Consider the following 57,671-nt stretch of genomic DNA (forward strand, 5'->3'; position numbering starts at 1 on the left):
GACGTGATCGTAGTCGAACCCGAGGAGGAACTGCCGCTCGACGACCCGTTTGAGACGCGAGAGCCCGGTCGTGTCGTGCCCGACCCCCGAGGTCAGCGCCGTCCCGTGGACGGTGAACACGGAGGGTATCCGACCGAATGTCGAGGCGACCTTGGTGGGGAACGCCGGCAGGAACGTGTGGCCGTGGACGACGTCGTAGTCCCCCCGGAGCACCGGCAGGATCGGGGACACCAGGGAGGAGGCACGACCGATCCGATCCCAGTAGTCCGTACAGGGGCCCAGTCGGTGGACGGTGACCGCTCCCCCGGCGAGGCGTTCGGTCGCGGTGAACGGCTTCCCGTCGCTGCGCTTCAGGCTGCGCGTGTAGACGTCTATCTCGCAGTCGAACTCCGTCGCGAGCGACTCGGAGAGCTTCCTGACGTGGACCGGCCCACCGCCGGTCCGGGGCCACCAGTCGTCCTGAATCATCGCGACCCGCAGCCGTCTCATTTGTAACCGAGCGCCGAGAGGCGATCCTGGATCTCCTCGTTCACCTCTTCGGACTCCTCGCCCTCGCTGGCCCCGTCCCCCCCGCCGGCGTGCTCGCCGACGTGTGCCCGCAGGGCCTCCTCGATGGCCTCCCGGTCGGAGTCACCGATCCCGTTCCCGTCCCGGGCACGACACTCCAGATCGAGTCGTTCGGTCCGGGTGTCGTACTCGGCGAAGCACGTCGTCGTCCGGGTGCGAGCGCTGAACCGGCGGACGTCGGCGTCCTCTTTCTCCCCGCGGGCCTGGGAGATGACGGTCCGGTCGGCGAACGACTCGGGCGTGGCCGCGACGTCGCGGAGGTCCTCGCCCGGGAGGTCACCGACGGGGTGATCGACCGCCGAGAGCGCCGTCGTGACGACGTCGAGCGTGCTCGTCGGGGAGTCGACCGTCCCCCGTTCGACGTCCGCGCCGGTCACGATAAGCGGGACGTGGACGAGCTCGTCGTGCAGGTAGCGCGGGTGCTCGTAGTAGCCCTCCTCGCCGAAGGCGTCGCCGTGATCCGCGGTGATCAGGACGAGCGAGTCCTCGAGCAGATCACGGCTCTCGAGCGCGTCGAAGAACGCCGAGAGGTGGTCGTCGCTGTAGGCGATCTCCGCGTCGTAGAGGTCGACGAGACGCTGGCGTTCCGCGTCGGTGATGCTCTCGGGATCGTCGATCGCCCGGTAGTAGAGCTTCTGGCCCTCCTTCTTCGGGACGGTCTCGTCGTGGAACCGGCGCTGGTACTCCGCGGGAGCCTCGTAGGGGCCGTGCGGGTCCATGTAGTGGTTCCAGAGGAAGAACGGGCGATCCCCGTCGAGGGAGTCGAGCCAGTCGAGCGACCGCTCGTTGATCTCGCTCGCCCGGGCGTAGTGTCGGCTCCTGAGCTTGTCGAGCGCGCGCTGTGCGAGCGCGAGCAGCCTGTTGCTTCCCAGGTGGAGGTCGTCGTAGAAGGTGTCGAACCCCTGATCGAACCCGTACGCTCGCGAGACGAACGGGTTCGAGTGGAAGCCCGCGGTCGTGAACCCCTCCCGCCGGAGCCGTTCCGCGATCGTGTCCGCGCTGCGCCGGAAGCGGTTGTCGACGGCCCGGTCCGGATATCGACCGGTGAGGATCGACGGGACGGCCTCCCTGGTGTGGGAGCTGGCACTGAACGTCCACTCGAACCGGGTCGCCCCGGCCGCCAGGTCGTCGAGGAAGGGCGAGGTCTCCCGCTCGTACCCGTAGGAAGAGAGATGATCCGCCCGTAGTGCATCCAGCGTGACGAGGATGATGTTCTTCGATGAGGCCATGCTTGGTGAATTGTAGACTCGTGTTCGTAATACGTTGGTGGCCGCACGCCACCGAAACCTCCGGCGTTTTCGTGTTGAAAATCTGAGTCCAGAAGTATATATGTTTTCTTGAAATCGACCGACATCGATCGATCCGCGCCCGGGATCGGTCGAAAGCGGTCACCACCGCCGAAATCGGCTCGGAGACGGTTCGCACTGCCGCCGGAAGTTAAAGTAAGTGATACTCCCTCCGCGTGTCCCGAACCTGGACGGCGGGCGAGAGCGGGCCGATCCGATATCCGTGGGCGGCGTCCTCCCAGGTGGAAGAGTCGCTACAGGGATCGCCGATCACTCGGGGCTGTCGGCACCGGTCCGGATCGATCGGAGCGCGGAGACGACGTTCTCCTCGGCCCCGCGACGGAAGAACCGGCCCGGATCGACGCCGGTACCCCCCGACGAGCCGCGGAGACGTTCGGCCAGCGTATCGATCGATCGGACCAGCGTCGCCCCGCCCGAGTCGAGCAGGCCCTGTACACACTCGATCCCGGGAACGTCGACGACGTAGGTGTCCAGATCGAAGTACAGTCCCTCGTAGAGCGCCGTCGAGTAGGCCCCGACCTGCGCCCGCGAGCGGGCGAACAGTTCGTACAGCGGCGGCTCGGAGCTGTCGACGACCCGGAGGGGCGCGTCCTCGAGCCAGGGGTACGCCTCGCGCCAGCGGCTGTACTCGCCGGGGTGGAGCTTGTAGACGACCGACCAGTCGTGTTCGAGCGCGGCGAACTCGGTCGCGATCCGGGAGAGGCGCTCGCCGGACTCCCCCTGTGAGAGGAACACCACCTGTCGTTCGGACTCGACGCCGGTGAACCGCGTCGCACGGCGTTCGAGGTACGGATAGCCGACCGGGAGGATCCGCTCCTCGGGGATGGGGAAGTCGGCCGCGGAGGTCCAGAACTCCCCGAACGCGAGGAAGTAGTCCGGGAAGTCGCGCTTCGGCCCGTTCGGGTAGTGATAGCCCATGTGGTACTCGCTGAGTTCACCGTGCTGGAGTTCGGCGACGGGGATCCCCTCCAGCCGGCACGCCTCGACGAACGTCTCCCGCCCGTAGCTCACTACTACGACGGCGACGTCGGGATCGACACGGCGGAGGACTCGACGGTAGATGGGGAGCTTCACCCGCCGACGCAGCAGACGCTCCTCGACCCGTTCCTCGACGTCGATCGTGACGCCGAACCGATCCGCGATCTCGCGTTCGATACGGGCGAGTGTATCCCGTTCGGCCGCGGAGAACAGCAACGACGTGGGCCTGACGGAGCCGGGGAGCAGCTTCGAGGGGAACCGCGACGCGTAGTTGATCCAGTCCAGGTAGTAGACCTGCTCCGTCCGCGCCGGGGTGAGGTGACCGCCCTCGTGCTCGCGTTCGAGGTAGACCCAGTCCTCCTCGACTCGTTCGAGCACGGGGTCACAGTAGATGTCCCACCAGAGCCCGTCCTCGAGCTGCTTGCGGCGCTCGTGTCCCCAGACGAGCAGATCCGCCTCGGGTGCCAGCAACGGGTTCCCCACGAACAGGTTTCGAGTCAGCCGGTAGAGCGCTTCGCCGTAGGAGGGGTCGTCGTGAGTGTGTGCCTGGCTGAGAACGCCGAGTTCCTGCATGAGGGTCCGATTGATGTCGAACCGGACGCGTTCCCAGAACGGCACCCCGGCGACCTCGAGATCGAGCAGATCGAGGTCGGCCTCGAGGGAGAGGACCCGATCGGTCACCTCGGTGAATTCCATCTGGAGAATACGTCTACGGGGCCGGGTATCAGTCTTGTTGGCCGCCCCCGTCCCGACAGTGTGAATTTTTTAAATCGTACTCGATACAAAACCGAGTTCGCTGGCAAAGGTACAGTGTCAGGATCCCAGGGGCGGAAGCGGTGTGCCGAGGGCGCAACCGCAAACGAGGAATTCACGCCCTCACCTAACGGAAGATTCGCCCGACGGCATCCTGGTCTCCCGACCGACAGAATCCAAAACTAATTACAGTAATCTCCCGATGATCGCTTATATGGACATCCTCTACGTCGTCGAACAGTTTCCGAAATTATCCGAGAGCTTCGTTATCAACGAAATCTACGAACTGGAGAAACGCGGACACACTGTTTCAGTCTTCTCTACCAGCTCCCCAGAAGAAGCGGTCACCCACACTGAATTCGAAGAGATCGATGTCGTTACCGAGGTCGCAACTCCCCCCTCGATCAGCTTACTCCCGGGGCTCTTCTCGGACGAAGTTCTAAACCTATCCGTACTGAGGAAGGCTCTGTTCATCGACGAACCGCTTCGGTACGCCTACTGGCTGCACCTCGGAAAACAGATCTCGGAGATGATCGAACGTATCGGCGGCGTGGATATTATTCACGGGCACTTCGCCGTTCCGAGGCGTCTCGGAGCCGTCTATGCCGCTGCGTACCACGACGTTCCGTGTACCGTCACGGCGCACGCTGTCGAGATATTCGCACCACACGACCTACGAGCGTTAAAGCGCGTCCTCTCTCGCGTCGATCACATCATCGTCCCGTCTGAGTACAATCGCCGATATCTGTCCAGTGAGCTGAGTGTCGAAACGGAGATGTCCGTCGTTCCTGCGACCACGCGGGTGGACAAGTTCGACCCCTCCGAAGGATGCGTCCCGGGCCGTCTGCTTACAGTCGCCCGGCTTACCGAAAAGAAGGGCTACGAGTACGCTATCGACGCGGTGGCCGAGCTCGTCGAGCGGGGATACGACATCGAGTATCACATCGTCGGCACTGGAGAACTGGAGGAGTCCCTCCGGGCCAGGGTCGAGGAGCGGGGGATCGGGGCGTGTGTGGAGTTCCTGGGGAACGTGTCGGATAGCAGGTTGCGGTCGGAGTTGCACGACGCCGAGATATTCGTTCTTCCGTGTGTTATCGCTGCGAACGGTGACCGGGACGTCGCACCGGTAGCGCTCAAGGAGGCGATGGCGAGCAAGACAGCGTGTGTATCCACGTGTATCTCGGCTATTCCGGAACTGATCACCGATGGCCAGGACGGCGTTCTCGTCGAACCCAACGATCCGATCGGGCTGAGCGATGTGATAGCGGACTTGCTAACGGATACGGAATACCGGCAGAGGATCGCCGAAAACGGTTACAAAACTGTCAGGGACAAGTTCGATATCTCCACGTCGGTGGACAAGCTCGTCGCCATCTTTCGTTCCGAGAGGGGAGCTCCGGGACCGAACCCCGGTTAAAGCGACCGTCTGACTTCTCGATAGAGGCCGACGAACTCGTACCCCGTCCAGTTCTCGACCGAGATCATGAAGCAGGTGTAGCTCACCGCCCCGATCCCGATCAGGACGAGGAGTTCTACGAGCCCCTCTCGTGCGAGCAGGAACGTATCGACCCCGACTACGGCAGCGAACATACAGACGCTGCCGACGAGCGGGTAGGCGACGAGCCCCAGAAGCTCTCCGAGCTCGCCATCGATGCTCGACAGGACGAGGTGAAGCGCGATCGGCTGGACGACGAACGAACTCCCGACGATAACGAAGGCGACACCCAGGACACCGAAGTACTCCGCCGCCGGATAGATCGTGAGGGCGATGGTAGCGGTCTTGATCACCTGCAGACGGACGTCGAAATCCGGACGGCCGATCGCCTTGAACACGGCTCCCACGTTCGCACCGAAAGCCCGTATCGCGCCCCACACGGCCAGGACCTGCATGAGGGGTACCATCGGAGCCCACTGGGTGCCCAGAGCCGCGTGTACGAACTGCGGGGCGACCGCAGCGATGCCCGCGGCCATCGGGAACGCGACGATCGACGATAGCTGGACGGCGCGGAAGTACCCGTTACGGAGACGGTCCACGTCGTCCTGTACCTTCGAGAACGCGGGGAAAGCGACGCGGGAGATGACCTGTGTGACCTCGCTCGCGGGCGCGTTGGAGAAGCGATACGCGAGCTGATAGAACCCGAGGGTCGACGCCGTAAAGAACCAGCCCACGAACACGTCGTCACCCTGTCCGTACAGGAACATCAGGATCGACGACGCGAACATCCACTTCCCGAACCCGAACATCTCCCGACCGCGTTCGAGATCGAACTCGATGGTCGGGCGGTACGGATGGATCGCGTACGAGATGGCGAACCTCGCGAGATTCATCGCGACGATACCCGCGACCAGCGCCCAGACGCTACGGAACGCGAGGGCGAACAGGGCGGCGACGACGAGGTCGACGAGACGTCCGCCGACCTGATACACGAAGTCCTTGTGGAAATTGAGATGCTTCTCGAAGTAGACGACGGCCGGGTTCTGTAGTCCGAGGATCAGGGGTGATACGCCGAGTACCTGAATGAGTCGGTGTGCCTGGGGTTCGTCGAAGAATTCGGATATATACGGTGCGAACGCGAACGCGACTACCGCGATCAGGAGCCCCCGGAGGACCTTCATCACCCACGCGGTGTTGAGATACCCGTCGACGTTCTCGTCCCGGTGCTGGATCAGGGCCTCGTCGAAGCCCAGTTGCGAGAACTGCTTGAGCGCCGCGACGACCAGTAATGCGATCCCCAGTAACCCGAACGCAGTAGGCGAAAGCAGACGAGCGAGCAGGACCAGTTTGAGGATCTGTAACACCCGATCCCCCACGTTTATGCCGGTCACCCAGACGCCGCTTCGGACTGCCTGTTCGCCGGTCGAACCGTCAGCAGTCAGGCGAGTATAGATATATTTCAGCTTATCAAGCATGCCCACTATTCGAATCGAACTGGTAGAAACAGAATATATCCTTTGGCTCTCTTCGATATGTATACTGACTGGATTCCGATAACTTTCGGCTCGTCGATGGGGGTCCTGCAGAACGGCGCTAAGCCGTGCAGGTGGCCGCAGGTCCGATGTCGAGCCCCTCGGAACGTTCGATAAGCCGCGAGAGTTCGATACCGCGAGGGAGGATCGTCTACGAGAGGTCGACCGGGTCGAGACCGATACCGGTGTATCGTGTGCCGTATCATTACCGCCCCTCGGGAATAGGGTCCGGCACGTCGAAGCACGGGAAAACGACGGTTCTCACGCTCGGAAGGGTCTAGACAGTCCAGCGTATATACGGGACGACGTGGGCTCGACGGTAGCGGAAACGCTGGGCGAGGGGACGGGCCGGGGACGGGAGCGGGACCTGAAAGGCCAGATCGTTTTTATATCCCCGACACGATGCCCCGAACTGTATCCATGGGGGGATCAGATGAAAGCTGGAAGCCGTAAGGGCCGCCTTCCCCAGGATCGGCCATGACCGATACGGACGTTCGCTGGCTACCGCTCGAGGGACAGCACGGGGCCCTCCAGCGAGTGGTGGTTTCGGTCGCGATCCTGGTCGCGATCAGTAACACGCTCGTCCAGTGGGTTCTGACGGCCGGGATCGGCGTCGGGATCCGGCCGATCGGTCTCGTCATCGTCGCCGCTGCGGTAGTGGTCGGAAAGCCGGCCCGATGGGGATCCGCCGCGGGACTGCTCGTCACCGGGGCGCTCCTGAGCGGGTGGACGTACGGCGTTATCTGGGCGATTTCCGCGTTCGCGACGGCAGCCGTCGCGGGCCGCCTCTGGGTCCGTGACGGGCGTGACCGGGATCGAGGAGCGGTGAACTGGTACCTCCGGTACTGCGGGGCGGCGCTCGGTGGCGTGGTGGTCCTCGCGACGACGAGTGCGTGGCTCCTCGACGTACTGGGGCAGGCGGCGTTCAGCCTCACCGTCGGTCCGACGCTCGCCGCGACCCTCCCGCTGGCTATCGTGGGGGGGCCGCTCGTTCGTCTGGCCGTCACGCGGACCGACTGGAACCGCTGGGATGTTCGGGGGGCGGCTCCGTCGGCCACTGCCCGGCTGATAGCCGTTCTGGTGGCGGCCTGCTGGGCCGTCTTCGGGTACCTCGGGAGCTTCCTGTTCAGAATCACCGATCAGATGGCACCGACCATTCTCGCCCGACAGTTTCCGGCGAGCGTGCTGAGCTTTATCCGCCTCTGGGGAGATCAGGGAACGTACGCACAGGCCCTCCTAGGGGTGGTGTCGCTGGCTCTACTCTGGATCCTCCTTCGCAGGGGGGGATCACGCCGTGGACTATTGGCGAGACTTTAATGGAATCCCTGCCCCAGGTATCCGTAGATGGAACTCACAAGGCGGGACGCGATACTCGCACTCGCCGGGGGGGGGCTCGTCGGTTCGGCGGCGCTCGCCGAGGAGGTGACCGGTGGCGGCCAGCGGTCGCTCTCCGGAGCGGACCGGGAGGTGCTGCGGTCGACCGCCGAGGTACTCTACCCGACGTCGGTGACGGTCACGGACGACTTCGTCGAGACGTACGTCCTGGGACGCCAGGCGGTCGACGAGGAGTATCTGACCGGAGTGACCGAGGCACTCGAAACGGTTCGGTCGACGAGCCGGAGCGAGACGGGTCGGAGCTACACGTCGCTGGACGGAGGACGCCGGGACGAGGTTCTCAGAGCGACCGAGGCCGACCGGGCCTACCCCGACCCTGACGGAACGGTCGCACAGCGAATCCGGTACTACGTCGTCGACGAGCTCCTCTACGCGCTCTACTCCACGCCGAAGGGGGCAGGACTCGTCGGAAACGAGAACCCGAAGGGGCACCCCGGCGGGATCGAGATCTACCAGCGGCGGCCGGAGGGGAGCTGACGTGGCCGGCCGCGATCGAACTCCCTCGGAGCGGGCGGACGTCTGCGTGATCGGGGCGGGGCCGGCGGGATCGCTCGTGGCGTACCGACTGGCCGAGGCCGGCCACGACGTAGTGGTTCTCGAGGCCGGCGAGTGGTTCGACTTCGAGGACCGTCCGACACAGATGGAGCGGGCGCTCCGTCCCGGCCACGACGCGGTCGGCGTGTGGGACACCGACCGGGAACGGGACGCGTACACGACCAGCGGGGAGGCGACCTACCCGCTGAACGTACGGCGTTCCAAGGGTGTCGGCGGGTCGACGCTCCACTGGGGCGGCCGCGTCAGCCGGTTTGCGCCCAAGGACTTCGAGATGCGGAGCCGATACGGGGTCGCATCGGACTGGCCGATCGGGTACGAGGACCTCCGGCCGTACTACGTGGAGGCCGAACGCGAGCTCGGCGTCGCCGGAGCCGACGACAACCCGTTCATGCCGGAACGGGAGGAGCCGTTCCCCATGGAGGCGTTTCCGCCGAGCTACTCGGACTCGATACTGGCCGAGGCCTGCGAGGACATCGATATCGTGACCCACTCGGTCCCGAACGCACGCAATTCGGAGCCGTACGACGACAGGAGCCCGTGCGTCGGCTACGGGACCTGCAGGCCCGTCTGTCCGTCCGGAGCGAAGTACAGCGCGGACGTCCACGCCCGCAAGGCAGTGGAGGAGGGCGCACGGGTCATCGACCGGGCAGTGGTTCGGCGGCTCGAACACGACGCGGACGGCGACCGGCTCACGGCGGCCCGCTATCAGACACCGAACGGGGAGCTGCACAGACAGACCGCCCGGACGTTCGTCCTCGCGGCGGGTGCGGTGGAGAACCCGCGGCTCCTGCTTCTCTCGAAGTCGGCCGAGTACCCCGACGGCCTGGCCAACTCCAGCGGGGTCGTCGGCCGCTACTTCATGGAACACCCGTACGTGGGAGTCGTCGGCAAGATGGACGGGCTCACCGGCCAGCACCGTATCGGGTTCGGAACGACCGAGTCCTACCAGTTCTACGAACCCGACGGCGACCCACCCCCGGGCTCGTTCAAGATCGAGTTCTCGAACGAGGGCGGACCCAGGATCGTGGACCTCGCGCTGCGACAGCGCGACCCCGTCGGGAGCCTGTCGCGAACGATCTCCTCCCCCGGACCGTCGACGCTGGAAGGTCTAGCCGGCGAGCAACGGCCGATCGAGTGGGGGGACGAGCTGCTGGAGACGATGCGGGGAGGATACGGCCACTACTTCAGGATCGTCGCGGAGATCGAGCCGCTGCCGGACCCCGAGAATCGGATCACGCTGAACGAGGACGTGACCGACGACTTCGGCGATCCCGTTCCCGACGTCTCGTGGAGCCCGGGGTCGTACTTCGAACGGACCGGCGAGCGTGCCCACGAAGTGATCGATCGGATCGTCGAACACATCGACGCGGACGTCGAAGACGTCGAGCGTATCCCCTACATCGAGGGCGTCGGTCACTCCTCCGGGACGACGCGGATGGGGACGGATCCGGCGGAGAGCGTGGTGGACTCGAACCAGCGCACCCACGACGTGGAGAACCTCTACATCTCGGGGGCCAGCACCTTCATCACCATCGGCGCGAGCCAGCCCACGCTGACGATCGCGGCGACCGCCCTCCGGCTCGCCGACCACCTCGACAGCGAGGTCCTGTAGCGAGACGGTGACGGTCGCCGGGAGACCGCGGGACGTGCTCACGTCGCCACAGCAGGCAGGTGTGTCATCCGGGGTTATCGTGAGAGAGCGTACGTAGTCGGGCCAAGGGGGAGCGGAGGATCCCCGGACGTAGCCACGTCGAGGAGTCAGCGGGCAGCGCGGACGTCAGTCCCAGGTCACCCAGGCCAGAAAGAGGAGGCCGACCGCCTGGAGGACGTGGAGCACCATGGTCGCCTGCCAGACGATGGGCGGGACCTGCGTGTTGAACCACAGCGAGAGATCGGGATCGAGCAAGTAGTAGTAGAGCGTGAGCCCGTTCTCGGCGAGGAGGAACAGCGAGAACAGCAGCAGCCCCAGGGTGTGCTTCGACCGGAGCCGGGCGTAGTTCCGGCCCCACACGTAGGCGAGGCCGGCGAGCAGGAGCACGTTCACCCCGGTCGCGAGCCGCGCGACGTCGGCCCAGGTGCTCACGCTCGTCCCCCGCGTTCGATACACGTCTCGTCGGCAGTCGTTGTCATGGTCACTCCACCTGTTCGATGATCGCCTCGACGACGTCCCAGTGGTTGCGCGCCCGCGACGTGGGGAGGTATATCGCCCCGTACTCGTCGCCGCTGGCCCTGACGATGTCGTTCTCGGTCAGCACGTCGAGGTGGTGCTGGACCGTCTTGTAGTGGAGGTCGAGGTCCTCGGCGAGCTGGTTCGTGTTGCGGGGTCGCTCGTCGACCGCCCGGAGGAGCCGGATGCGGTTCGGCCCGCCCCGGGTCCCAGTCAACACGTACCAGAGGACCGCCTCCATCGCTCGCACGCACTCGCACTACCCACGTAAGCGCACCGGTGTGGGAGCTCTGCCGGGACCGCACCGCGGGAGAGCCGCCCGACCGGGCGAAGCAGGGGGCGTCGGTAGTCGAGAGCACGGGTCCGAATCGGTCGTCAGCGGGGACTACCTCCGTGCCAGCCGTTCGAGATGTCACGGATGGGTACGGATCCGCAGGACACACTCGGGCCGCGCGCCACACGTTCCCCCCACCCTCGAACGACACGACGGCGAGTGTCACCGGGGTCACGAGCCCAACTCCTACTACGGCGGAGGGAGACCGGATCCGCCCGAATGCTTCCCCGCGCTCGTCGAACGTTCCCCCGCGTTCGTCCCCCCGGTACCGATCTCTGCTGGCCACGTCAGCGGTCCTCCGCCCGACAGGAGGTCCGGACCACGGAAGAGGGTTGGCCGAGATGACACCGAAATCCGCCCCGGGTTGCCGTCGACGGCTGGTGACGAGTCCGTGTTCCGGACCGTGTGACCAGGTCCACCGATCGGTCTCGAATCGAACGCTCGCCGACCTCCGGTCCGGGCAGGGGTCGGGAGAGCCCGCGGCTCGCGGAAACGGGAACTCGATGCGGCGGGGAGTCCGGAGCGCTCAGAGGGTCGGAACGGGTACCTCGTCGAGGACGGCGTCGACGACGTCCCGTTTGCGGACGTCCTCTACCTTCGCGTCGGGGGTGAGGACCAGCCGGTGAGCGAGCGTCGGGACCGAGACCCGTTTCACGTCGTCGGGGGTGACGTACTCGCGGCCGACGATCACCGCCCGGGCCCGCGAGGCCTCGAAGAGCCGCTGGGTGCCGCGGGGCGAGACGCCGACCGCGACCCGGCGATCGCGCCGCGTCGCCCGGGCCACCTGCGCCATGTACCTGAGCAGGTCGGGATCGACGCGGACGGTCTCGGGGGTCTCCCGCAGCGCGAGCACCTGTTCCGGGCCGAGGACGGGGGCGAGCGAGGGCGACCGCTCGCTCCGGGCCGCACGCCGCCGCAGGAGTTCGACCTCCCCATCCTCGTCGGGGTAGCCCACGGCCGTCTTGATCGCGAAGCGGTCGACCTGCGCCTCGGGCAACGGGAACGTCCCCTCCGACTCCACCGGGTTCTGCGTCGCGAGGACGAAGAACGGGTCCGGGAGGGCGTGGGTCGTCCCGTCGACGGTCACCTGCTCCTCCTCCATCGCCTCCAGCAGGGCGGACTGGGTCTTCGGTGGCGCGCGGTTGATCTCGTCGGCGAGGACGACGTTCGCGAAGACGGGCCCCTCGCGGAACTCGAACGTCCGGTCGCGCTCGTTGTAGACGTTCGAGCCGGTGACGTCCGTCGGCAGGAGGTCGGGCGTGAACTGCACGCGGGAGAAGGAGAGCCCGAGCGCGGTGGCGACGCTCCGGGCGGTGAGCGTCTTGCCCGTCCCGGGGACGTCCTCGAGTAGGACGTGACCCTTCGCGACGACGCCCGTGAGGACCGTCTCCAGGAAGCCGCGGTCGGCGATGACGGACTCCTCGATCGTCTCGAGGACCGCCGTACAGGCGTCGTTCGCCTCGGAAACGTCCATGTTCGGGGGACGGCATCCGGTCGGTTAGGCGTGACGGTCGCCGTCCCCCATCCCGAGGCACGGCAGTTCCGAACGCCGGTATCCCCGGAGACCGAGCCGTCGATGGCCCGGGAGCGGAGGGGTTCACTGGCGACGGGAGCGATCCGCTATCCCCTGAGGATGGACGCGAGGAGGACCGCGCCGGCGAGGAGCAGCGCGAGCGCGAGGACCGGCCCGCCGGCGACGCCCCTGAAGACGAGGTAGGCGACGACGACGGCGACCGAGGCGACCAGGGCGCTCCCGGCGGCGTGGACGAGTTCGGCGCGTGTGGTGTCGGCACCGCGACCGACCTGCGTCCCGACGCTCATCGCCTGGTCCGCGACGTCCCACGCGACGGCGCTGGCGGCCGCCGAGACGAGCAGGAGTTCCGCGGGGAGGCCGACCGCCCCCGCCACGAGGACGCCGAGCACGAGCCCGAGAATCCCGAGCGAGACGAGCTTTCGCAGGCCGCGTTCGAGACCGCCGACGAGCGCGAGGAGGCCGACCCCGCCGACGGCGACCGCGGGCCCGGCGGGGGCCTGCGCCGCCAGGGCGACGAGACCGACCAGCCCCGCGAGCGCCGTCCCCGTTCGCGACGGCCGGGGATCGAGCCGTACCGTCTCGACCTCACCGCCACCCGAACGGTCGGCCGCATCCGGTACGCCGTTCCCCTCCCGCACCTCTGCTCCTGTCCCCCTCCCGCGCTCGTGCTGCCGACCGCGGCTCACCCCGACCACCTCGACCGTGTGGTTTCGACGGCGGCTCCGAGGCGCTCGTCGGCGGACCAGTCGACGACGCGGAGGCCCGCCTCGCGGAGTCGCGAACACCGGAGCCGGCGTTCGAGCCGGGCGAGGCTCTCCCCGACCGTCCGCTCTGTCGTCGGATCCGGGCTGACGACGGTCACGAGGTGACCGTAGGCGTCGAGCCGCCGGGCGGCGCGGGCGACGTAGTCGTCACACAGTGGCGAGAACAGCACCACCTGCGCGTCGGCCGGGAGTCGCCGCCGGAGCCGTCGGAGTTCGAGTCCGGGGAAGAAGGGGACGTCGCGCGGGACCGGTGCGAACGCCTCGTCCGTCGCGAGCGCCTGCCGGGCCCGCGTGCGGTGCTCGCTACCGGTTCCGGGGGCGAGCCAGTACGCTCCCGGCCCGAACGCGCCGAGGCCGACCCGGTCGCCCGTCGACAGGAGGGAGGTGAACAGCTCGCCCGCGGCGGCGACCGACCGCTCGACCGCCGAGGGGGCCTCGTCGTCGGGGGCCAGGTAGGACTCCTCCCGGGTGTCGACCAGGAGGACGACGGTCGCCGCGCGCTCGCGTCTGAATTCCAGGGTGGCGTACTCGCCCGTTCTGGCCGCCCGCTTCCAGTCGATCCGCGAGAGCGGGTCGCCGGGTCGGTACTCCCGGACGGCGTGGAACTCGGTCCCCGGACCGCCCGTGTCCGTGACGACCCGCCCCGTGAAGCCCGTCGTCAGCGCCCGGAGCGGGAGAGGGTCGCCCACGTCGAGCCGTGGGGTACAGGTGAGGACGGCGTCACCGCGGGCGTGAACGGCCGTCTCGCGCTCGATGGCACCGCTGAACCCGCGCGCGAGGACCGTCACCGGGTCGAACTCGTGATCGCCACGGGTCGCACGGACCGTGTACGCGAACGAGGCCGCCTTCCCCGGGCGGAGCGACGTCGCCGTCCTGGGCGAGCCCTCGACGACGTCGATGGCGTCCGGGACCCCGTCGACGAGACGGAGGTCCGCTAGCAGCGAGTCGCCCGCGTTCCGCACCGTGACCGTCACACGGACGTGATCCCCGGGGGCGGCCGTGTGTCGGTCGAGTTCGCGGGAGAGTTCGACGTGGACGTCCGGCGGGCGGGCGGCCAGCGCGAGCCCGCCGTACGCCACGCCGACGACGGCGACCAGCAGTAGCCCGGGGCGGCCGAGGAGCACCCCGAGCGCCCCGGCGGCGAGCGAGAGCGCGTTCACCCCGTACCAGCGGTTGGTCTCCCGGTCGAGCGTCTCGCCGGGCGACGCCCGCCGGTCGGGGGCGGGCTGGTTCCTCGGACCGGGGGACTCACTCATCGCCGTCGGCCGTCGGGTCCCGACCGATCCCGTTCCCGTCGTCGCCCGATGCGCCTGCCGATCGATCGGATCGGGTGTAGACCGCCAGCGCACCGACGACCGCCCTCGCGCGGCGAACGAACGCCCGCTTCGCGCCGAGGGCGTCACGCACCCGCTCGGTGATCGGGACGCTTCGTTCGGCCCCGGGGGCGAAGAACGACGACGCCCGGACGTCGTCGGTCCAGGTCCCGGCCTCGATCCGCTCGGTCGCCTCCTCCGGGGTCAGCCCGCCGTAGCGGACCAGCGTCTCCTCGGCCACCTCGCGGAGGTCGGACCGGACCGCCGCCCGGTGTCGGTCCGCGGACCGCCCGGGACGGCGGGGGAGCGACGCGAGCGTCCCGTCGAACTCCGCGCCCGGCGTGGGGAAGACCCGCCGGCGCTCGACCTCGGGCGGGTCGGCCTGCCGGCGCTCGCCGCGGAACCGGGCCAGCGCCGCCCCGCCCGACCGCACGAGCGCGAGAACACCCACGAGCGTCACGGCGAGGTACGTGGGCGCGAAGCCGGCCGCCAGCGACGGCCGCAGCGCGACGGCGAGCCCGGCGACGACCGTCGCCACGCCGGCGGCGGCGAACACCGCCCGGCCGCTCACGCGGTGTCACCCCCCGTCCCGCCCGTCCCCGTCCCTCGCGTACGCCCCCGTCCCGAGCCCGGTCCGTCGGTCGACGCCCCCGAACCCCCCTCCGGGAGGTCGAACTCGGCGTCGGCGTACGTCCGCTCGATGTTCCGGAGGGCGTCGACGGCGCGGCGCTCACGGCTGTCGTCCGCGTCGAGCCCGCCGTACCGGACCGCCTCGAAGAGCTCCGTGAGTTCGGTCACGTCCTCGCGATCCATCCCGGCGTCGACGGCCGTGGCCGCGAACTCCGAGGGCGTGCTCGACGCCGGGTTCGCGACGTCGAGCCCCCCGGTCATCTCGCGCCAGGCGCGGAAGACGGCGTTCTCGACGTTCTCGTCGGCTTCGATCCGGTCGGCGGCGCGCCCGGCCGCCCGGCCGACGGCCGTCACGTCCGGCGCTGGAGCGGCATCCTCCTCGGGCGTCGGCTCGACGACGTCGTCGCCGGTCAGCCGGAGGAGCACCGCCGCACCGCCGAGGAGGACGAGGCCGAACAGCGCGAGGAGCATCGTCGGCGGCTCCGTCACCGAGAGGGCGCTCGACTCCGGGCCGACCGGGGCCCCGCCGGGGAGGGTCGGTTCCCGACCGCCGAGGAGGCCGGACCGACCGCCGAGATCGATCCCGCCGCCGAGCCCCCGGAACAGCAGGTAGAGCAGGAGGAGGACGGTCACAGTCCCGACGGTGACGGTCAGGAACCCCCTGATTCCGTGCTCGCGGTAGAAGGCGTACAGACCGAACGCGGCGACGGCCAGCAGGAGCACGGCCACCACCCGCCCGACGACGTCCGGGAGCGTCGGGGCGGTCCCGGTCTCGGTCAGGTTGACGCCCCCGAGGTCGAACCGGTCGCCGTCGCCGACCCCCACACCACTACTGCTCCCGCTGCCGCCGGCCCCACCCGCGGTCGCGGTGTCGTCGAGGGTGGCGGCGGCCGCGCCGAGCGCCAGCACCGCCAGGAGGGCGAGGACGACCGCGACGATACGGTTCACACCACCCGGTAAACGGCGGCGGCGGTTTAGCCTTTCCTCGGCGGAAAACCCCCGACACGCCCGGTCGTCTCCCGGTCAACCGTCGACGAACTCGCTCCGGAACCGGTGTTTGACGTACGAGTGGCCGTAGTCGAGCGGCGGGTACTCGTCGGGCTTTTCGGCGGCGACCTCGCAGACGACCACGCCCGCGCCGTCGGCCGCGACCGCCTCGGCGTACGCCTCGCGGAACGCCTCGTCGGTGTCGGCGCTCCAGGCCGAGAGGCCACAGTCGCGGGCCACCCCCGCGAAGTCCACCTCCGTCGAGAGCGTGGTCTGGCCACCGGTGGTCTCGTAGGCGGCGTTGTCCATCACGACGACGACCAGGTTCGAGGGGTCGAGGCGGGCGACGGTCGAGAGCGCCCCGAGCGACATCAGCATCGACCCGTCGCCGTCGAGGACGGTGACCTGCTCGTCGGTCGCCAGTGCCAACCCGAGCCCCACCGGAGTGGTCACCCCCATCGCGCCGGTGAGCGGGAAGTTCCGCGCCCGGTCGCCGAGCGCCGTCAGGTGGTACGACGCGGTCCCGACGTTCGAGATCACCGCGGCGTCGGGCGTCTCCTCCAGGACGGCCGCGGTGCATGCGGTCTGATCGGCGGTCACGGCTTGCCCCCCGTCAGCGTCGTCTCGACCATCAGGACGTACGGGTCCTCGGTGGAGAATGCGGTGTCGGCGGCCAGTCGGACGACCTGGCCGACGTCGGTCCCCGCGGCCATCGAACTGTTGCGGACGCCCATCTCGTCGAGCACCCGCGGCATCCCGTAGCCGCCCGACACCTGCGCGAGGTTGTGCTCGCCGAGGTCACCGCGCCGGGAGACGATACCGACGAACGGGAGCCCCCAGGGTTTGCTCAGCGACCCGACGGCGTTGAGCGTGTTCGACAGCCCGCTGGTCTGACAGACCAGCGCGCCTCGCTTCCCGCCGAGCCACGCCCCCGAGAGTATCCCGATCGCCTCCTCCTCGCGTGCGACGGGGATGGCCTCGAAACGGTCGTCCTCCTCCACCGTCGCGACGAGGGGGGCCACCACCGAGTCGGGGAGGTACGCGACCACCTCGACGTCGCGGTCCCCGAGCGCCTCGGTCGTCCCCTCGTGCCACGTCATGACCCACCGCACGGTAGAGGGTGGCTTAGTCCCTCGCCTCGCGGGAGTCGTTCTTCGGCGGAGGCACCGCGACGTATCGCTCCGGGACGGGGTCGCCGTCGAGTAGCGCGAGCGTGTTGACCCCGAGCGTCCGCGCGTTCTCCGCGCGAGCGATCTCGGTCGATCCGCCGACGTGGGGAGTGAGGACGACGTTCTCGAAGTCGTGGAGCGGCGAGTCCGGCGGGAGGGGCTCGGTCGCGTGGACGTCCATCCCCGCCCCCCGGAGTTCACCGGCGAGAAGCGCGTCGACCAGCGCGTCCGGATCGACGATCGGCCCCCGCGAGACGTTGACGAGCACGGCGTCGTCGCCCATCCGTGCGAGGGCCTCGCCGTCGATCATTCCGCGGGTTTCGTCGGTCAGTTCCGCGGTCACGACGACCGAGTCCGAGCGCGACAGAACCGTCTCCAGGTCCACGAGTTCGGCGTGGACCGGCTGTCCCTCGATGCGGTCGACGTAGGGGTCGTGTGCCAGCGCCTCCACGTCGAACCCCCGCAGGAGCGAGGCGAGCCGACGGCCGACGTTACCGAGACCGACGAGCCCGACGGTGGTCCCCGAGAGCTGCGTCCCCAGGGGGACCGAGTCGCGCCACCGGCCCGCCTCGAGCGCCCGGTGGCTGGCGACGACGTGCCGCCGGGTCGCGAGCAGCAGCGTGAGACCGAGTTCGGCGACCGAGAGGGCGTTGATACCCGGGGTGTGGGTGAGGGCGACGCCGTGCTCCCGGGCGGCCGCCAGGTCGACGTTGTCGATTCCGGTCCCGATCTTGGCGACGATCCGGAGGTCGGTCGCCTCGATGACCGCCCGGGTGATGGGGACCCGCGAGGTGACGAACGCGACGTCTGCGCCGGCGAGACGCTCCGCGGTCGAGTCCTCGTCGGCGTCGATGCCGACGTCGAGTTCGATCCGGTCGCCGACGACCTCGAGCAGCAGCTCCCGCGGGTGGATGTCCTCGTCGAGTACGCCCCGGTACATGTGGAACGACACTCGCCTGTGGGTGGCTTGAGTGCTCGGGTGGGGACGACCGCCCGCGTGTCGTGAATCGTCGCACGCCGCGGACAGCGTGTGGGTTCTCGCGAGAGCCCGGAGTCAAGAGGGGGCTCGTGAGAACCCGCCCTCTACGGCGGACGGGCACCGGAACGGATCGAGAGGTGCGGTCGGCCGGAGAGGCCCGAGCCACGGCGGTCGGCGACCGGAGCGTCGGCGGACTCGAAGGGCGAGGGCTTCGGTGGTGCCCGGTTCCCCCGATCGGGAGAACGGATCCCGGCCCGGGGGCGTATCAGTCGTCCGCCGGGGCGGGCGCGGGGCTGGCGTCCATCCCGTCGTCCTCGGCGTAGGGGTACCACGTCATCTTCGTGTTGTGCATGTAGGGGTCCTCGTAGGAGGTCTCCTCGGGGTCGGCGAGCCCCTCCAGGTCCTCGGCGTCGCGCGCCTCGACGAAGTCGCGGAACGACTCTCGCTCGACGGCTTCGCCGTCTCGCCCTCGTTGTTCCTCCGGAACAACGCCCTCCTCGCGTTCGTCCTCGTAGATCCGGAGGAGGTTCCGGATGTACCCGGGGACCTCGTCGGCGGCGACACGCATCTCGACCCAGTCGGCGAACCGGGGGTCCTCCCCGAGGCCGCCGCCGAGCCCGACGTCGAACGCCTCGACCGGCTCGCCGTCCTTGCGGGTCTTCATCCCCCGCAGGGAGATGTCGGCGATCTGGGGCTGGGCACACGAGGCCGTACAGCCCGAGAGGTGGACGTGGAAGTCCTCGACGCCCTCGGGCACCTCGACGTTCTCCTTGAGCCAGCGGGCGTAGCGGACCATCCGGTTCTTCGTCTCGACGATCGAGAGCGAGCAGTACTCAGTACCTGTACACGCGATCGAGCCACGCATGAACGGGTGCGGGTCCGGCGAGTAGGTCTCCACCAGGGGCTCGTCGAGGAACGAATCGAGGCCGTCTTCCTCGATATCGGCGACGATGAGGTTCTGTCGCTGGGTGATGCCCACGAGTTCGGAGCCGTACGCCTCGGCGAGGTCGGCGAGTTCGATCACGTCGGCGGCACCCATCCGGCCGACGAGCACCGAGAGGCCGACGGCGTACGTCCCGTCGTTCTGCTCGGTGACGCCCACGTAGTCGCCGCGGGCGTCGGCGCGACCGGCGTTGTAGTCGTACCCCTCCCTGAGGTCCTCGCCCGCGGCGGGAAGCTCGTAGTCGACGTACTCCTCCTGGAGCACCTCCCGGAGCTTCTCGGTCCCCCACTCGTCGACGAGGAACTTGATGCGGGCGTTGAACCGGTCCTCGCGGTCGCCGTGGTCGCGGAAGAGCGCGGAGAGCCCGGCCGAGACGTCCGTCACGTCCTCGGGCCGGCAGAAGACGTCGATGTCGCGGGCGAAGCGGGGCTCCTTGCGCGCGAGGCCGCCGCCGACGCGGACGTTGAACCCCTTCACCTCCTCGCCGTCGAGTTCCTTGGTCGCGGGCTCGAACGCGAGGTCGTTGATGTCGCCCTGACCCGCTCCCCGGGTGTCGCCGGTGACGGAGACCTTCCATTTGCGCGGGAGGTTCGAGTAGGCGGGGTTGCCCTTGAACTCCGACTGGAGCTCCTGGACGACCGGCCAGACGTCGAGGTGCTCCCCGGCGTCGCGGCCGGCCAGCGGCGAGCCGACGATGTTCCGCCAGGAGTCACCGCAGGCCTGGATGGTCGAGAGGCCCGCGTCCTCCAGCTTCTCGAATATCTGGGGTACGTCCTCCAGACGGATCCAGTGGAGCTGGATCGACTGGCGGGTCGTCCAGTCGCAGTAGGCGGCCCCGAACTCGGGGTTCTCGGCGGGTCCGGTGGCGTACTCGTTTGCGACTTCGCCGACGACCCGCAGCTGGGCGGGCGTGATCCGGCCCATCGGCGTCCCGATGCGCATCATGAAGTACGACTCCTGGCCCTTCCGCTGGTGGTACAGCCCCCACCACTTGAACCGCTCGAACCAGGCGTCGCGCTCGTCCTCCGGGATGGACTCCCATCCCTGCTCGGCGAACTCGAAGAGACGGTCACGGACCTCGACGCCGTAGACCTCGTCCTTCCAGCCCTCGACCTTGCTCGGCATACGCGGGTAGACGCCCGCCCCGTACAAACCCCCACCCGTCGCGTCGATGCTCACCGGTGATTCCCGAAACCGGAAGCCCTTGCCGGGGCGCGGGTCGACCGGGGGCGGCCTACTCCGGGACGGGAGGCGAGCAGGTCCTGCGAGCCGGGAGGTGGACGCTCGTGGGGTCGACGGGGCGGAACCGGCCGTCGACGACCCGCCCGAGTTCGAGCCAGTCGGTGACGCCGCTCTCTCCACACCGGATGCACTGGCCGGCGACGCGCGCCTCGACCGAGCGGCCGTCGACCGACACCTCGACGAATCCCTCGGCGAGCAGGTCAGTCACGGAACAGCTACAGAACCCGCCGACGATCGGCCAGAGGTCGCCGACGTTCACCTCCCGGGAGTCGTCGACGCTCAGCCAGGCCCCGTCGTCGAGCTGGTGGACGCTGGTGACCACGACCGCACGGAGAGGTCGAAGGGGCCTGTATCCGATGGTCCCTGCCGGACTCGCCGCGTGTCATCAGATCCGGTGACACCGCCCGGCGACGAGAACGGCGGGGAGAGCGGCGACTACCGCGCTCGGAGCGGCGAGGACCCGACCGTATGGGGCGAGCGCGAAAGCGGCAACCGGGTCCGGTTCCGGGGTCCGTCGGTACGTACTGCGGGTGAAGGCGGCCTTATGCACGCCGCCCGGTTACGGTTCGGTGTGAACGACGACGAACGATCCGCACGTCAGCACGCCCCGGCCGACGTCGCACCCGAGCTCCACTGGGAGGGTGACGACGAGTGACCGACGAACCGGAGCGGGTGGACACGAGCCACCTCGACGGCGTCGAGGACGGCTGTGGCTGTGCTGAGGTCTGGGAGCACCTCTCGGAGGGTCGCGGATCCGGGACGGACGGCGAGACAGACGTGGAAGCCGACGGCGAGGAGGACGCCCCGATCGCCGGCGTGGGCGAGCCGTGACCGACGGACGGGACGCGCGAGGCCCCGAGATGGGACGGGAAGCTTTTATCCGGAGTCGCCGTACGCCGTGACGATGAGGGACGCCGACGGACCGCCGACCGACCGGGAGTCGCCGGTCGGCGAACCGGTCATCCGTGGCGATCCGGACGTTGCCGGCGAGCACGCGGCCCGGTTCGACCCGGACGACCCCGAGAGCGTCGAGGCGGCCGCCCGGACGGTCAGGGCGTTCGCCGGCAGCTCCGCCGACGGGACCGACAACGTCTACGTCCTCCAGGGGGCGGCCGCGTGTGCCGCGCTCGTCCGTGGCATCGGCTCGTACAAGGCGGCCGCCGAACGCGCCGACGAGGACGCGACCGTCTCGTTCATCCGCAAGTGGGCGCGGGTCCACGACCTCCCGAGACCCATCCGGCGGTACGTCGCCACCGGCCGCATCGCCCCGACGGCGGCCAAGCACATCGCCCGCTTAACCGGCGAGGCCCGCTACACGCTCGCGTGGGCCGCCCTCGACCACGGCCTCACCGTGCGGGAGATACGCGCCGTGGTCTCGCGGGTGAACAAGAACCAGACCGTCGAGGAGGCGCTGCTCGCCGAGGGGGTCAGGCTCGGCGAGATGCAGGTGCGACTCCCACCGGGGACCTACCGACGGCTCCGCCGGGCCGCCGCCGTCGAGGACGCCGAACCCGACGATCTGCTCGCCGACGCCGTCGACACGTACCTCGACAGCGAGGAGTGACCGCCCAGACGAGGTGACCATCGTGGGACTCGAGGCCCTACGACCGACAGCCCGCCGACGAATCTGCTCCGGGCGCACTCCTGGGGTCGATTCCGTGTAGGTGCCACTGCGCCGCGCTTGGGGGATGCACGCCCCAGGGACAGTCGTAAACGTTTACCCCGGACCGCTCTCACCTCCCGGTGAGGGCCGATAGCTCAGTCCGGCAGAGCGTCTGGCTTTTAACCAGACGGTCGGGGGTTCAAATCCCTCTCGGCCCGCTCCTGCGAGGAACAGCGAGGCCCGAGCGATGCGAGGGCCTCGTATGAACGGCGAACGCAGTGAGCCGTGAACGGACGTGACGAGCGGAGCGGCCCGGAGGGATTTCGAACCCTGCCGCGAGTGAGCGAAGGGAACGAAGCGGCTCCGGTTCAATATCCCTCTCGGCCCGCTTCTCGTGTGCGAGCGACGGCGAGCATCGAGAGCGAACGCCGACGGGATTTCGAACTCCGACGGGCCACGAGCGTGGCCGTCTATGCCGCACTCGTCTCCGACCGATCACTCGCGGCTGTGGCCGCGAGGTCCCCTCCTTCGTTCGGCCCCCGTACCGCGACCATCACCTTCCCCGTGGCACGTCCCGCTTCCAGGTAGCGGATCGCCTCGGGAACGTCCGTCAGTTCGTACTCCCTGTCGATCACCGGGGTGATATCACCGGCCACGAGGCGCTCGCCGACGAACGCCAGGTCCTCCGGATTCGTCCGCAGCATCAGGTTCGTCAGCCGCTTCGTCCCGGTCATCGACAGCAGGGGACCGAAGACCACGGTTCGGACGAATCGGCTCGTGGGTCCGCCGACCATGACGTAGCGACCCTCCGGGCGCAGCGCGCGACGGTACGCCGAGAGCGAGTGCGAAGCCGCGGTGTCGACGATCAGGTCGTACGTCCGTCCGCTCTCGGTGGCGTCCTCCCGGGTGTAGTCGACGACGTGATCGGCCCCGAGCGAACGCACCAGCTCCACCTTCGCCGTACTGCACACGCCGGTCACCTCGGCCCCGAACCAGTTCGCGAGCTGGACCGCGAACGTCCCCACGCCGCCCGACGCGCCGTTGACGAGGACCCGCTCTCCGGCCCGTATCCCGCCCTCGTCGCGGAGCGCCTGGAGGGCGGCGACCGCCGCGGTCGGGACGGCCGCCGCGTCCTCGAACGTGACGCCGGCCGGTTTCGACGCCAGCACGTCCTCGGGCGCGCAGACGTACTCGGCGAACGCGCCGAACCCGGACGTGGAGAGGTCGCCGAACACCTCGTCACCCGGCTCGAACCGCGTCACTGCCTCGCCGACGGCCTCGACCCGTCCGGCGACGTCGACGCCGAGGGGCCCCGATCTCGGCCGCGTGATCCCGCCGTAGATCAGCCGGACGAGGAACGGCGACCCCCGCATGAGATGTCGGTCACCCGCGTTCACCGAGGCCGCACGGACCGCGATCAGCACCTCGTCGGCCGCGGGGGTCGGCCGTTCGACCGTCGCGAGTTCGAGCACGTCGGGACCTCCGTATCTCGAACGCACGATCGCCCGCATCGTCCCGTCGTTCCCTCCCGCTCCGAGGGCCGTCACCCCCGGATCCGTGGCTGTCGTCCCCGCCATCAGTCGGTCACCCCCGTCGTCGCCGGCCGGCCCCGCACACCGCGCACGAGGAGGTAGAGCGCCAGCGAGACCTCGCCGACCACGGCCGTCAGGAGGACGATCGAGGTGGCGATCGGTTCGTAGCCGGGGAGCAGGAAGAACGTCAGGCTCTCGATCAGGTACCCGACGGCCGCGACGACCACCAGGACGCCCAGCACCGCCGGGAAGAGGTCGGAGCGGTAGAGCAGGTAGCCGAGGACGAGGAGGTGGAGCCCGAAGAAGACGCCGGCGACGAGATACCCGTAGCCGTGTGCGTCGAGGAAGAACAGCGCCAGCGCCTGTAGCTGGACCGGCTCGAAGGCGGTCAGGTACTCGCCCTCGGTCAGGAGCAGCAGGGCCGCGTACTGGTTGAGCAGGTTGAGGCTCGCGATCGCGGGGTGTGCGATCAGCCGCAGCGTCGCGGCGATCAGCGCGAGCGTCCGGTTCACCGGCCGCAGGAGGGCGTAGAGCAGTACGGCCACGACCGCGTCGGCCGAGAACGCGACCAGGTCGCTCACGATCCCGAGACGGAACAGCCCCTCCGAGGCCAGGATGTTGGCGGCCGTCGCGGCGGCGTCCCCGGGAACGAGGAGGGTAGCACGGACGTATCCCTCGCTGAACCCGGCGGTGACGATGATGACGAGGTAGAGCAGCCCCGCGATCCTCGCCGTCCGCCTGTTCGCCCCGAGTCCCGTCCGTGAATCACTCGACTCGAGGACCGAACCTCCGGCGGCCGTCGCCCCGGCAGGCGTCGTCCCGGCGGGCGTGCCCGCCAGGGGTCGACTCTCGCCGGCGTATTCGTTACTATCGTCCATGATAATACTGGCCGTATTTCTGGACGTCAGCGGAGATAACCCTTCGCGTCGCGCCCGGATACGTCCGGATACGGGCGATCACGGGGGCGCTCCGGCGGGTCCCTGCATCCGAAACCGAACCGGCCGCCCGTCTATCGGAACGGCAGCGAGTGTGCCCGCGGAGAGCCGTCGCCGGTTCGATCGTCGTGCCGTCCTCTCGTCGACACTATCAAGCCGCCACCTTCCGAGCCGGTGGTATGGGAACGAACGACGGCGAGGCGGTCGCGATGGCGCGCGACCTCGCCGAGGGGATCGCGGACCGGGCCGCCGAGGCCGACCGCGAGGGCAGTCTCCCGGAAGCGGACGTGCGGGCGCTCGCCGAGAGCGGCTACCTCGGGCTCACGGTCCCCCGAGAGTACGGCGGCCGGGGGGCGTCGATGCGCAAGACGGTCGCGGCCCACCTCGAACTCTCGAAGGCGAGCGCCTCGACCGGGCTCGTGGCCGCGATGAACCTCCACCTGGTCGGGACCGAGCGCGAACATCGGGTCTGGTCGGAGGCGCATCGAGAGGAACTGTTCCGGGCCGCCGCGGACGGCGCGCTGCTGAACTCCGTCGCGAGCGAGCCCGCACTCGGGAGTCCCTCGCACGGACAGGTCTACGAGACGACCGCCGAACCGACCGGCGACGGCCTCCGGATCGACGGGCACAAGACCTGGATCACCGGCGGGAGACACCTCACGCACCTGCTCGTCCGGCTCGACCTCGGCGGGGAGCCCGCACAGGTCCTCGTCGAGGGCGACCGCGACGGGCTCCGATGGGACGAGACGTGGGGCGACGCTCTGAGCCTGCGCGCGAGCGACAGTCACGACCTCCACCTGGAGGACGTCGTCGTCCCCGAGGGAAACGTCCTGATCCGCGGTGAGGGCCCCGACACCGACCGCGGCTGGTTCCTCGCCCTGGTCGGGGCGACCTACCTCGGGACGGCGCTCGCGGCCCGGGACGCGCTCGTCGAGTACGCGAACGAGCGGACCCCGACGGCGCTGGACGAGCCGATCGCCACCCTCCCGAAGATCAGGCGGCAGGTCGGCGACCTCGACTCGCGGCTTCGGGCCGCCGAGTCGTTCCTCCTCGCCGCGGCGGAAGGCTGGCCCGGCGATCCGGAACGGAACGGGGAGCAGGTCCCCCGGATCGTGGCGGCCAAGGAGTTCGCGACGAACACCGCCATCGACGCCGCCGGCGAGGCCCTCCGGATCGCCGGCGGGGCCGGCATCTCCCCGTCGCTCCCCTTCGAGCGGTACTTCCGGGACGTCCAGGCCGGCCCGATGCACCCGCCCTCGGGCGAGGAGGCCCTGGAGCAGGTCGGCGGCGACGCACTCGAAATCGACGACTGATAGGGGTTATAGTAGCCGGCCGGAGGATTCGGCTCGCTGATACGGGTCGGGCGGCGTGGCCCTGGAACGAGACGGTACGAGTAACGACGATAACCCCTATGATTCCCCGGAGTGGCGACGCCGGAATCGAGACGCCCCCGGCGGCGACCCCGAGGTCCCGACGAGGGGAAGCCTTGTTCACAGCTCGATTCGAGGCCAAATTTTATATAGGATTTATTATTGACGGGAGGTAACTACGACGTGGATGAGCAACGTCGAGGGGGGGTTGACGGGGGGAGTCCGCGCCGCCATCCGGGAGGAGCGGCTCGGAGCCGTGCGAACGAGGCTCTGGATCGTGGTGTTCGTGTTCTTCTGCGTCGGAGACCTGGTGACCACGCACGTCGGGCTCTCGATGCGCGGCGTCGTCGAGGCCGGGCCGGTGGTCGCGCCGCTGCTTCGGGAACACGGGCTGGGCGCCATGCTCGGATTGAAGGGCGCGACCGTCGGGGGGGCCTACGGGGTCGCCAGGCTCGCACCCGACCCACAGTCCATCGGTGTCCCGCTCGGACTGGCCCTGGTCGGCGTGCTCGTGACCGGGTGGAACCTGATCGTGCTCGGTCTCAGCGTGTTCTGATCGGGGGCACCGCAAGTATCGTCGATACCGTCGATACCGATAGAGGCGCTACCGTCGCCGGTCGAGTAGGGAGCGCCGACGGTCGCGGATCAGAACGGGTCCGGGCCGCGGGCGTGGTCCGGTATCTCGCCCCGGTAGGCCGAACGCAGGGCCACCCCGTCCAGATTGACCGTCGTCTCCGGGATACGGCCCTCGTAGACGGTCCGGACGTTCTCGGCCGCGCCGCGGTCCTTCGCGGGCACGGACTTCAGCGTCGAGCCGGCGCTGTGTGGCGTCACGACGACGTTCTCGAGGTCGAACAGCGGGTCGTCCTCGGGGGCCGGTTCCTCGGGAAACACGTCGATACCGGCACCGTGTATCGTCCCCGAAGCGAGAGCCGAGACGAGGGCGTCGTGGTCGACGAGGCCGCCGCGCGCGGTGTTGACGAGGATGCCGTCCTCGCCGAGCGCCCGGAGTTCGGCCCCGCCGACGACAGCCCGCGTCTCGTCGGTCAGCGGCGCGTGGAGACAGACCACGTCAGCGATCCCGAACAGCTCGGAAACGCTCCCGACGGCCTCGACACTCCCGGGAAGCTCCTCTGACGTCTTGTAGGGGTCGTACGCGATCGGACGCATTCCGAACCCGGCCGCGAGCCGCGTCACCAGGCTCCCGACGTCACCACAGCCGAACACGCCCAGCGTATCGCCCTCCAGTTCGGGCGCGAGGTAGCCGTGTTTCTCCCAGACGCCCTCCCGGACGTCCGCATCGGCGATGCGGAGCCCCTTGCGGATCGCGAGGACGAACGCGAGCGTGTGCTCGGCGACGGCCCGTGTGTTCGCCCCGCGGACGTTACAGACGAGGACGCCGAGATCCGTCGCCGCGTCGACGTCGACGGGGTCGAGTCCGACGCCCGACTGGGTGACCAGCTTCAGGTTCGTTGCCCGTTCGAGCCGCTCGCGGGGGAGCGACAGCGACTTCACGACGATCGCGTCGAAGCGGTCGATGTCGGCGTCGAGCGCCGCCCCGTCGGCGTACTCGGTCGTCACGGTGACCTCGGCGAAGTCGTCGAGCACCTCGTGGGCGGCCTCCTGCAGCGGCCGGGGCGTGAGCACGTTCCACGTCATGCTCCCTCACGGGTACCCCCCGACAACTATCTTTCCCCGATCGATCGCCGACGCCCCGCGGCGAGGGTCCGGGTGACGCCGACGAGTCGGAACTCCCGGGAACTTCCGACTTCGACCCCGTGCCCGACGGACCGAACGAACCCCAAGGCTCGAACGAACGGGGGTCTAGTCCTCGTCCCTGCGGAGCCACTCCTCGAGCGTGAATCCCTCGTACTCGGTCGTCCCCACGAGCCGCCACTCGGCCTCGTCGAACTCGGGGTAGAAACTGTCGGCCTCGTAGCGCCCCGGGACCCGGCTAAGGTACATCCGGTCGAGGTGCGGCTGGAACAGACGGTAGACTTCCGCGCCGCCGAGGACGTACCCCACCTCCGCGCCGAGTGTCGCAAGCACCTCGATGGCTTCCTCGACGCTCGCGGCGTGGTGGGCCGTCGGGACATCGAACTCCCGTTCGGACCGGCTCATGACGACCTGCGCGGAGCCGGGGAGGTCGTCGAGCATCGACTCGAACGTCCGTCGCCCGAGGACGACCGGGGAGCCCGAGACGCGCTCGCGGTACTGCTTCCGGTCCGCCTTCAGGGAGTCCCACGGGAGCTCGCCGTCCTTCCCGATGGCGCGGTTCTCCGCGACCGCCGCGACCGAGGCCAGTTCCATACCCCACACCTGGATCCCGGACGGAATAAATCGGTGAGAAGCGGCGAGGGAGAACGGACCGCGGACGGCCGGACGGTCCGCAGGTCGGTACGGACGGGGGCGTCCGGATCAGCCCCGCACGGGGAGGTACGCGAAGACGATGACGAACATCGCGGCCAGACCCGAGAGGATGGTGACTCCCCAGAGGCCGTTCTGTCGCTCCGTGAAGTAGTCCTGGCGGCCGAGGTCCTCCTGGTATCCCACGACCTCCTGGGAGAGGATCACCGAGTCGCCCTGGAAGTGGACGACGCGCTGCTGGCCGTTCAGCGTCACGTTGGCTCCCTCGCTGAGCTCGATGGTGTTCGTCTGCGGACCGGTCCACTCGAGGACGATACCCGTCGCAGTCACGTTCGCCACGGTCGTCTCGTTGTTCCGGAAGGTCAGCGAGTCACCCTCCTGGATCTGACCCACGTCGGGGGCGGGGAGATACTCGCCGAGGAGCCGGGTGGTGCCGTTGGACGCGAAGACGACGTACCGCTGGCCGTCGTCGCGGGTGACGGTCCGGTTCTCGACGGCCGGATCGGCCGAGAGCCGCTGGCTCACGTTGAACTGCTGGACCATCCGGAACGAGCTCGGATCGGTCTCGTTCGGGGTCAGCACCCGGTAGTCGTCACCCCACTCCAGTCGGACCTCCTCGGCCGTGACCTCCGTGACGGTGGTCGCGTTCCCCCGGTAGACGAACGTATCGTTGGACGCGAACGTGGCCGTCGCGTTCCCGTCCCGCACCAGCGAGAAGTTCGACGGGGACTCGACGTCCGGGATGGAGACGGTCGTCTCGCTCCCGTTGAACTGCACGGTGTCGCCCTCGGCGAGGGTCGCCGCGTAGTAGGCCTCCTGGTCTGAGAACGACAGCCGGACCGGGGAGACCGTGGTGTTGTTCGCGACGGTCGCCGTGAACTGCGCCGATTCGTTGGTCCACATGAGGGTGCCGCTGGGCGCGCCCTCGCCCCCGCTCGCGTTGCCGGCACTCAGGTTGCCCACGACGTACTCGCGCTCATCGACGGTGAACGTATCGCCCTGTCCGTAGGACTGGCCCGCCACGTCGATGGCGGGCTCCTCGGCGACGGCGATGACGGAGTACGCGCTCGCCCCCATGAGGAGGAAGAACGCGAAGTATATCGCCGCGACTCGTCGTTGCATAGTCGGGACCATGGAATCGCCGGGTATAGTCGTTACTTTTCACGCTCCCGCGAGGCCTCCGTGTCCCCGACGTGATCGCCCCGTGAACGACCGCCTCTCGGCCCGGCGACCGGTCGAGCGGTGATCGGAATCATGAACGGGGTTGGTCGGGCTCGCCCGCCGTCGTGAGCTCGGCGAGGACATCGTGTTCGATAGCGTCCGCTCGCTCTCGTCGAGCGAGTGCCCGTGAAGCGTGACACCGTGGTCGTTTGAAAACGGTGATAGCTAGCACATCCCGTCGGCCACCTCGAACGACAGTTCGTCGGAGCGGTGGGTACTCGTCGTGTTCCAGACGGTATTCGGCTGAAACGTCTCGATGACCCCCACATAGGAGAGCTGCGAAGCTTCCGAACGATCCAGCCGTATGCAATCCGGAGACGCTCCCGGTGGCGACATCCTTCGCTGTTCGAACCCGTCCGATGCGGACGCGCTCGTTCTCGGCGTCGTACACTCCGCTGGACCGGATGGCTCGGAGCGTCTCCTCCGGGCCTCGTCGAGGAACATCTCCAGTTTACGGTCGAGACCGGCCGTGTCGCAGTCGGCCTCGCTCGTGACTCGCGTCGGGGCACGGCCGTTTCACAGTTTGTTCCGGTACGAAAGAATTTGAATTAACTACCCCTACTCAAACCGATGCCTGACCCAACCGACACCTTCGGCCTGCACCGGCCGGACATGGGAACGACTGACTGGCACGTCCCGCTCAACGAGAACTTCGAGACGATCGATACGGTTCTCGCAGGGCTCTCCAGTAGCTCCGGCGCGACCAGCGGTCCGTGGGACACCAAACTCGTCGGCTCCAACGATATCGAGAACCCCCGCCCCGGCCTCGGCGAGGCGATTCGGGCCGCGATCGACAACGGCCGGCCGTGTATCGACGTCCGCGGGGCCTGGTCGATGGGAACAGGTGTCAAGTTCAGTTCGGCGAGTGACACGCCCGCGACCGGGTCACCCCCGCGGCGCCTGCCAGTCATCATCGACGCCACCGGTGCAATCGTCGAGTATACGGGCTCGGGCTGGGCGTTCACGAACGACTGTACGGGGAACGTAGGGGGCCAGATCGCGGGCGGACGCTTCGAACTCCACGGCGGCGTCTGGGCGAACACCGGAAACGCCACCGGGTTCATCCGCGGCATCGACGTCAACTTCAACGAATACCTCCCGCAAACGACGAGGGAGTTCCCCATCGTCTATCAGCCCGAGATCGGCAACCGCTGGTGTGAGTCGAACGTGTTCGGCGGCCAGCACCACACCCCCCGTATCGGTATCAAGGCTGTCAGTCCCCGGGGCGTCTCCTTCCAGGATAACTACGTCCGTAACATCCAGCTCGGTATCTTCCGCGAGTACGCGTTCGATCTCTCGGGGAACTGGAACGACTGCAAGTTCGAGAACCCGACCTGTATCGCAGGGGGTGAGGGAGCAGCGGCGTTCCGGAACAATGGGAATCTCGGCGGAACGACCATCGACAATCTCGAACTCGAGGACGCGACCCAGGGGCTCGATCATTACTACGTCATCAAGATCGGCCCGGATGCGGCGGCGCGCGGTCCCGACTTCGACGGGGGCAAACACGACTTCGTCCGGTCGAAGAAGAACCTGGAATTCGTCGATCCCTCGAACGCCACGGGCCCGTGGCACGTCTGGCTGACCGAGACGAACCGGGGGGCCAAGCACGAGTACCGGATATGCGGTGACGAAAACGGGTTCGGCACCCAGCAGTGCCGCATCTTCGACGGCAACGGGCACCGCGTCGAGACGGCCGACCACCCCAACAACTGGCTCTGACCCGGGACCGAGTGCGCGACTGAGTACACCTACATTTGACCCTGGGACCGATACGACGAGTCGCAACTGGGCGAGAACGACGGCGGCGCCAACAGCTCGGGTAGCCTCCCGATTGACACTGATGAGACGCTGGATCTCCGACGTTGAATACAACACATTACCCGTGTACGCGACACCATGGTCGTGGCCGCTTTCGAGACAGACCTCGGGGACCCCGTCCCCGAGACGGATGCTCGTCGAGTCGTCGGTAGGTCGTCCTTCTCCCCTGGCTCGATCAGAACAGAAACCTGACCGAACTCGTTGAGCGTACTGGAGGACTACCTCATGCCCACCCCGATCTCGTCGGGCGAATTCGGGTTCGTCTCTTTCCCGTCTCCGAGAGCCCGAAGTCATCAGTACGAGAGAGGAGAGGCTCTACACGTAGAGATTCAAGCCACGGCCCGGATTTGAACCGGGGTATAGCTGCTCTGCAGGCAGCCGCGTAAGCCGGACTCTGCCACCGTGGCTCGCGCTCGACTCTAGCGCCGAGATTCGTTTAAGCGTAGCGGTACGGGTTCACGTCGTCACCCGAGGCCGCCACGGCAGTCCGACCACGCCAGTGGACGGACCCGGCGTGGAGCCAGCCGGGGCTACCGTCCTCATCGTTCTATTGCTCGCTGAAACGACGAGTGCCCGACCGGTGTCGCCACTGGTCGGGCATGAGTACGAGCGGCGCGGTGCGGCCGCTCTTCGTGTGATGAATGAAGTATGAGTGGTAGGCGGCGAACCACCAGTTTCGGGGGTCGACAGACCCGTTTCCGGATCCACCGGGACGAACCCTGCGTGGTTCCGAATCGGGGTCCTCGCCCCGCACTTGGCCCCTCGCTCTCGCGAGGCAGTTTTCCCAGAGGCTCGCGCACTCCAGTACTCGCCGGAACGCTGGCGGGCTTAACTTCCGTGTTCGGGATGGGTACGGGTGTTTCCCCGCCGCTTTGGCCGCCTTAACGCCGACCCACGGAGTCGAACCGTGGCGAGTCCATAGTCGGTGGCAGACACTGTGTGTGACGTGCGATCCAGTTAGCGCCTGGACCCGCTTCGTGCGGGTACCGTGCGGTTTCCGATCCAGATGATTGAGTGGCTTCGCTCCTTAGTTCTCGCGGGCTGAACACCTCGTTACCTCGGTGCGTACACCCCGAGTCTATCTGTCCCGTCTTCTACGGGCGAGCTTAGCGGTGCCTCTTTTCCGGGTGGGTTTCGAGCTTAGATGCGTTCAGCTCTTACCCCGTGTGGCGTAGCTGCCCGGCACTTGCCCTCTCGGACAACCGGTACACCAGTGGCCACCGATCGTAGTTCCTCTCGTACTATACGATCGTTCCCGTCAGGCACCAGACACCCCCAATAGATAGCAGCCGACCTGTCTCACGACGGTCTAAACCCAGCTCACGACCTCCTTTAATAGGCGAACAACCTCACCCTTGCCCGCTTCTGCACGGGCAGGATGGAGGGAACCGACATCGAGGTAGCAAGCCACCGGGTCGATATGTGCTCTTGCCGGTGACGACTCTGTTATCCCTAGGGTAGCTTTTCTGTCGTCAATAGCCCGCATTGGGCAGGCATATTGGTTCGCTAGACCACGCTTTCGCGTCAGCGTCCCTCGTTAGGAAGGACACTGTCAATCCACCTTTTGCTCTTGCACTCTTCCACGGGTTCCCGACCCGCGTGAGGTGGACATAGGGCGCGCTCGATATCCTTTCGAGCGCGTACCGCCCCAGTCAAACTGCCCGGCTATCGGTGTCCTCCTCCCGGAGTGAGAGTCACAGTCACTGACGGGTAGTATTTCACTGATGGCTCGGTGGCCCGCTAGCGCGGGTACCTGTGTAACGCCTCCTACCTATTCTGCACATCAGCGACCATGTCTCAGCGACAGCCTGCAGTAAAGCTCCATAGGGTCTTCGCTTCCCCTTGGGGGTCTCCAGACTCCGCACTGGAACGTACGGTTCACCGGGCCCAACGTTGGGACAGTGGCGCTCTCGTTGATCCATTCATGCAAGCCGCTACTGAAGCGGCAAGGTACTACGCTACCTTAAGAGGGTCATAGTTACCCCCGCCGTTGACGGGTCCTTCGTCCCATTGTACTGGGTGTTCAGATACCCGCACTGGGCAGGATTCAGTGACCGTACGAGTCCTTTCGGATTTGCGGTCACCTGTGTTGTTACTAGACAGTCGGAGCGCCCAGGTCACTGCGACCTGCCCGTTTCCCGGGCAGGCATCCCTTATCGCGAACTTACGGGACTAACTTGCCGAATTCCCTAACGTCGGTTGTCCCCGACAGGCCTTGGCTTTCTCTGCCACGAGCACCTGTGTCGGTTCTCGGTACGGACACTACACTCGCCTTTTCACGGGCCCTGGGTTGAACCGGCTTGCGCTATCCCGCCGTTCGTCCGCTTCGTGCCGTTACGGCTTCCACGGATTTGGACGGTTCGACCACGCGAAGGCGTGGCCCGGTCGACCCCAAGGCGTCAGCTTTCAATGTGTAGTGGCGCTGGAATATTAACCAGCTTCCCACTTCGTCCTGCTCGAATTACGACAGGACTTAGGACCGGCTAACCCTCGACTGACGAACATTGTCGAGGAACCCTTACTCGTTCGGCCGTCGGGATTCTAACCCGACTATCGCTGCTACTGCGGCCAGGATTTTCGTCGTCGGTCGGTCCACACGAACTCTCGTCCATGCTTCCACCCGACCGTCGTGCCAACCTACTGGAACACTCTGTGAGGAGTGCCGCCAGGTCTCGGTGGTGGGCTTGAGCCCCGATCATTTTCGGCGCCCCGAACCTCGGCCGGTAAGCTGTTACGCTTTTCTTAGAGGGTAGCTGCTTCTAAGCTCACCTCCCGGCTGTCTGGGGCTCGGGACCACCTTCGATCGCACTTAGCCCACACTTGGGGACCTTAACCCAGCTCTGGGTTGTCTCCCTCACGCTGCACAAGCTTACCCCGCACAGCGGACTCCCTGCGTCCACGGCGTCCGTAGGTTCGGAGTTTGACAGGAGGACCGACTCCTCTCGGAGTCGGAGCCTCCAATCGGTCGCTCTACCCCACGAACTACCTCGGCAGAGGTCATGCTTCGACATGTTTCGGTTGGAACCAGCTGTCTCCGGGTTCGATGGGCCTTTCACCCCTACACGTAGATCACGGGAGGGTATTGTAGGACACCAACCCTAGCAGGCTTCCACGTAGCTTTCGCCACGCTTCACCTTGTCCACGCGTAGATCACCCGGTTTCGGGTCGTGTCCGTTCGACTCCCCGCGCTTGAACACGGTGGCCCTGGCGTCGAAGACGCTGCGGCCGTATCGGTTTCCCTATGCCTTCGCGGATACCCCGCTTAGACTCGCCGAACAGACACACTCCCTGGCTCGTTTTTCAAAACGCACGACGGAACACCGGCTTCCCGAGATTCCTACTGCAGGGTCGCCCCTGTGTCGTTCCTCGCGGGACCTTTCGTGCCCCGTCGCTCCATCGCCAATTGATTTCAGGCCCTATTGCACCTCCCTTCTTGGGGTGCTTTTCAGCGTTCGCTCACGCTACTTGTTCGCTATCGGTCTCAGGTAGTATTTAGTCTTGGCCGTCAATGCCGGCCATCTTCTCGAGGGGTTTCCAGCCCCCGATACTCTGGATCCGACCCGGGGTCGCTTCCTCCCGATACGGGGCTATCACCCTGTATCGCGCTCCGTTCCAGAAGACTTCTCGAGAGGTCGCGACCCGTTATGGTCAGTCCGTACACCACATTGCCCGAAGGCTTCGGTTTGGACTGTGTCGCGTTCACTCGCCGTTACTGACGACATCGCATTCGCTTTCTCTTCCTGCCCCTACTAAGATGTTTCAATTCGGGGCGTTCCCCATTGCGCAAGGCAATTGCGGGGGGATTCCCATTAGGAGATCCGTGGTTCTTGGCCTCCGTGCGGCTTCCCACGGCTTATCGCAGCTTGGCACGTCCTTCGTCGGCACCTGAGCCGAGCCATCCACCAACTGGCATAGTAGCCACGATGATGTTGGATCGTTGGATCGTCGAGCCGTCAGGCTCGACTGATGTGTTGAGCCCGAAGGCTCAACGGTTGAGTCCGTCGGATGACGGACTCGCGCTCGGTGAACCCGTACGAAACGGGTCCAGTGTGCGCCTGGATCGCACGTACACACAGTGTCATCTACACGCCCTGGTGTCTGACAGGCGCGTGCATCTACCCTTCCCACCCGCGCTTGCACGGGGTGGTGCATCGGTCGTACACGGGTAGAGCGCCGGTTGCCACTTAAGGCACCCGGTTTCCACCCGGACATGGACCCACTGGGATTCGAACCCAGGGCATCCTCCTTGCAAAGGAGGCACTCTACCACTGAGCTATGGGCCCGTCGCAGCCACTTCGACCGGTCCCGGCGCGAGATCGCGCCGCGTCCGAGCGTGGCTGTAGCCCTGGTAGTTCATAGGTGCTCGGTCGGACGCGAGTACTCGAACCCTCGAAAGGTGGGCCGGAGCGAAGCTCCGGTCCCGGTCAGTGGAGGTGATCCAGCCGCAGATTCCCCTACGGCTACCTTGTTACGACTTAAGCCCCCTTGCGGAGCCCAGATTCGACCGTCGCATGACGGCCTCATCCGGACCCCACTCGGGTGCTTTGACGGGCGGTGTGTGCAAGGAGCAGGGACGTATTCGCCGCGCGCTACTGACACGCGACTACTACCGAATCCAGCTTCATGAGGGCGAGTTTCAGCCCTCAATCCGAACTACGACCGGGTTTAGGAGATTAGCGTCCCCTCTCGGGGTAGCGTCCCACTGTCCCGGCCATTGTAGCCCGCGTGTGGCCCAGCTCATTCGGGGCATACTGACCTACCGTTGCCCGTTCCTTCCTCCGCTTTGGCAGCGGCAGTCCCCCTAGTGTACCCAGCCATCGCGAGATGCTGCTGGCAACTAGAGGTGCGGGTCTCGCTCGTTGCCTGACTTAACAGGACGCCTCACGGTACGAGCTGACGGCGGCCATGCACCTCCTCTCAGCAGCTCGAGTAAGGTCATCAACCTGACCGTCATAACTGCTGTCGGAGCTGGTGAGATGTCCGGCGTTGAGTCCAATTAAACCGCAGGCTCCTCCGGTTGTAGTGCTCCCCCGCCAATTCCTTTAAGTTTCATCCTTGCGGACGTACTTCCCAGGCGGCTCGCTTCACGGCTTCCCTACGGCACAGCGCAGGCTCGTAGCCTGCGCCACACCTAGCGAGCATCGTTTACGGCTAGGACTACCCGGGTATCTAATCCGGTTCGAGACCCTAGCTTTCGTCCCTCACCGTCGGATCCGTTCTCCAGAGGCGCTTTCGCCACCGGTGGTCCGTCCAGGATTACGGGATTTCACTCCTACCCCGGACGTACCCCTCTGGTCTCCCGGTCCCAAGCCGAGCGGTTTCCGCCGGACGCCCACTGGTTGAGCCAGTGGATTTCCCGACGGACCTGCCCGGCCGGCTACGGACGCTTTAGGCCCAATAATAGCGGCCATCACTTGGGCTGCCGGTGTTACCGCGGCGGCTGGCACCGGTCTTGCCCAGCCCTTATTCGTGTACCACCTTACGGTACACAAAAGCGAGGGCTCTATGCCCTCGCACTCGGTGTCCCCCTATCGCACTGGCGTGCAGTGTAAAGGTTTCGCGCCTGCTGCGCCCCGTAGGGCCCGGACTCTTGTCTCAGAGTCCGTCTCCGGGCTCTTGCTCTCACAACCCGTACCGATTATCGGCACGGTGGGCCGTTACCCCACCGTCTACCTAATCGGCCGCAGCCGCATCCTGTGGCGCCGGAGCCTTTCACGCTTCCTGCATTCCAGCATGGAAGCGATATCCGCTATTAGCCTCAGTTTCCCGAGGTTATGGCGGTCCACAGGGTAGCTTGGCCACGTGTTACTGAGCCGTTTGCTACGTTAGACGTACAACTCGCATGGCTAAATCGGACACCGATAGCAATGGCCTCCGGCAGGATCAACCGGAATGCTACCCGCGACGAGCGCGGGTGGGCGAGCTCGATTAACCTCGAGCTCAAGGCGGGACACACTCAGATGAGTGTGTGCTATCGGGTTCGAGTGACATCGGACCGACCGAGTGTCACCGAACTACCAGGGCTAACATCAGATCCCATCTGTACGGCGGACCGCAGGGGTGGAATCCTCATCTCCTTCGGACCCTAATATCAACCACGATGGGTCATAAACCCATCGGAAGCGTTCGGGTCCACGAGCGACCCCCGGGAAGGGGCCGACCGCATCGACGTATCCATTCCGAGTGCCCTGTTCCACTTAAGGGCGTCGGAACGTGTCCGGCCCGCCGGGCGCGAACCCGGTGGACCGTCGCGGGGGGCGTCCCCCGCGTCCTTCGCATTACCTTCTGATGGGAGTGTTTTACTTAAACCCGTCGTTACAACCCCGCCACGTCACGCGGTTTCATGCCGCGGTGCGTGTGACTCGGTGTCGCGTGAGGCGGGGGACCACGCGTCCCGCTCGGCCCGAACGAACGATCCGCCACCACCCCGATGAGGCCCCGTCGGAGGACTCCAGTTAGCCTATAAATCTTTCTCACGACTGAACGGCGATCGTTGGCCGATCCATTCCGGTCGAGTCGACCGTAGGAGTCCGGGGTCCCGGTAGCCGGGTCGCCCAACTCCGACGGCGGCCCGTCGGGTCCCCGTAACGGTATTTCGCGCGGCTGGAGGCCTGGCGGTCGTCCCTCGCGGTTCGCGGTCGGTCCCGCCGGGTGAGGGCCGCGCGTCACGGTCGGCGTCCGCGAACGGACGAGCGCGACCGTGCAGGCACGCGTTCGACGCCGTGACGGATATACTGTCGGTCCCGCCCGGGACCGCGCCGGCGACCGGGCGCGGGGATTCTCGATCGACGGATCTCCTGGGGGTCGTCGTGGGCGCGAAGAAATGGGGTGGATCAGATCTCGTCGAGGTGCTCGATGCCCCGCTTCGAGACGTTCGCCTCCGTGATCTCACCGGGCATCCAGTCCGGTTTGTCCGAGGGGGCCTGTTCCTTCCAGGCCCATCCATCGTAGATGTGGACCTTCTTGGTCCCCTTCTCCCGGAGTCTGATCTCGGTCTTGTTCGCGTCGGCCTCGCTCGGTGCGGGCTCAAGCCGTCGCGCGGCCTTCAGCGCCGCCTGTCGCGGGGTTCGTCCCGAGAAGACGCTGCTCTCCGAGCCGTCGGCCTGCCGGAGCGCGAAGTTCCGCTTGTCGTCGTCGCGTGCCATGGTTTACACCACCGTGTTGACGGTACACATTCCAGTATATAAAGATATCCCAGGAAACGGGACACGGCGAGCGGTTCTTTATATATCGTGCCCGCAGGGCCTCCCCGGAGACGGCGTTGGAGGGCCCTCCCAGGAGCCCGAACGTGGGGGTCAGGAGCCGCGCGCGCGGTTGCGAGGCGTCGTCTCGGCAGTCCCCGACAGAGCCCCGTCTCGACGGTTCCCGGTGGACTCTCACGGTACACTTATGTACCCTCTATGGCCAACGCCACAACATACCGCGATGGTGCGAAAGAAGAAGCTCAGCCCCAGTGGCGCCAAGGACGAGAACGGCGAGTACCACAACGTCCACGTGAACCTCCACGAGGACGAGCTCGCCGTCGCCGGGATGTCCATCGGTGACGAGGTCTTCGTGCGCGTGCGGGACAACAAGATCATCATCCAGAAGGCCGACCCGGACGAGGTCGAACACGAGTTCTGATACTGTCGGACGTACCTTCGTGAAGATACGCCTCACCAGAGGGTGGTGAAATTCTTACAGAGCGTACGTCCGACAGTACGAACGCACCGTCGGGACCCGACCGCCGTCGTTAAGACGGCGGGACGACCGGTTCGGGTCGATGCTGTACGAGGCCGCCAAGCCGCTGCTGTTCGCGCTCCCGGCCGAGACCGCCCACGGGATCGTCTCCGAACTCCTGCGTCTGGTCCAGGAGACTCCCCTCGAACGTCGGCTCGCTCGCCGCTACATCGTCGATGACGACCGCCTCCGGACCGAGGCGTTCGGGCTCTCCTTTCCCAACCCCGTCGGCGTGGCCGCGGGCTTCGACAAGAACGCGCACGTCCCGCGCGCGCTCGCGGCGCTCGGCTTCGGTCACGTCGAGGTCGGTGGCGTCACCGCCGAGCGCCAGCCCGGGAACCCGCGCCCGCGGCTCTTCCGACTCGCAGAGGACCGCGCCCTCGTGAACCGCATGGGGTTCAACAACGAGGGCGCGGACGCCGTCGGGATGCGCCTCGCCGACCTCGACCTTTCCGTTCCGCTGGGGGTCAACGTCGGCAAGTCCAAATCCACGCCGCTGGCGGAGGCCGAGGACGACTACTGCTACACCTACGAGCGGGTCGCCGACTCGGCCGACTACGTCGTCGTCAACGTCTCCTCGCCGAACACGCCCGGGCTCCGGAGTCTCCAGCGGCGCGACCGTCTCGAGTCGATCCTCGGGGCGCTCCGGGAGGCCGGTGCCGACCCGCTCCTGGTAAAGCTCTCGCCCGACCTCCCCGACCCGGCCGTCGAGGAGGCGCTCGCCGTCGTCGACGACCTCGCCCTGGAGGGCGTCATCGCCACCAACACCACCACCGAGCGGCCGGACACCCTCGGATCACCGAACCGCGCCGAGACCGGCGGGCTCTCGGGTGCGCCCATCGAGGGCCGGGCCACCGAGATGGTCCGGTTCGTCGCCGAGCGGACGGACGTCCCCGTCATCGGCGTCGGGGGGGTCTCGGACGCCGAGGGTGCCTACGCCAAGATACGCGCGGGCGCGAGCCTCGTCCAGCTCTACACCGCCCTCGTCTACGAGGGGCCGGGGGTCGCCCGCGACATCAACCGCGGCCTGCTCGACCTGCTCGAACGTGACGGGTTCGGAAGTGTCGAGGAGGCCGTCGGAGCGGACCTGTAGTGGGACAGGAGAACCACGACAGGGAGCCGCTGTGCGGTCGCGGGCGGTATCACCAGCACACTCACCCGCGAGCGAGGGCCGTAGGTCCGAGCGAGCGCAGTTTTTCCCCACGTTTTTCCGACGAGAGGTTCCACAGCGAGCGAACGAAGTGAGCGAGCGAGGAAACCCGAGGAGGAAAAAGTGGTGGGCTAACCGACGATGACGATAGCCTCGTCCAGTTCGAGCAGGTCGCCCTCGCCGTCGTACCGGCGCTCCTCCTCGACCTCGAACATCCCCGCGTCGAGTTCGTGACCGGCCGCGCGCAGGACCTCGCCGTCGAGTTCGTACTCGCCGGCCTCGATGGCCGCGTCGATGTCGGGCACGTCACCGCCGAACTCGGGGCCGACGAGCGAGTAATCGAGATCGATACCGGCCACGACAGTTTCGACTGCGGGGCGCTCGTCGAGCACCTCCAGAACCTCGACGTGCATCGCACCCGCGACGTCCTCGCGGAAGGCTTCGAGCCCCTCGCCGTACACCCGGACGTGTTCGAGTGGTTCGTTCAGCGCCAGGTTCCGCTCGGACTTGTACTTCCGGAGCGCGCCCACCACCGCGAGCGCCGCCTCACCCGCCGCCCGGTCGGCCTCCACTCCCATCGGTTCGGGCCAGTCGGCGAGGTGGATGCTCTCCCCGGCCTCGCCGGTCGTCTCGTCCGCGTAGAGCTCCTGCCAGAGCTCCTCGGTCACGTGCGCGAGCACGGGCGCGAACATCTTGAGGAACCGTCGGTGGACCTCCCGGCAGGTCCACGCCGCCGAGGCGTCGCCGCCGTCGCGCACGCGCTGTTTGGCGATCTCGAGGTAGTCGTCACAGAACGTGTGCCAGAAGAACGAGCGCAGGCCGTCGCGGGCCTTCGAGAACTCGCGGTTCTCCAGCCTGCCGGTGAGGCTCGCGAGCTCCTCGTCGAGCGAGGCGAGCAGCCACCGGTCGATCCCGGCGAGCTCCGGCCGCTCGTCGGGAGCGTCCTCGGAGAGCTGCTCGACGAGCTTCGAAGCGTTCCAGAGCTTCTGGAGCAGCCGCTCGCCGGCGACGATCCCCTTCTCCTTGTATGGGAGGTCGTCGCCCACCGAGGAGCCGGCGGCCCAGTAGCGGGCGGCGTCGACGGGGTACTTCTCGAGGACCTCGTCGGGCGCGACGATGTTCCCGAGCGATTTGGACATCTTCACCCGGTTCTCGTCGAGCACCATCCCGTTGATCATCACGGAGTCGAACGGCACCTCGCCGGTGTGCTCGTAGCACTTGACCACGGTGTGAAAGAGCCAGAACGAGATGATGTCGTGGCCCTGCGGGCGCATGTCCATCGGGTAGAGCTCCGGTCGGGACATCGTGGGCGCCCCGTCCACGTCGTCCTCCGCCTCGGTCCAGCCGGCGTTGATCAGCGGCGTGAGCGAGGAGGTCGCCCACGTGTCGAAGACGTCGTCCTCGGGGACGAACTCCTCGCCCCCACACTCGGGACAGGCGTCGACGGGCGGGTCGTCCGAGAGCGGATCCACGGGAAGGTCCTCCTTGCGGGCCATGATCGGCTCGTCGCAGTCCGCACAGTACCAGACCGGGAACGGGATCCCCGAGGAACGCTGCCGGGAGATGGCCCAGTCCCACTGGAGGCCCTCGATCCAGTTCCTGTACCGGGTGAACATCTTCTCGGGGTACCAGTCCATCTCCCGGCCGGCCTCCAGGTACTCCTCGCGCTTGTCGAGCAGTTCGACGTACCACTGCTCGGTGACGAGGAACTCGATGGGGGTGTCACACCGCTCGTGGACGTTCACCGTGTGCTCGATGGCCCGGCGGTCGAGCAGCGCGCCCGCCTCGCGGAGGTCCTCGACGATGGCCTCGCGGGCCTCGTCGCTCCCCATCCCCGAGTACTCGCCGGCGACGTCGGTCAGCGTCCCCGTCTCGTCGATGGCAATGCGGAGCGGGAGGTCGTGGGCCTGGTACCACTCGATGTCCGTCTGGTCGCCGAACGTACAGCACATCACCACGCCCGACCCGGTTTCGAGGTCGACCCGTTCGTCCTCGATGATCGGGACCCGCTGGCCGAAGATCGGGATCTCGGCCTCCTCGCCGACGAGGTGCTCGTTCGCGTCGTCGTCGGGGTGGACGAACACCGCGACACACGCGGGCAGGAGTTCCGGCCGCGTCGTCGAGATGGTGAACGAATCACCGCCCACGACGGAGAACTCGATGTCGTTGAAGTGCGAGTCGCGCTCGTCGTCCTCGGTCTCGACCTGCGAGATGGCGGTCTCGCACTCCGGACACCAGATGGTCGGCGCGCGCTGGCGGTACTCCCGGCCGTCCTCGTAGAGTTCGAGGAACGACCGCTGGGAGATGCGCTGGACCCGGGGCTCGATGGTCTGGTAGGTGTTCTCCCAGTCGATGGAGACGCCGAGCGACTGCATCTTCTCGGTGAAGTCCGACTCGTACTCCGCACAGACCTCCCGACAGAGCTGCTGGAACTCGCGGCGCTCGTAGTCCTGGTGGGCGATATCGAGCTCCTCCTCGGTGAGCCGCTCGGAGGCGATACCGTTGTCGTCGTAGCCGAACGGGAAGAACACGTCCTGGCCTCGCATCCGCTCGAACCGCGCGACGAAGTCCTGGAGCGTCGCCCCGTAGACGTGGCCCCAGTGGAGGTTGCCCGACACCGTCGGCGGCGGGGTGTCGATGGTGAACACCGTGTCGGGGTCGACCGCCTCCGGGTCCTCGGGTTCGGCGTACGCGTAGGTCCCCGCGTCGACCCAGCGTTCCTGCCACTTCGGTTCGACCGCCTCCGGGTCGTACGTTCCCTCGATCCTCGACCGCTCTTTTCCGGTGCTCATCTGTGTGCTGTTGGTAGTGTCGGCGTGGGCTGGTGTAGTGTGTCGCGGTTCCGCTGTGTGTCGGTCCCGTCCGCTGCTGGTCGGAGCGTCGATGCGCCGTCCCAAGGAAGTGTCGAAGAGGCCCTACGAGGGGCCTACACGGCCGGGTACGCCGCCGAGACGGACGGCGAACGCGCGGCCGGGACGGACGGGCGTCTCGCGCGGAGGCGTGGCGCGTGTCGCCGGCGCGGACGCGTGAGTCACACCGAACAGTGGAGGGCGACCGGACTTATCCGTTTCGTCACGCTCCGTGCGGGTGCGCCGGTACACCGCCGAGGGGCCCGGTTCGCAGTCGAGAGCAGGCGAGACCTGGGAGCTCAGTCGGACGATCCGGGCGGGGACGCCGTCTCGATCCCGTCGAGCGCGTCGAGCCCGCGTTCGAGGTCGGCGAGCAGGTCATCAACGTGCTCGATACCGACGGACATCCGCAGGAGCGAGTCCGTGATACCGATGCGGGCGCGCTCCTCTCGTGTGAGCGGCGAGTGGGTCATCGAGGCGGGATGTTCGATCAGCGACTCGACGCCGCCGAGGCTGACCGCGAGCGGGAACTCCCGGAGCGCCCCGAGGAACGCCTCGACGCCCTCGATACCGGTATCCAGTTCGAACGAGAGGACGCCCCCGAACCCGGAGGTCTGCCGGCGCGCGAGGTCGTGCTGGGGGTGCGATTCGAGTCCGGGGTAGTGGACGTGCTCGACACGGTCGTCCGCTTCGAGGAACTCCGCGATGGCGAGCGCGTTCTCCTCGTGGCGCTCCATCCGGAGCGGGAGGGTCCGCACGCCCCGGAGGACGAGATAGGAGTCGAACGGCGAGAGCATGTTACCGAAGCCGACCCGCTGGAGGAACCCGATCTCGTCGAGGAGCGCCTCGTCGTCGGTCACGAGCGCGCCGCCCACCGAGTCGCTGTGACCATTGATGAACTTCGTCGTGCTGTGGACGACGAGGTCGGCCCCGAGGTCGAGGGGGCGCTGGAAGTACGGGCTCATGAAGGTGTTGTCGACGCCGAACGTCGCCTCGCCGTCGTGAGCGATGTCGGCGATGGCCTCGATGTCACAGAGGTGCATCAGGGGGTTGGTCGGCGACTCCATCCAGACGAGCTCCGTCCCGGGACGCATCGCCTCGGCGACGTTCTCCGGGTCGCGGGCGTCGACGTAGGAGACCTCGACGTCGAACCGCTCGGCGAACAGCCGCGAGAGCATCGTCTTCGTCCCGCCGTAGAGGTCGTCGAAGGCGACGACGTGGTCGCCGGGGCGGAGCGTCGCGGTCATCGCGGCGGCGATGGCGGCGCTCCCGGAGGCGAACGCGAGGGCACCCTCGCCGCCCGAGAGGGCCGCGAGCCGGTGTTCGAGCGTGTTCCGCGTCTGGTTCGAGAGCCGCGAGTAGAGGTACTCCCCCGCGTCGGGATCGAGCGATTCGAGGTCGCCCTCCGGGTCGAGCCCGTCGACCGCGTAGGTGGTCGTCAGGTGGATGGGCGTGACGACGTCCTCGGCCGACGAGCGCGTCGGGCTACCCTCGCCGTGCGTGACCGCCAGCGTCTCGAACCGCCGCCTGTCTTCGTCCTGTTCGTCCATGGCGGCCACAGGTGAACCACGCCCGTAAGCGTTCCCCCCTTCGTCGCAATATAATTACCCATGGTAATTCAGATCAGTGACGGATTATCTCCGCTCATCGGGCACGTTCGACCGGTCGAATTACCGTCGCGCATCGGCTGTCCGGTCGGGTGGACGGAGCGAGATCCGGGTCCGTCGACCGTCGGAACTCAGTCCCGGCCGAGCGCGTCGAGCCGGAACTCGAAGGCCGCGACGGGCAGTTCGAGGTCGTGTTCGACCAGCACCTCGGGGTGGAGTTCCCCGACCACGCCGGCCGGCTCCCCGCCGATCACGACCTCGGCGACCCTGCCCGAGATGAACGAGGGGTGGTCGGTCGCGGGCGTCTCCAGGTCGGCACCGAACGCCCGGCAGAGCGCCGCCAGCCGCGACTTGGCGTCCTCGTAGGAGGCGTCCGTGCGCGCGAGGACGGCCGCGACGTGGCGTGCCTCGGCGACACCCGTGTTCTCCCCATCATCGCGGTGGGCGGCCAGGCCGATCTCCGCGAGGTCCTGGGGGTACGCCCGGTGGGTGTTCCGTTCGAGGACCATCGTCAGCGAGGGGAGCGCCCACGTCCGGAGCATCGTGTAGTCCTCGCTATAGGGTTCGGTGATCGTCACCGGCTCGTCCGCGCCGAACGCGTCGGTGCCGCGTTCGACGTTCATCCGCTCGTAGTTCTCGACCTCGCTGATCATGTGGAAGTCGAGCAGGTCCTCGAACCCGAGCCCGACGAGCGCGTCGCGGGCGGCGTCCTCCAGGCGCGAACGCTCGTGGCGACCGCCCACCGTCGAGACGTCCGGGTAGCGGGGTTCGAGGTCGTTGAACCCGTAGGCCCGGCCCACGTCGTCGACGAGGTCGAGCGCGTGGAGCACGTCCACGCGGTACGGCGGGACGTCGACCTCGTAGGCGATCTCGTCGTCCCCCACCTCGGTGGTCGAGGCGTCGAGTCCCGAGCGCTCGAACAGGTCGATCACGTCCTCCGTTTCGAGCGAGACACCCATGATCGACTCGATGCGCTCGTGGGCGACCGACTTCCGGTCGGTCGAGAGGTCGGGACGGACGGTCTCGCGATCGGGATACTCCACGGAGACCTCCTCGACGCGGCCGCCGCGTGCGTCGAGCGCGTAGCAGACGATGTTCAGCATCCGGTCGATCGTCCACTGATCCGTGCCGGTCATCTCGATCAGGAGGTCACGGGACCCCTCGTCGACCTCCGTCCGCTTGCCGTTGATGACGGGAGGAAACGAGAACAGGCCGATCTCGTCGTAGATTGCGGGGTAGCGCCCGTAGTCCTCGACGATGGGCGCGTAGGTCCTTCCCGTGGGGTGGTCGGTGAGCACCTCGGCGGGCGTCATGTCGGTGTCGGCTTCGAGGGGGACGAACCGGTCGCCGTCGGGCTCGACGCCGCGGTAGGTGATGGTCTTCGCGTGGTCGTCACCGCCCTCGCCGGCCGCCCGGCCCTTCAGCATCGTCAGGTCGTGAACGCCGATGGCACCCTTGACGCGCTTTCGGCCCATCGTCGCGTGGAGCTTCTCCTGGAGCTGGATGAGCGACTCCAGCTTCGCCTCGCCCATGTCCAGCCCGCGGACGATGGCGGCCGTGACGTACGGTCGCTCCTCGGGGACGGACTCGTCGACCTCGACGACCCACTCCGCGGAGTTCGTGGTCGGGACGTAGACGCCGCGGTCGTCGCCGTACTGGTATCGCAGCGAGCGCGCCACGCCCTCGACCGAGAGCCGGTCGAGCCGGTCGGGGGCGAACTCCAGCTGGAACTCCCCCTCTTCCGTCTGGCCCTCGTACTCCAGCCCGAGCGCGAACAGGTCCTCGCGGAGCTCGTCGTCGCCCTTCTCGTCGTGACCCGTGAGCCGCCGGAGCTCGTCGGGGTCGACGTCGACGACGGGCATCAGTAGACCGCCTCCGTGGTCCGCAGGAGTTCGAGGTCACACAGCGTCCCGTGGACGTCACGGATGTCCTCGAAGCCGTACATCAGCATGAGCAGACGTTCGAGGGCGAGCCCCCAGGCCATCACGTCACACTCGACGCCGAGCGGACGGAGCACCTCCTCGCGGAAGATGCCCGAGTTGCCGATCTCGACCATCTCGCCCGTCTCCGGGTGGGTGCCGAACAGCTCGAAGCTTGGCTCGGTGTAGGGGTTGTAGTGGGGTTTGAACTCCAGGTCGGTGATACCGAACTGCTCGTAGAACTCGGTGAACGTACCCATCAGATCCCGCACGGAGAGGTCCTCGGCCATCACCCAGCCCTCGATCTGGAAGAACTCCAGGAGGTGGGTCGGGTCGAGCGTATCGTTCCGGTAGACCTTCTCGACGCTGAAGTACCGCTGTGGGGGTTCGAGGTCGCCGACCTCGTGACCCGAGAGGTAGCGCATCGAGAGCGAGGTGGTGTGCCCCCGGAGGTCCACCTCGCGGGCCACCTCCTCGGTCCACGGCGAGTGGTAGCCGTCGCCGTCCTCGCCGACACCTTCGAGGTGAGCCGAGCGCACCCGGTCGACGAGGTCCTCGGGGAGATCGTCGATGGGCGGGACGTCGAGGGCGAACTGGTCCCAGTGCGTTCTGGCGGGGTGGTCCTGTGGCATGAACAGGCAGTCGTTGATCCAGAACTCCGCGTCGGCGTGGGGACCCTCCATCTCGCGGAACCCCATCCCGACGAGGACGTCCTTCACGCGGTCGGCCGTCTGCCGGAGGACGTGCTTGCGCCCGCCGTAGGTCGTCTCGGCGTCGGCCTCGACGTTGTACTCGGTGAACTCGACGTCGCGCCACTCCCCCGAGGTGAGCATCTCGGGGGTGAGCGCGCTCACCGTCTCGGCCGTCTCGATGCCCTCCATCAGCGCCGTGACGCCCTCGTCGGTGACGGTGATCGACCGGACGGTGCGGGAGGCACGGCTGACGAGTCCGCGCTCTTCGAGGCGGTCGAGCGTCCCGTCGTCGACGGCATCGAGATCCCCCACCTCGACGGCCGACAGCGCCGCCGCCTCGGGGTCGTCGGTCGGGTCCACCCGCGGGGAGTCGGCGACGGTCACCTCGCCGGCGTCGATCTCGCCGAACCCCTTGCGGGCGAAGTTGGCGAGCGCGACGTCCACCCCAGGGCCGTCCAGCCCCGCCTCGGGGAGGAGCTGTCCGAGCGGGACCGGCGACTCGTCCGCGCCGGCCTCGATCGCCGCGTCGTAGAGGCGGCGCTCGGGGAGGGCCGTCTCCGCGTACTCGCTCCCCTCGTCGGTGAGCGTCACCGCCGCGTCCTCGCGCTCCTCGACGGCGAGCAGTCCCTCCTCGGCGAGTTCGAAGGCCGCGCGGTTCACCGCCTGTGAGGGTTCGTCGAGTTCCTCGGCGAGCTGTTCGGTCGTCTTCGGGTCGGTCGCGCTCGCGGCTTCGAGGAGCGCGACCTGTGTCTCCGGGAGTCTGTGTGGCATTCGATTGGGTTGGTCTCCGGTGGTCTGTCAGTTAGCGGTTCCGACACGTGACGGGCGCGTAACCGCGCCCCCGGGCCACGGACGGCGGTTTCGCCGGGCGGGACGCCACCGCGCCCCGCCCGGGTTCACTGCCGTCTACGCGACCCCGAAGAAGAAGCCGAACCCCGTGCGGACCGTCGGCTGGGTGACGCTGCGCCCGGTGTGGGGGTCGGCGGGCATACCCGGAGTATGCGCCAGCCCCGTCAAAAGCGTTCTCCTCGTCGGCGGAGCCACCGGTAGGTAGAACGGGACGGGTGCTGGTACTGCTCACGCGGGGTTGATGCTCTCGCCCGTCCATATGGAAGGGGTATGAGCGACATCCGCACCTCGATAGAGATCGACGCGCCCGCCGGGACGGTCTGGTCGGTCCTGACCGACTTCGGAGCGTACCCCGAGTGGAACCCCTACACCCGCATCGAGGGCGAGGCACAGGTCGGCGAGCGACTCCGCGTCTCGCCCGGCCCCGAGGCCGGCCGGTCGCCCACGTTCCGACCGCGCGTGCTCGTCGCCGACGGCCGGGAAATCCGGTGGCTCGGCCACCTCCTCACCCCGGGACTGTTCGACGGGGAACACTCCTTCGTCGTCGAGGAAATCGACCAGGGACGTTCGAAGCTCACCCAGTCGGAGACGTTCTCCGGGATACTCGTCGGGCCGATCATGCGGTTCGTCGGCGAGCAGACCGAGGCGAACTTCCGGGGCGTCAACGAGGCGCTGAAGGCCCGCGCCGAGTCGCTCACCGCAGACGATCCGGACGGCGCGGACGCGAGGGACGCCGACGAAGCGAACGTCGCCGCCTGAACGGACCTACCGACCGGGGTCCGCCCCGGTACGATCGCTACACCACGTAGCCCTCGCCCTCCGTTACGTCCTCGAAGCGGTCCCCACGATAGGGGTCGAGCGAGACGATCGCCGTGGAGCCGCCGAAACAGAGGTCGGCGACGACCTGTCCCGTCGCGGGGGCGTGCTGGAACCCGTGGCCGGAGAACCCCACGGCCTGGACGAATCCCTCTACACTCTCCTCGATGATCGGGTTGTCGTCGGGGGTGAGCGCGTACAGCCCGGCCCACCCGCGCCGGATGCGCGTCTCCGGGCCGAAGTAGTCGGCGGTCTCGGCGGCCCGCTCGGTCGCCTCGACGGCCCACCCGGTCTCCATCGACTCGCCGAACCGGTCGGGGTCGGCGTCGGGGTCGCTGTCGTCGAAGTGCCCGCCGACGAGCGCGCGCCCCTCGCGCTCGGGCCGGAAGTACGACCCGCTCACGACGTCGGCGGTGAGGGGGACGTCCTCGGGAACGGGGTCCTCGGGGTCGACGACGGCGACCTGCCGGCGGCGGGGGGCGACCGGGATCTCGATGCCGGCCATCGCCGCCACCTCCCGGGCCCACGGTCCGGCGGCGTTCACCACGAAGTCGGCCTCGATCCGCTCCCCCTCCGCCTCGACCCCGACCACCCGCTCGCCCTCGCGGAGGAGACCGGTGACGGCCGTCTTCGTCCGGACGTCGACGCCCGCCTCCCGCGCCGCCCCCGCGAACCCCTGGACCGCGAGGTGCGGGTCGGCGAACCCGTCGGTCGGGGAGTAAGTGCCAACGAGATAGCGTTCCGCGTGGAGCGCCGGCCACCGCTCGCCGAGTTCCCCCGGCGAGAGCGTCTCCGTCGGGACGCCCTTCCCGCGCTGCATCTCCGCCGCCCCCCGGAGCGCGTCGGCCACCCCTTCCGTCCGGGCGAGGAACAGGTATCCCGGTCGCCGGTGCTCGATGGTCGTTCCGAACTCCTCTTCGAACTCGTCCCAGACCTCCATGGCCGCCAGCGAGAGGTCGACGTTCTCCGGCGAGGAGAACTGCGCCCTGATCCCCCCGACCGCGCGGTCGGTGCTCCCGCTCCCCAGCGACCCTTTGTCGAGGAGCGTCACCGACGCGCCGCGGTCGGCGAGGTAGTACGCGCTCGCCAGCCCGACGATACCGCCGCCGACGATACAGACGTGCACGACGGGAGGTGAACCCGGAACGGCAAAGAGATTCGTGCTCGGACGGACGGGGGATGGGAGCGAGTCCGATCACCGGACGGGGGCCCCACCGTTCGCAGGCCCACTGGTCACCGCCCGAACCTCCGGTTCGGTCGTCCTCCATCGCCGGCGGTCCGCTCGACACGATAGGACAATCGAGAGAGCGAGTCGGTTACGCGCATCCCTATCGCGCCCACCGGCAGGTTACGGCGTGTCCGGTTCAGTGCGGCTTCGACCGTCCGGGTCTGCCGCAATCCGAGCGACATCGGTATAGCGTCCCGACGCTTACCTTGGGTAAGTGCCACAGGAACCGATCACCGACCCACCGGGTCGCCGCCCCATGGTTTCACTGTTCTCGGCCTACGGCCGGCCGCACCTGCCGCTGTTCGTCCTCGGCCTGCTCGCCTCGCTCGTCGGCCGGACCGTGGGGCTCGTGCCGCCGCTCGTCCTCGGCGTGACCATCGACGCGCTGCTCATCGGCTCGGCGCCGTACCGCCTGCCGCTCGTCCCCGCGGAATGGCTCCCGAACACCCCCACGGGCCAGTTCTGGCTCTCGGCGGGGCTCATCCTCGCCTCGTTCGTCCTCGCGGTCGCGTTCACCTGGACCCAGACCGTCTCGATGGCGCTGTTCTCGAACCGCGTCCAGCACGCCGTCCGCGTCGAGACCTACCGCGCCATGCAGCGCCTCGACATGGCGTTCTTCGACGACAAGCAGACCGGGCAGGTCATGTCCATCCTCAACAGCGACGTCCGGAACCTCAGGTCGTTCCTCGATTCGACGGTGGGCGGCGCGATCCAGCTCGTCGTCACGGTGCTCGGGATCGCCGGGGTGCTCTTCTGGCTCAACGCCGGCCTCGCGGTCGTCACCCTGGTGGCGGTCCCCCTGCTCGCCGCGTTCACCCTGTGGTTCTCCCGGAAGATCCGGGCGAGATACCGGGCACTCCGCGAGGCCGTCGGCGCGCTCAACACCAGGCTGGAGAACAACCTCTCGGGGATCGAGGTGATCAAGACCGCCGCGACCGAGCCCTACGAGGCCGACCGCGTCGAGGATTCCTCGAACACCTACCTCGAGCGCTCGCTCGACGTGGTCCGCCTCGACGCGTTCTACAACCCGACGATGGACCTGCTCGCCGGACTGTCGTTCGTCGCCACGTTCGTCCTCGGGGGCTACTGGCTGCTCGTCGGCACGCCCCCGTTCCTGTCGGGCGACCTCCTGGTGGGCGAGTTCGTCACCTTCCTCTTTCTCACCCAGCGGTTCGTCGACCCGCTGGCCGGCGTCGGGCGGATCGTCAACTCCTACGAGAACGCCCGGGCCTCCGGCGAGCGCGTCTTCGGACTCACCGGTCGGACCGTCTCGGTCGCGGACCGGCCGGACGCCCGGCCGCTGTCGGTCCGCGGGCGCGTCGAGTTCGACGACGTCGCGTTCGCGTACCGCGAGGGAACGCCCGTTCTCGATGGGGTGTCGTTCGTCGCCGAGCCGGGCGAGACGGTCGCGCTCGTCGGCGAGACCGGGGCGGGGAAGTCCACCGCCGCCAAACTACTCCTCCGGCTCTACGACGTCACCGAGGGCGCAGTCAGGATCGACGACGTCGACGTCCGGGACGCCCGCCTCGCGGACCTCCGGGACGCGATCGGCTACGTCTCCCAGGACGTCTTCCTCTTCGACGGTACCGTCCGCGAGAACATCGCGTACGGCTCGTTCGACGCGACCGACGAGGAGATCGAGGCGGCGGCGAGGGCCTCCGAGGCACACGATTTCGTCCTCGACCTCCCCGACGGCTACGACACGCGCGTGGGCGAGCGTGGGGTGAAGCTCTCGGGGGGCCAGCGCCAGCGGCTCTCCATCGCCCGCGCGATGCTCCAAGACCCCGAGATCCTCGTGCTCGACGAGGCGACGAGCGCCGTCGACACGGCGACCGAACTCGCCATCCAGCGCGGTCTCGCCCGGCTCACCGAGGGCCGGACGACGCTCGTCGTCGCACACCGGCTCTCCACCGTCCGGGACGCCGACGCCATCCTCGTCCTCGAGGATGGTCGGGTGATCGAGCGCGGCACCCACGACGAACTCCTCGACCTCGGCGGCCGATACGCCTCGCTCTGGGGGGTACAGACCGGCGGCCCCGACACCGTCGACCTCCCGAGCGGTCCCTGAGCGCGTTCGGGCTCCCGGGCGGTTCTCGCACCGCTGCACCGCGGGGCCGGCGAACAGCTACGCATCGCTCCGCCGCCGGTGACTTCGATTGGGAAACCGCGACGTCCGGGCGGGATCGAGAGGGTTAGTTCCGCCTGGGCGTCTCTATCTCCAGTTCTAGCCCCTCTAGCACCTCGCGAGCCTCCTCGCGTTTCTCCTGGTGATCGGCGAGGAACTCCCGCATCAGTTCGGCTGCCTGCTCCTTGCAGTCGCCACAGAGCCGCTCGCCGCCGACGCACTCCTCGTAGACGCGCTTTGCGAACTCGTCGTCGTCGCCCGAGAGCAGGTAGGCGTACAGCTCGTAGACGGGGCAGTCGTCGGCCTCGCCGCCGAGTTCGCGCTGGAGCTCCGCGGTCTCCCGACCGCCCGTCGTCGCCGCCTTCACCTTCTCGTAGCCCTCCTCGGGGTCGTCGAGCAGGGAGATATGAGAGGCCGGGACCGACGAGGACATCTTCCCGCCGGTGAGCCCGGTCATGAACCGGTGGTAGATCGACGACGGGGGATAGAAGCCATAGCCGCCGTGGTCGACCTCGACCTCGCGGGCGAGGTCCTCGGCCTCGTTTCTCGTCATCTCGAACGTGTCGATGTGCTCGTCGTACACCCGGATTTCCCCTTCTATGGACTCGACGAGTGCCTGAAACGCGTCTTCGGTAGCGTTCCTGTCGAGGAATCGGATACGCGGGCGGAGCGGTTCCTTCCCCGCGTTCTCGAGGCTTCGCACGAGGTTCTCCTTCACCTCTACTGCGTCAGTCTCGTACTCTGCCAGCCACTCTGCGGCTTCTATACAGCGTGGCCTTTCCGGGTCCTCGGCGAACTCGTCTCGGTGTTCGTATGCCTCACGGAGGAGCCCAAGATCCTCTTCGACCACCTCGAAGCTCGCGTACGCCTCGGTCACCCTGAAGAAGCGCATCCGGGCCGCCAGGTCGCGGGCCAGCCGCATGTGCGGGTCCTGGTCCGGACCCACGGGGATGACAGTCGGCTTCGGCTCCTCTAACTGGGGATAGAGGATGTCGGCCATCTGGGTGACCACGCTCTGCATGTACGAGACGTTCGTCTCGCCGTCGAAGTCGTAGATGGCCTGGAGTTCAGAGAAGTTCGCCTTCGTCCCGAGTTCGAACGCGAGGTCCTGGACCTCGCGGTTCCCGGACTGCCGGTAGATCTCCCCCTCCTCGGGGTCGAACCCGAGCGCGAGAAAGGAGAGGAGGTAGTTCTCGGTGTGTTCGTCGATCTCCTCCCAGGAGAGCCCGCGGGCGGCGTGGGCCTCGAGGTCGGCGATGAGGCCGTAGGCCTCGGCACCCTGCCGCTGGTGCCAGATGATCTCGTCGAACACCATCTTGTGACCGATGTGGGGATCGCCGGTCGGCATGAACCCCGAGAGCACCGCGGCGTCCTCGCCCTCACGGAGGGCGTCGGCCACGCGACGATAGTCCCGGTGACCGAAGATGACCCCGCGGCGCATCAGGTAGTGAGGGTTCGGCACCTCGGGGAGCACCTCCTCGAACTCCTCGATCCCGAACTGCTCGAACAGCTTGCGGTAGTCGCCGATGGTCGCGGACCCCCACGGGTCGAGCGCGACGTCGTCGGCTCCTGCCGCTCCACCGTCGGCTCGAACGTCGGTCGCGTCCGATGACGACGGCGAGGGGTCGCTACTCGACTCCGAGGGTGGGTCCTCGCTCATTCACCCGGGATTTCGTCGGTCCGCCGATAAAGGGTTCGACTGTGTGTCACGGGGTCAGGCGCTCGACCGCGAGCCAGTCGACGGATTCGCCGTCGGTGAGCCCGAACACCATGGTCTTGCGGACGCCGTGTGCGAGCCTGACGTCGAGCGCGAGGTCGCGGGGCTGGAAGACGTGGTCCGAGGGGAGCACCCTGACGAGGAGTTCGGAGTGGCCCAGGTCCTCGACGCTCTCGACGTCGGCGTAGGTCCGGAAGTCCGCGCCGAACTTGAAGCCCGTCTTCGGGACCAGCCCGCGGCCGCGGAGGTCGCGGTAGACGGCCAGCCGCCGGTCGAACCGGTCGCCCTCGACCTCGCGGCCCCGTTCGAGGACCGCCTCGTACCCCCCGGGGACGTCGAGCGCCTCCCGGTCGGCGAGGTACGCCGCCTCCAGCAGCGAGAGCTGGAGATCGCCCGCGTCGTCGTCGAGTGGCTGGCCGTAGAACCCCCGCTCGTAGAGCTCGCTCGGGGCGTCCCAGACGGCGACGCGGTCGCCGAGCAGCGCCGCCGGGACCCCCTCGGGGAGCGGCGCGTCGCTGGTCCCCTCGACCTCCGGCCGCCGGGTCGCGAGGTAGGTTATCTCCGACTCCTCGTCGACGACCGCGAGCGTGGCGTCGCCGAGGTCGCGGGCCGGGATCGCCGTCCGCTCGCCCGCCACGCGGACCCGGTAGGCCACCTCCTCGTCCCAGGGACCCTTCCCGCGGGGGAAGACGTCGAGGTCGGCGGTTCCGTCGTTGGGATCGGAGCCCACCGTATCGTCGCGCCCGGTCGGGGCGAGGTAGAACCCCCGGTTGCGGAGGTCCGCGTAGACGAGAAACCGGACGGCGAGCCCGCGGTCGCTGGCGAGGTACTCGCGGAAGCCCAGCCCGTCGACCGCGTCGAGGTCATCCCGGTAGAGGAGGTGGGCCGCCTCGACGGGCGCGAGTTCGAGCGCCGCGCCGTCCGGTCGGCCGTACCCCCGGGAGTCGTAGAACCGCTCGCGGGCGTTCCCCTCGACGCGCACGACGCCCTCCCGAGTACGGCCCTCCATGCCCGGAGGTTCGGCTCGGGGCGCAAAGCCCCTGCGGTCCCGCCGCGACCGCAGGCGGACGGGAGCGACTCAGACCCGGTCGCAGGCGGCGTCGAGACACCGCTCGCCACCGGCGGTCTCGAACGCCGGCAGCCCGCACTCGCAGGTGCCGACGGCGATCCCGTTCGGGAGCGCGAACCCGGTCTCGCAGTCCGGATAGGCGGCACAGCCGGCGATCAACCCCCCGCGGCGGAGTATCCGGAGGTCGTCGTCGCAGTCGGGACAGGTCCAGGCCCGGTCGAACGCCTCCTTCACGTGGTCGTCGAGCGACTCGCACTCGCGATCGATGCAGACCTCGAACTCCGCACCCCGCGTGACCCGACAGGTGGGCAGGCCGCACTCGCAGGTGGCGTCGAGCACGGCCGCCCCCGCGGGCAGGCCGTACCGCTCGCCGCAGTCCGTGCAGTGGACCGCCCCACGGGCACGGACGAGCACGCCGTCGCCAGCGTCGACGTCCTCCCCCGACCCCACACAGTCGGGACACACCCCGACGGGAACCCCTGCCTGCGAGACGGGCACCTCGGCGTCGAGCGTCGACTCGTGGACGGTGAGCCGGAGCCGCTGGTCGCCGTCGATCGCCGTCACCGCCAGCGGATCGTGCTCGACGAAGGTCGTCTCCGGTCGGGTGAGCCACGCCGCGGGCTGGTAGCCGTCGGCGTCGTGGACGAGGACAGTCTTGTCGGGCTTGATCACCGCGACCACCTGGCCCCGCTCCATCCGGTCGGTAGAGCCAGTACCGGTGAACTCGACGGTGGAGTCGCCCGCGATCACGCGCGTCGTCTCGCGCTGGGATGCGTCGGTGGACACGCGGAGGGTTGGTCCCACGTTCGTATTTGAACCTACGTGCGTCGACCGGGATCGGCGACGAAACCGAGCGCCGGGCGGGTGGGGAGCTATCGGAAGATCACCCGCACGTCGGGCGTGTCGCTCGACCGGGCGAACGAGAGGACCGTGACGACGGTCACGAGGACGACCGTCGCCAGCGCGACCAGGCCGATGGCCGTGTCGAGCGCCATCAGCGCGAGGCTCGCCAGGACGAGACTCAACAGCAGCCAGACCGTGAGGACGGTCAGTAGCCAGTCGAGCCGCTGGAGGAGACGTCTGTCGACCATGCACGGGGGACGACCCGCGAAGCGATAACCCTTCGCGGGCTTCGCTCTCGGCAATGATATGGAATCGGAAGGACGGGGGTAGCCGGCACAGAGTCAGAAGGACGGAGGTAACCGGCACGGGACCCGGAGGGAGGTCGCGCGACCGCACACACCCGGTCCTGGTGGAATACTGAGGGCGAGCGAGCGGCGCCAGCCGCTCGCGAGGGCTCAGCGGTTCAGCGTGTGGATCGCCTCCCCGCGCGCGTTCATCGCCGCCTCCATCACCGTCTCGGAGAGCGTCGGGTGGGTGTGGATGGTGGCGGCGACGTCCTCCAGTGTCGCGCCCATCTCGATGGCGAGACCGCATTCGGCGATCAGCTCGGAGGCCTCGGGACCGACGATCTGTGCCCCGAGGACGAATCCCGCGTCCCCGTCGGCGACGATCCGGACGAACCCGTCGGACTCGTCGAGCGTGAGCGCCCGACCCGAGGCCCGCATCGGCATCTCGCCGACGACGGGGTCGAACCCCGCCTCCTCGGCCTCCGACTCGGTCATCCCCACCGTACCGATCTCGGGGTCGGTGAACACCGCCGCCGGGACGGCCTGATAGTCGAGCGCGGCGGGCTCGCCCGCGGCGACCCCCGCGGCGACCTCGCCCTCCTTCATGGCCTTGTGTGCGAGCATCGGCTCGCCCGCCACGTCGCCGACGGCGAACACCGTCTCGACGTCCGTCCGTGCCCGGTCGTCCGTCCCGAGGAACCCGCCCTCGTCGGGTTCGAGGCCGATCGATTCGAGGTTGAGCGTGTCCGTCACCGGCTCGCGGCCGATCGCGACGAGCACCTTCTCGGCGTCGTAGCGGTACTCCTCGCCGTCCTCGTCCTCGGTGACGACGCGGGTGTCGTTGCCGGCGGGCGACCACGAGGACGCCCGCTGGCCGAAGTGAAAGTCGATGCCGAGCTCCTCGGCGTGGTTCCGGACCACTCGCGTGATGTCCGAGTCGTACCCCGGGAGGATGTCATCGAGCATCTCGACGACGGTGACGTCGCTCCCGAGCTTCGCGTACACCGTCGAGAGCTCCATCCCGATGTACCCGCCGCCGACGACCAGCATCGAGTCGGGGATGGATTCGAGCGCGAGCGCGCCCGTCGAGGAGAGGATGCGGTCCTCGTCGAACTCGAAGTCCGGCACCTCCATCGGGCGCGAACCGGTCGCGACGATTGCGTGCTCGAACTCGATGGACTCGCTGCCCTGGCCCTCGCCGCCGTGGACGACCCGGACCCGGTTCTCGCCCGCGAACTCCGCGCGACCCTCGACGAGATTGACGCCGTTGGCCTTGCAGAGCTTCTCGACGCCGCCGGTGAGCTGGTCGACGACCCCGTCCTTCCACGTCTTCAGCCCCATCATGTCCACGTCCGCGCGGGCGTGAAT

General features: G+C 67.8%; 45 protein-coding genes, 3 tRNA genes and 3 rRNA genes (2 of these 51 only partly in view). 14 read left to right on the forward strand and 37 right to left on the reverse strand.

Features of this window, described 5'->3' with window-relative positions:
• The 3 genes from WDJ58_RS02835 to WDJ58_RS02845 all read right to left on the reverse strand — a co-directional run.
• Window positions 1-489, reverse strand: the start of a protein-coding gene (locus WDJ58_RS02835; RefSeq protein WP_338916115.1) for a glycosyltransferase family 4 protein. The gene continues 654 nt to the left of window position 1, outside the view; only the first 489 of its 1,143 coding nucleotides appear in the window; its start codon is at window positions 487-489; the stop codon falls past the left edge of the window.
• Window positions 486-1,796 carry a sulfatase gene (locus WDJ58_RS02840; protein ID WP_338916116.1) on the reverse strand — a complete coding sequence of 437 codons (1,311 nt, stop codon included), beginning with the start codon at window positions 1,794-1,796 and terminating at the stop codon, window positions 486-488. Before WDJ58_RS02840 ends, WDJ58_RS02835 begins: the two co-directional genes overlap by 4 nt.
• A gap of 327 nt (window positions 1,797-2,123) precedes the next feature.
• Entirely contained in the window at window positions 2,124-3,548 is a 1,425-nt protein-coding gene (locus WDJ58_RS02845; protein WP_338916117.1) for a hypothetical protein, read from the reverse strand.
• A 271-nt stretch (window positions 3,549-3,819) separates the two neighbouring features.
• Here WDJ58_RS02845 and WDJ58_RS02850 point away from each other — a divergent pair, with 271 nt between their 5' ends.
• A complete protein-coding gene (locus tag WDJ58_RS02850; RefSeq protein ID WP_338916118.1) occupies window positions 3,820-5,022 on the forward strand; it encodes a glycosyltransferase in 1,203 nt (400 codons plus the stop codon).
• Here the strand turns inward: WDJ58_RS02850 and WDJ58_RS02855 are convergent.
• Window positions 5,019-6,515 (reverse strand): lipopolysaccharide biosynthesis protein, encoded by a 1,497-nt coding sequence (locus WDJ58_RS02855; protein WP_338917907.1) that lies wholly within the window; start codon window positions 6,513-6,515, stop codon window positions 5,019-5,021. The two genes, WDJ58_RS02850 and WDJ58_RS02855, sit on opposite strands and share 4 nt — an antisense overlap.
• A 597-nt stretch (window positions 6,516-7,112) precedes the next feature.
• Between WDJ58_RS02855 and WDJ58_RS02860 the strand changes: the two genes are divergently transcribed.
• Genes WDJ58_RS02860 through WDJ58_RS02870 form a run of 3 tightly spaced genes read left to right on the forward strand, consistent with a single transcriptional unit; the run spans window position 7,113 to window position 10,134 of the window.
• Window positions 7,113-7,889: a hypothetical protein gene (locus WDJ58_RS02860; protein WP_338916119.1), complete on the forward strand. Its 777-nt coding sequence runs from the start codon at window positions 7,113-7,115 to the stop codon at window positions 7,887-7,889.
• A 27-nt stretch (window positions 7,890-7,916) separates the two neighbouring features.
• Window positions 7,917-8,444: a gluconate 2-dehydrogenase subunit 3 family protein gene (locus WDJ58_RS02865; RefSeq protein ID WP_338916120.1), complete on the forward strand. Its 528-nt coding sequence runs from the start codon at window positions 7,917-7,919 to the stop codon at window positions 8,442-8,444.
• A gap of 1 nt (window position 8,445) precedes the next feature.
• Window positions 8,446-10,134, forward strand: coding sequence for a GMC family oxidoreductase (locus tag WDJ58_RS02870; RefSeq protein WP_338916121.1), 1,689 nt, complete (start codon window positions 8,446-8,448; stop codon window positions 10,132-10,134).
• Window positions 10,135-10,299: 165 nt separating this feature from the next.
• Here WDJ58_RS02870 and WDJ58_RS02875 read toward each other — a convergent pair whose 3' ends face one another.
• The 12 genes from WDJ58_RS02875 to WDJ58_RS02930 form a co-directional block, all read right to left on the reverse strand.
• Window positions 10,300-10,605 (reverse strand): hypothetical protein, encoded by a 306-nt coding sequence (locus WDJ58_RS02875; RefSeq protein WP_338916122.1) that lies wholly within the window; start codon window positions 10,603-10,605, stop codon window positions 10,300-10,302.
• 49 nt (window positions 10,606-10,654) lie between these two features.
• Window positions 10,655-10,930 carry an ArsR/SmtB family transcription factor gene (locus WDJ58_RS02880; protein WP_338916123.1) on the reverse strand — a complete coding sequence of 92 codons (276 nt, stop codon included), beginning with the start codon at window positions 10,928-10,930 and terminating at the stop codon, window positions 10,655-10,657.
• Window positions 10,931-11,549: 619 nt separating this feature from the next.
• Entirely contained in the window at window positions 11,550-12,497 is a 948-nt protein-coding gene (locus WDJ58_RS02885) for an AAA family ATPase (RefSeq protein WP_338916124.1), read from the reverse strand.
• 146 nt (window positions 12,498-12,643) lie between these two features.
• The gene (locus WDJ58_RS02890; RefSeq protein ID WP_338916125.1) at window positions 12,644-13,243 is read right to left on the reverse strand and encodes a DUF7519 family protein; all 600 of its coding nucleotides are present in this window, start codon (window positions 13,241-13,243) and stop codon (window positions 12,644-12,646) included.
• Complete coding sequence (locus WDJ58_RS02895; RefSeq protein WP_338916126.1) at window positions 13,240-14,577, reverse strand: DUF58 domain-containing protein; 1,338 nt, start codon at window positions 14,575-14,577, stop codon at window positions 13,240-13,242. The genes WDJ58_RS02890 and WDJ58_RS02895 overlap by 4 nt, the downstream gene beginning before the upstream one ends.
• Complete coding sequence (locus WDJ58_RS02900) at window positions 14,570-15,205, reverse strand: DUF7269 family protein (RefSeq protein ID WP_338916127.1); 636 nt, start codon at window positions 15,203-15,205, stop codon at window positions 14,570-14,572. The genes WDJ58_RS02895 and WDJ58_RS02900 overlap by 8 nt, the downstream gene beginning before the upstream one ends.
• Window positions 15,202-16,212: a DUF4129 domain-containing protein gene (locus tag WDJ58_RS02905; RefSeq protein ID WP_338916128.1), complete on the reverse strand. Its 1,011-nt coding sequence runs from the start codon at window positions 16,210-16,212 to the stop codon at window positions 15,202-15,204. Before WDJ58_RS02905 ends, WDJ58_RS02900 begins: the two co-directional genes overlap by 4 nt.
• A 75-nt stretch (window positions 16,213-16,287) precedes the next feature.
• Window positions 16,288-16,851, reverse strand: a complete 564-nt coding sequence (locus WDJ58_RS02910; RefSeq protein ID WP_338916129.1) for a thiamine pyrophosphate-dependent enzyme — start codon at window positions 16,849-16,851, stop codon at window positions 16,288-16,290.
• Window positions 16,848-17,351, reverse strand: coding sequence for a hypothetical protein (locus tag WDJ58_RS02915; protein ID WP_338916130.1), 504 nt, complete (start codon window positions 17,349-17,351; stop codon window positions 16,848-16,850). The genes WDJ58_RS02910 and WDJ58_RS02915 overlap by 4 nt, the downstream gene beginning before the upstream one ends.
• 25 nt (window positions 17,352-17,376) lie before the next feature.
• The gene (locus WDJ58_RS02920) at window positions 17,377-18,360 is read right to left on the reverse strand and encodes an NAD(P)-dependent oxidoreductase (protein WP_338916131.1); all 984 of its coding nucleotides are present in this window, start codon (window positions 18,358-18,360) and stop codon (window positions 17,377-17,379) included.
• Between the two features lie 304 nt (window positions 18,361-18,664).
• Window positions 18,665-20,467, reverse strand: a complete 1,803-nt coding sequence (locus WDJ58_RS02925) for a nitrite/sulfite reductase (RefSeq protein ID WP_338916132.1) — start codon at window positions 20,465-20,467, stop codon at window positions 18,665-18,667.
• A gap of 109 nt (window positions 20,468-20,576) precedes the next feature.
• Window positions 20,577-20,906, reverse strand: coding sequence for a hypothetical protein (locus tag WDJ58_RS02930; protein WP_338916133.1), 330 nt, complete (start codon window positions 20,904-20,906; stop codon window positions 20,577-20,579).
• A gap of 329 nt (window positions 20,907-21,235) precedes the next feature.
• Between WDJ58_RS02930 and WDJ58_RS02935 the strand changes: the two genes are divergently transcribed.
• From WDJ58_RS02935 to WDJ58_RS02945, 3 genes are all read left to right on the forward strand, one after another.
• Window positions 21,236-21,415: a hypothetical protein gene (locus WDJ58_RS02935; protein ID WP_338916134.1), complete on the forward strand. Its 180-nt coding sequence runs from the start codon at window positions 21,236-21,238 to the stop codon at window positions 21,413-21,415.
• Window positions 21,416-21,488: 73 nt separating this feature from the next.
• Window positions 21,489-22,148 carry a DUF7119 family protein gene (locus WDJ58_RS02940; protein ID WP_338916135.1) on the forward strand — a complete coding sequence of 220 codons (660 nt, stop codon included), beginning with the start codon at window positions 21,489-21,491 and terminating at the stop codon, window positions 22,146-22,148.
• Between the two features lie 183 nt (window positions 22,149-22,331).
• Window positions 22,332-22,405 (forward strand) — tRNA-Lys (locus WDJ58_RS02945).
• 252 nt (window positions 22,406-22,657) lie between these two features.
• Here the strand turns inward: WDJ58_RS02945 and WDJ58_RS02950 are convergent.
• Window positions 22,658-23,764, reverse strand: a complete 1,107-nt coding sequence (locus WDJ58_RS02950; RefSeq protein WP_338916136.1) for an NAD(P)-dependent alcohol dehydrogenase — start codon at window positions 23,762-23,764, stop codon at window positions 22,658-22,660.
• A complete protein-coding gene (locus WDJ58_RS02955) occupies window positions 23,764-24,597 on the reverse strand; it encodes a DUF4386 domain-containing protein (protein ID WP_338916137.1) in 834 nt (277 codons plus the stop codon). Before WDJ58_RS02955 ends, WDJ58_RS02950 begins: the two co-directional genes overlap by 1 nt.
• A 236-nt stretch (window positions 24,598-24,833) precedes the next feature.
• Here WDJ58_RS02955 and WDJ58_RS02960 point away from each other — a divergent pair, with 236 nt between their 5' ends.
• Together WDJ58_RS02960 and WDJ58_RS02965 are read left to right on the forward strand one after the other, a co-directional pair.
• Entirely contained in the window at window positions 24,834-25,967 is a 1,134-nt protein-coding gene (locus tag WDJ58_RS02960) for an acyl-CoA dehydrogenase family protein (protein WP_338916138.1), read from the forward strand.
• A gap of 244 nt (window positions 25,968-26,211) precedes the next feature.
• On the forward strand, window positions 26,212-26,580 hold the full coding sequence (locus WDJ58_RS02965) for a hypothetical protein (RefSeq protein ID WP_338916139.1): 369 nt from the start codon (window positions 26,212-26,214) through the stop codon (window positions 26,578-26,580).
• Window positions 26,581-26,669: 89 nt separating this feature from the next.
• Here WDJ58_RS02965 and WDJ58_RS02970 read toward each other — a convergent pair whose 3' ends face one another.
• The 3 genes from WDJ58_RS02970 to WDJ58_RS02980 form a co-directional block, all read right to left on the reverse strand.
• Window positions 26,670-27,683: an NAD(P)-dependent oxidoreductase gene (locus tag WDJ58_RS02970; RefSeq protein ID WP_338916140.1), complete on the reverse strand. Its 1,014-nt coding sequence runs from the start codon at window positions 27,681-27,683 to the stop codon at window positions 26,670-26,672.
• 165 nt (window positions 27,684-27,848) lie between these two features.
• Entirely contained in the window at window positions 27,849-28,334 is a 486-nt protein-coding gene (locus WDJ58_RS02975; protein ID WP_338916141.1) for a dihydrofolate reductase, read from the reverse strand.
• Window positions 28,335-28,442: 108 nt separating this feature from the next.
• Entirely contained in the window at window positions 28,443-29,513 is a 1,071-nt protein-coding gene (locus tag WDJ58_RS02980) for a hypothetical protein (protein WP_338916142.1), read from the reverse strand.
• 669 nt (window positions 29,514-30,182) lie between these two features.
• Here WDJ58_RS02980 and WDJ58_RS02985 point away from each other — a divergent pair.
• Window positions 30,183-31,334, forward strand: coding sequence for a hypothetical protein (locus WDJ58_RS02985; RefSeq protein WP_338916143.1), 1,152 nt, complete (start codon window positions 30,183-30,185; stop codon window positions 31,332-31,334).
• 431 nt (window positions 31,335-31,765) lie between these two features.
• On the opposite strand, the gene WDJ58_RS02990 is transcribed toward WDJ58_RS02985, so the two are convergent.
• From WDJ58_RS02990 to WDJ58_RS03015, 6 genes are all read right to left on the reverse strand, one after another.
• A tRNA-Cys gene (locus tag WDJ58_RS02990) sits at window positions 31,766-31,840 on the reverse strand.
• A gap of 358 nt (window positions 31,841-32,198) precedes the next feature.
• Window positions 32,199-32,317 (reverse strand): 5S ribosomal RNA (gene rrf / locus WDJ58_RS02995).
• A 125-nt stretch (window positions 32,318-32,442) separates the two neighbouring features.
• A 23S ribosomal RNA gene (locus WDJ58_RS03000) occupies window positions 32,443-35,360 on the reverse strand.
• 284 nt (window positions 35,361-35,644) lie between these two features.
• Window positions 35,645-35,716: transfer RNA gene (locus WDJ58_RS03005), tRNA-Ala, on the reverse strand.
• A gap of 145 nt (window positions 35,717-35,861) precedes the next feature.
• Window positions 35,862-37,327 (reverse strand): 16S ribosomal RNA (locus tag WDJ58_RS03010).
• The 16S, 23S and 5S rRNA genes sit together here with 2 tRNA genes alongside, the layout of an rRNA operon.
• 939 nt (window positions 37,328-38,266) lie before the next feature.
• Window positions 38,267-38,578, reverse strand: coding sequence for a non-histone chromosomal MC1 family protein (locus tag WDJ58_RS03015; protein WP_338916144.1), 312 nt, complete (start codon window positions 38,576-38,578; stop codon window positions 38,267-38,269).
• Window positions 38,579-38,858: 280 nt separating this feature from the next.
• Between WDJ58_RS03015 and WDJ58_RS03020 the strand changes: the two genes are divergently transcribed.
• Both WDJ58_RS03020 and WDJ58_RS03025 read left to right on the forward strand, forming a co-directional pair.
• Window positions 38,859-39,056, forward strand: a complete 198-nt coding sequence (locus WDJ58_RS03020) for a hypothetical protein (protein WP_338916145.1) — start codon at window positions 38,859-38,861, stop codon at window positions 39,054-39,056.
• A gap of 139 nt (window positions 39,057-39,195) precedes the next feature.
• Window positions 39,196-40,245 (forward strand): quinone-dependent dihydroorotate dehydrogenase, encoded by a 1,050-nt coding sequence (locus tag WDJ58_RS03025; RefSeq protein ID WP_338916146.1) that lies wholly within the window; start codon window positions 39,196-39,198, stop codon window positions 40,243-40,245.
• Between the two features lie 188 nt (window positions 40,246-40,433).
• Here the strand turns inward: WDJ58_RS03025 and WDJ58_RS03030 are convergent, their stop codons facing one another.
• The 4 genes from WDJ58_RS03030 to WDJ58_RS03045 form a co-directional block, all read right to left on the reverse strand.
• Complete coding sequence (locus WDJ58_RS03030) at window positions 40,434-43,094, reverse strand: valine--tRNA ligase (RefSeq protein ID WP_338916147.1); 2,661 nt, start codon at window positions 43,092-43,094, stop codon at window positions 40,434-40,436.
• A 356-nt stretch (window positions 43,095-43,450) separates the two neighbouring features.
• On the reverse strand, window positions 43,451-44,701 hold the full coding sequence (locus WDJ58_RS03035) for a trans-sulfuration enzyme family protein (protein ID WP_338916148.1): 1,251 nt from the start codon (window positions 44,699-44,701) through the stop codon (window positions 43,451-43,453).
• 188 nt (window positions 44,702-44,889) lie between these two features.
• Complete coding sequence (gene pheT, locus WDJ58_RS03040) at window positions 44,890-46,620, reverse strand: phenylalanine--tRNA ligase subunit beta (protein ID WP_338916149.1); 1,731 nt, start codon at window positions 46,618-46,620, stop codon at window positions 44,890-44,892.
• The gene (locus tag WDJ58_RS03045; RefSeq protein ID WP_338916150.1) at window positions 46,620-48,140 is read right to left on the reverse strand and encodes a phenylalanine--tRNA ligase subunit alpha; all 1,521 of its coding nucleotides are present in this window, start codon (window positions 48,138-48,140) and stop codon (window positions 46,620-46,622) included. The genes pheT and WDJ58_RS03045 overlap by 1 nt, the downstream gene beginning before the upstream one ends.
• Window positions 48,141-48,488: 348 nt before the next feature.
• Here WDJ58_RS03045 and WDJ58_RS03050 point away from each other — a divergent pair, with 348 nt between their 5' ends.
• Window positions 48,489-48,977 carry an SRPBCC domain-containing protein gene (locus tag WDJ58_RS03050; RefSeq protein ID WP_338916151.1) on the forward strand — a complete coding sequence of 163 codons (489 nt, stop codon included), beginning with the start codon at window positions 48,489-48,491 and terminating at the stop codon, window positions 48,975-48,977.
• Between the two features lie 37 nt (window positions 48,978-49,014).
• Here the strand turns inward: WDJ58_RS03050 and WDJ58_RS03055 are convergent, their stop codons facing one another.
• Entirely contained in the window at window positions 49,015-50,160 is a 1,146-nt protein-coding gene (locus WDJ58_RS03055; protein ID WP_338916152.1) for an NAD(P)/FAD-dependent oxidoreductase, read from the reverse strand.
• 358 nt (window positions 50,161-50,518) lie between these two features.
• On the opposite strand from WDJ58_RS03055, the gene WDJ58_RS03060 reads away from it, so the two are divergent.
• A complete protein-coding gene (locus WDJ58_RS03060) occupies window positions 50,519-52,330 on the forward strand; it encodes an ABC transporter ATP-binding protein (protein ID WP_338916153.1) in 1,812 nt (603 codons plus the stop codon).
• Window positions 52,331-52,454: 124 nt separating this feature from the next.
• Here the strand turns inward: WDJ58_RS03060 and WDJ58_RS03065 are convergent, their stop codons facing one another.
• From WDJ58_RS03065 to lpdA, 5 genes are all read right to left on the reverse strand, one after another.
• Entirely contained in the window at window positions 52,455-54,047 is a 1,593-nt protein-coding gene (locus WDJ58_RS03065) for a tryptophan--tRNA ligase (RefSeq protein ID WP_338916154.1), read from the reverse strand.
• Between the two features lie 46 nt (window positions 54,048-54,093).
• On the reverse strand, window positions 54,094-55,113 hold the full coding sequence (gene endA, locus WDJ58_RS03070; RefSeq protein WP_338916155.1) for a tRNA-intron lyase: 1,020 nt from the start codon (window positions 55,111-55,113) through the stop codon (window positions 54,094-54,096).
• A 69-nt stretch (window positions 55,114-55,182) separates the two neighbouring features.
• Window positions 55,183-55,959, reverse strand: a complete 777-nt coding sequence (locus WDJ58_RS03075; RefSeq protein ID WP_338916156.1) for a DUF91 domain-containing protein — start codon at window positions 55,957-55,959, stop codon at window positions 55,183-55,185.
• Window positions 55,960-56,045: 86 nt separating this feature from the next.
• On the reverse strand, window positions 56,046-56,264 hold the full coding sequence (locus WDJ58_RS03080; protein WP_338916157.1) for a hypothetical protein: 219 nt from the start codon (window positions 56,262-56,264) through the stop codon (window positions 56,046-56,048).
• Between the two features lie 207 nt (window positions 56,265-56,471).
• On the reverse strand, window positions 56,472-57,671 hold the 3' portion of the coding sequence (lpdA, locus tag WDJ58_RS03085; RefSeq protein ID WP_338916158.1) for a dihydrolipoyl dehydrogenase. Its footprint extends 225 nt past the window's final position; 1,200 of the gene's 1,425 nt are visible here — the last part of the coding sequence; the start codon falls outside the window, past its right edge — the gene reads right to left on this strand; its stop codon occupies window positions 56,472-56,474.

The organism is Salinirubellus litoreus, assembly GCF_037335815.1.
GTDB lineage: Archaea > Halobacteriota > Halobacteria > Halobacteriales > Haloarculaceae > Salinirubellus > Salinirubellus litoreus.

Coding starts and splice junctions, on each gene's coding strand:
- WDJ58_RS03045 (WP_338916150.1), bottom strand. CDS start 48,140: ATGCCACACAGACTCCCGGAGACACAGGTCGCGCTCCTCGAAGCCGCG.
- WDJ58_RS02960 (WP_338916138.1), top strand. CDS start 24,834: ATGGGAACGAACGACGGCGAGGCGGTCGCGATGGCGCGCGACCTCGCC.
- WDJ58_RS02850 (WP_338916118.1), top strand. CDS start 3,820: ATGGACATCCTCTACGTCGTCGAACAGTTTCCGAAATTATCCGAGAGC.
- WDJ58_RS02920 (WP_338916131.1), bottom strand. CDS start 18,360: ATGTACCGGGGCGTACTCGACGAGGACATCCACCCGCGGGAGCTGCTG.
- WDJ58_RS02985 (WP_338916143.1), top strand. CDS start 30,183: ATGCCTGACCCAACCGACACCTTCGGCCTGCACCGGCCGGACATGGGA.
- WDJ58_RS02975 (WP_338916141.1), bottom strand. CDS start 28,334: ATGGAACTGGCCTCGGTCGCGGCGGTCGCGGAGAACCGCGCCATCGGG.
- WDJ58_RS02965 (WP_338916139.1), top strand. CDS start 26,212: ATGAGCAACGTCGAGGGGGGGTTGACGGGGGGAGTCCGCGCCGCCATC.
- WDJ58_RS02865 (WP_338916120.1), top strand. CDS start 7,917: ATGGAACTCACAAGGCGGGACGCGATACTCGCACTCGCCGGGGGGGGG.
- WDJ58_RS03060 (WP_338916153.1), top strand. CDS start 50,519: ATGGTTTCACTGTTCTCGGCCTACGGCCGGCCGCACCTGCCGCTGTTC.
- WDJ58_RS02885 (WP_338916124.1), bottom strand. CDS start 12,497: ATGGACGTTTCCGAGGCGAACGACGCCTGTACGGCGGTCCTCGAGACG.
- WDJ58_RS02845 (WP_338916117.1), bottom strand. CDS start 3,548: ATGGAATTCACCGAGGTGACCGATCGGGTCCTCTCCCTCGAGGCCGAC.
- WDJ58_RS03065 (WP_338916154.1), bottom strand. CDS start 54,047: ATGAGCGAGGACCCACCCTCGGAGTCGAGTAGCGACCCCTCGCCGTCG.
- WDJ58_RS03020 (WP_338916145.1), top strand. CDS start 38,859: ATGGTGCGAAAGAAGAAGCTCAGCCCCAGTGGCGCCAAGGACGAGAAC.
- WDJ58_RS02955 (WP_338916137.1), bottom strand. CDS start 24,597: ATGGACGATAGTAACGAATACGCCGGCGAGAGTCGACCCCTGGCGGGC.
- WDJ58_RS02880 (WP_338916123.1), bottom strand. CDS start 10,930: ATGGAGGCGGTCCTCTGGTACGTGTTGACTGGGACCCGGGGCGGGCCG.
- WDJ58_RS03050 (WP_338916151.1), top strand. CDS start 48,489: ATGAGCGACATCCGCACCTCGATAGAGATCGACGCGCCCGCCGGGACG.
- pheT (WP_338916149.1), bottom strand. CDS start 46,620: ATGCCCGTCGTCGACGTCGACCCCGACGAGCTCCGGCGGCTCACGGGT.
- WDJ58_RS02925 (WP_338916132.1), bottom strand. CDS start 20,467: ATGCCGAGCAAGGTCGAGGGCTGGAAGGACGAGGTCTACGGCGTCGAG.
- WDJ58_RS03080 (WP_338916157.1), bottom strand. CDS start 56,264: ATGGTCGACAGACGTCTCCTCCAGCGGCTCGACTGGCTACTGACCGTC.
- WDJ58_RS02980 (WP_338916142.1), bottom strand. CDS start 29,513: ATGCAACGACGAGTCGCGGCGATATACTTCGCGTTCTTCCTCCTCATG.
- WDJ58_RS02940 (WP_338916135.1), top strand. CDS start 21,489: ATGAGGGACGCCGACGGACCGCCGACCGACCGGGAGTCGCCGGTCGGC.
- WDJ58_RS02840 (WP_338916116.1), bottom strand. CDS start 1,796: ATGGCCTCATCGAAGAACATCATCCTCGTCACGCTGGATGCACTACGG.
- WDJ58_RS02895 (WP_338916126.1), bottom strand. CDS start 14,577: ATGAGTGAGTCCCCCGGTCCGAGGAACCAGCCCGCCCCCGACCGGCGG.
- WDJ58_RS02855 (WP_338917907.1), bottom strand. CDS start 6,515: ATGCTTGATAAGCTGAAATATATCTATACTCGCCTGACTGCTGACGGT.
- WDJ58_RS03025 (WP_338916146.1), top strand. CDS start 39,196: ATGCTGTACGAGGCCGCCAAGCCGCTGCTGTTCGCGCTCCCGGCCGAG.
- WDJ58_RS03030 (WP_338916147.1), bottom strand. CDS start 43,094: ATGAGCACCGGAAAAGAGCGGTCGAGGATCGAGGGAACGTACGACCCG.
- WDJ58_RS03015 (WP_338916144.1), bottom strand. CDS start 38,578: ATGGCACGCGACGACGACAAGCGGAACTTCGCGCTCCGGCAGGCCGAC.
- WDJ58_RS03035 (WP_338916148.1), bottom strand. CDS start 44,701: ATGGACGAACAGGACGAAGACAGGCGGCGGTTCGAGACGCTGGCGGTC.
- endA (WP_338916155.1), bottom strand. CDS start 55,113: ATGGAGGGCCGTACTCGGGAGGGCGTCGTGCGCGTCGAGGGGAACGCC.
- WDJ58_RS02950 (WP_338916136.1), bottom strand. CDS start 23,764: ATGGCGGGGACGACAGCCACGGATCCGGGGGTGACGGCCCTCGGAGCG.
- WDJ58_RS02970 (WP_338916140.1), bottom strand. CDS start 27,683: ATGACGTGGAACGTGCTCACGCCCCGGCCGCTGCAGGAGGCCGCCCAC.
- WDJ58_RS02915 (WP_338916130.1), bottom strand. CDS start 17,351: ATGACGTGGCACGAGGGGACGACCGAGGCGCTCGGGGACCGCGACGTC.